Origin of the sequence: Halopseudomonas sp. Lyrl_26 (assembly GCF_051948695.1) — a bacterium.
GTDB lineage: Bacteria > Pseudomonadota > Gammaproteobacteria > Pseudomonadales > Pseudomonadaceae > Halopseudomonas > Halopseudomonas formosensis.
In genome coordinates this window covers 169179-225474 of record NZ_JAYJLH010000003.1, presented here as the reverse complement: position 1 = coordinate 225474, position 56296 = coordinate 169179, and the positions used below count along the sequence as shown (strand labels likewise).

General features: G+C 63.3%; 55 protein-coding genes and 1 pseudogene (2 of these 56 only partly in view). 22 read left to right on the top strand and 34 right to left on the bottom strand.

Annotated elements, in window-relative coordinates; genetic code table 11:
- The 3 genes and pseudogenes from VF673_RS06225 to uvrD form a co-directional block, all read right to left on the bottom strand.
- Positions 1-899 carry the 5' portion of a bile acid:sodium symporter family protein gene (locus VF673_RS06225; RefSeq protein ID WP_440291288.1) on the bottom strand. It extends 97 nt beyond the left edge of the window, so the window shows 899 of its 996 coding nt (coding positions 1-899); it begins with the start codon at positions 897-899; its stop codon lies off the left edge, out of view.
- 121 nt (positions 900-1020) lie between these two features.
- Positions 1021-1886, bottom strand: a pseudogene (locus VF673_RS06220) (alcohol dehydrogenase catalytic domain-containing protein).
- 137 nt (positions 1887-2023) lie between these two features.
- On the bottom strand, positions 2024-4204 hold the full coding sequence (gene uvrD, locus VF673_RS06215; RefSeq protein WP_440291287.1) for a DNA helicase II: 2181 nt from the start codon (positions 4202-4204) through the stop codon (positions 2024-2026).
- A 198-nt stretch (positions 4205-4402) separates the two neighbouring features.
- Here uvrD and VF673_RS06210 point away from each other — a divergent pair, with 198 nt between their 5' ends.
- The gene (locus VF673_RS06210; protein WP_440291286.1) at positions 4403-7240 is read left to right on the top strand and encodes an EAL domain-containing protein; all 2838 of its coding nucleotides are present in this window, start codon (positions 4403-4405) and stop codon (positions 7238-7240) included.
- Between the two features lie 9 nt (positions 7241-7249).
- Here the strand turns inward: VF673_RS06210 and zwf are convergent, their stop codons facing one another.
- Complete coding sequence (gene zwf, locus VF673_RS06205) at positions 7250-8719, bottom strand: glucose-6-phosphate dehydrogenase (RefSeq protein WP_440291285.1); 1470 nt, start codon at positions 8717-8719, stop codon at positions 7250-7252.
- Between the two features lie 92 nt (positions 8720-8811).
- Between zwf and hexR the strand changes: the two genes are divergently transcribed.
- The 8 genes from hexR (at position 8812) to VF673_RS06165 (ending at position 16258) form a co-directional block, all read left to right on the top strand.
- Positions 8812-9687 carry a transcriptional regulator HexR gene (gene hexR, locus VF673_RS06200; RefSeq protein ID WP_440291284.1) on the top strand — a complete coding sequence of 292 codons (876 nt, stop codon included), beginning with the start codon at positions 8812-8814 and terminating at the stop codon, positions 9685-9687.
- Between the two features lie 3 nt (positions 9688-9690).
- Positions 9691-10545, top strand: a complete 855-nt coding sequence (locus tag VF673_RS06195) for a DUF2071 domain-containing protein (protein WP_320331466.1) — start codon at positions 9691-9693, stop codon at positions 10543-10545.
- 11 nt (positions 10546-10556) lie between these two features.
- Positions 10557-10835, top strand: coding sequence for a peptidylprolyl isomerase (locus VF673_RS06190; protein WP_320331467.1), 279 nt, complete (start codon positions 10557-10559; stop codon positions 10833-10835).
- A 117-nt stretch (positions 10836-10952) separates the two neighbouring features.
- Entirely contained in the window at positions 10953-11078 is a 126-nt protein-coding gene (locus VF673_RS06185; RefSeq protein WP_440291283.1) for a hypothetical protein, read from the top strand.
- Between the two features lie 13 nt (positions 11079-11091).
- A complete protein-coding gene (locus VF673_RS06180) occupies positions 11092-11952 on the top strand; it encodes a c-type cytochrome (RefSeq protein ID WP_320331469.1) in 861 nt (286 codons plus the stop codon).
- Between the two features lie 58 nt (positions 11953-12010).
- Positions 12011-13381, top strand: a complete 1371-nt coding sequence (locus tag VF673_RS06175; protein ID WP_320331470.1) for a cbb3-type cytochrome c oxidase subunit I — start codon at positions 12011-12013, stop codon at positions 13379-13381.
- A 7-nt stretch (positions 13382-13388) separates the two neighbouring features.
- Positions 13389-14201 (top strand): CbbQ/NirQ/NorQ/GpvN family protein, encoded by an 813-nt coding sequence (locus tag VF673_RS06170; protein ID WP_320331471.1) that lies wholly within the window; start codon positions 13389-13391, stop codon positions 14199-14201.
- 17 nt (positions 14202-14218) lie between these two features.
- Positions 14219-16258, top strand: a complete 2040-nt coding sequence (locus VF673_RS06165; protein WP_440291282.1) for a nitric oxide reductase activation protein NorD — start codon at positions 14219-14221, stop codon at positions 16256-16258.
- A 76-nt stretch (positions 16259-16334) separates the two neighbouring features.
- On the opposite strand, the gene sodC is transcribed toward VF673_RS06165, so the two are convergent.
- From sodC to VF673_RS06145, 4 genes are all read right to left on the bottom strand, one after another.
- Positions 16335-16862, bottom strand: a complete 528-nt coding sequence (gene sodC / locus VF673_RS06160) for a superoxide dismutase [Cu-Zn] SodC (protein WP_440291281.1) — start codon at positions 16860-16862, stop codon at positions 16335-16337.
- A gap of 72 nt (positions 16863-16934) precedes the next feature.
- A complete protein-coding gene (locus VF673_RS06155) occupies positions 16935-17864 on the bottom strand; it encodes a DUF808 domain-containing protein (RefSeq protein WP_090539393.1) in 930 nt (309 codons plus the stop codon).
- A gap of 121 nt (positions 17865-17985) precedes the next feature.
- Positions 17986-18507: a cytochrome b gene (locus VF673_RS06150; RefSeq protein ID WP_273124438.1), complete on the bottom strand. Its 522-nt coding sequence runs from the start codon at positions 18505-18507 to the stop codon at positions 17986-17988.
- Between the two features lie 75 nt (positions 18508-18582).
- The gene (locus VF673_RS06145; protein ID WP_440291280.1) at positions 18583-19398 is read right to left on the bottom strand and encodes a DODA-type extradiol aromatic ring-opening family dioxygenase; all 816 of its coding nucleotides are present in this window, start codon (positions 19396-19398) and stop codon (positions 18583-18585) included.
- A gap of 118 nt (positions 19399-19516) precedes the next feature.
- Between VF673_RS06145 and VF673_RS06140 the strand changes: the two genes are divergently transcribed.
- Positions 19517-20398 (top strand): LysR family transcriptional regulator, encoded by an 882-nt coding sequence (locus VF673_RS06140; protein ID WP_440291279.1) that lies wholly within the window; start codon positions 19517-19519, stop codon positions 20396-20398.
- Between the two features lie 38 nt (positions 20399-20436).
- Here VF673_RS06140 and VF673_RS06135 read toward each other — a convergent pair whose 3' ends face one another.
- Positions 20437-20862 carry a type II toxin-antitoxin system death-on-curing family toxin gene (locus VF673_RS06135; protein WP_440291278.1) on the bottom strand — a complete coding sequence of 142 codons (426 nt, stop codon included), beginning with the start codon at positions 20860-20862 and terminating at the stop codon, positions 20437-20439.
- Between the two features lie 10 nt (positions 20863-20872).
- Complete coding sequence (locus VF673_RS06130) at positions 20873-21094, bottom strand: AbrB/MazE/SpoVT family DNA-binding domain-containing protein (RefSeq protein WP_440291277.1); 222 nt, start codon at positions 21092-21094, stop codon at positions 20873-20875.
- A gap of 148 nt (positions 21095-21242) precedes the next feature.
- Between VF673_RS06130 and VF673_RS06125 the strand changes: the two genes are divergently transcribed.
- Positions 21243-22832 (top strand): ABC-F family ATPase, encoded by a 1590-nt coding sequence (locus VF673_RS06125; RefSeq protein WP_320331476.1) that lies wholly within the window; start codon positions 21243-21245, stop codon positions 22830-22832.
- Here VF673_RS06125 and VF673_RS06120 read toward each other — a convergent pair whose 3' ends face one another.
- The 5 genes from VF673_RS06120 to VF673_RS06100 all read right to left on the bottom strand — a co-directional run bounded on the left by VF673_RS06120 (position 22833) and on the right by VF673_RS06100 (position 27648).
- On the bottom strand, positions 22833-23534 hold the full coding sequence (locus VF673_RS06120; RefSeq protein WP_440291276.1) for a DUF1294 domain-containing protein: 702 nt from the start codon (positions 23532-23534) through the stop codon (positions 22833-22835). It lies immediately after the preceding gene.
- A gap of 99 nt (positions 23535-23633) precedes the next feature.
- Entirely contained in the window at positions 23634-24011 is a 378-nt protein-coding gene (locus tag VF673_RS06115; protein ID WP_143084181.1) for a DUF6746 family protein, read from the bottom strand.
- Between the two features lie 120 nt (positions 24012-24131).
- Positions 24132-25265: a glycerate kinase gene (locus VF673_RS06110; RefSeq protein ID WP_440291275.1), complete on the bottom strand. Its 1134-nt coding sequence runs from the start codon at positions 25263-25265 to the stop codon at positions 24132-24134.
- A complete protein-coding gene (locus VF673_RS06105) occupies positions 25265-26623 on the bottom strand; it encodes a GntP family permease (RefSeq protein ID WP_440291274.1) in 1359 nt (452 codons plus the stop codon). Before VF673_RS06105 ends, VF673_RS06110 begins: the two co-directional genes overlap by 1 nt.
- A 92-nt stretch (positions 26624-26715) precedes the next feature.
- Positions 26716-27648 carry a LysR family transcriptional regulator gene (locus VF673_RS06100; protein ID WP_440291273.1) on the bottom strand — a complete coding sequence of 311 codons (933 nt, stop codon included), beginning with the start codon at positions 27646-27648 and terminating at the stop codon, positions 26716-26718.
- 143 nt (positions 27649-27791) lie between these two features.
- On the opposite strand from VF673_RS06100, the gene VF673_RS06095 reads away from it, so the two are divergent.
- From VF673_RS06095 to VF673_RS06050, 10 genes are all read left to right on the top strand, one after another.
- Positions 27792-29207: an acetyl-CoA carboxylase biotin carboxylase subunit gene (locus tag VF673_RS06095; protein ID WP_440291272.1), complete on the top strand. Its 1416-nt coding sequence runs from the start codon at positions 27792-27794 to the stop codon at positions 29205-29207.
- Between the two features lie 45 nt (positions 29208-29252).
- The gene (oadA, locus tag VF673_RS06090; protein ID WP_440291271.1) at positions 29253-31061 is read left to right on the top strand and encodes a sodium-extruding oxaloacetate decarboxylase subunit alpha; all 1809 of its coding nucleotides are present in this window, start codon (positions 29253-29255) and stop codon (positions 31059-31061) included.
- 52 nt (positions 31062-31113) lie between these two features.
- Positions 31114-31800 (top strand): carbonic anhydrase, encoded by a 687-nt coding sequence (locus VF673_RS06085; protein ID WP_440291270.1) that lies wholly within the window; start codon positions 31114-31116, stop codon positions 31798-31800.
- 135 nt (positions 31801-31935) lie between these two features.
- Positions 31936-32427, top strand: a complete 492-nt coding sequence (gene purE, locus VF673_RS06080; RefSeq protein ID WP_090539421.1) for a 5-(carboxyamino)imidazole ribonucleotide mutase — start codon at positions 31936-31938, stop codon at positions 32425-32427.
- A gap of 10 nt (positions 32428-32437) precedes the next feature.
- Positions 32438-33517 (top strand): 5-(carboxyamino)imidazole ribonucleotide synthase, encoded by a 1080-nt coding sequence (locus tag VF673_RS06075; RefSeq protein WP_440291269.1) that lies wholly within the window; start codon positions 32438-32440, stop codon positions 33515-33517.
- Between the two features lie 27 nt (positions 33518-33544).
- Positions 33545-34075, top strand: coding sequence for a DUF3299 domain-containing protein (locus tag VF673_RS06070; RefSeq protein ID WP_440291268.1), 531 nt, complete (start codon positions 33545-33547; stop codon positions 34073-34075).
- A 90-nt stretch (positions 34076-34165) separates the two neighbouring features.
- Entirely contained in the window at positions 34166-35095 is a 930-nt protein-coding gene (locus VF673_RS06065; protein WP_440291267.1) for an alpha/beta hydrolase, read from the top strand.
- Positions 35095-35793 (top strand): tRNA (N6-threonylcarbamoyladenosine(37)-N6)-methyltransferase TrmO, encoded by a 699-nt coding sequence (tsaA, locus tag VF673_RS06060; RefSeq protein ID WP_090539431.1) that lies wholly within the window; start codon positions 35095-35097, stop codon positions 35791-35793. Before VF673_RS06065 ends, tsaA begins: the two co-directional genes overlap by 1 nt.
- Complete coding sequence (locus VF673_RS06055; protein ID WP_440291266.1) at positions 35783-36145, top strand: DUF3301 domain-containing protein; 363 nt, start codon at positions 35783-35785, stop codon at positions 36143-36145. Before tsaA ends, VF673_RS06055 begins: the two co-directional genes overlap by 11 nt.
- An 83-nt stretch (positions 36146-36228) precedes the next feature.
- On the top strand, positions 36229-36591 hold the full coding sequence (locus VF673_RS06050) for an NADH:ubiquinone oxidoreductase (protein ID WP_440291265.1): 363 nt from the start codon (positions 36229-36231) through the stop codon (positions 36589-36591).
- Here VF673_RS06050 and VF673_RS06045 read toward each other — a convergent pair.
- The 17 genes from VF673_RS06045 to VF673_RS05965 all read right to left on the bottom strand — a co-directional run bounded on the left by VF673_RS06045 (position 36583) and on the right by VF673_RS05965 (position 52831).
- Complete coding sequence (locus VF673_RS06045; RefSeq protein ID WP_440291264.1) at positions 36583-37044, bottom strand: DUF192 domain-containing protein; 462 nt, start codon at positions 37042-37044, stop codon at positions 36583-36585. The genes VF673_RS06050 and VF673_RS06045 overlap by 9 nt on opposite strands.
- 64 nt (positions 37045-37108) lie before the next feature.
- The gene (gene cfaB, locus VF673_RS06040; protein ID WP_440291263.1) at positions 37109-38293 is read right to left on the bottom strand and encodes a C17 cyclopropane fatty acid synthase CfaB; all 1185 of its coding nucleotides are present in this window, start codon (positions 38291-38293) and stop codon (positions 37109-37111) included.
- Positions 38294-38372: 79 nt separating this feature from the next.
- Positions 38373-39743, bottom strand: a complete 1371-nt coding sequence (gene glmU / locus VF673_RS06035; protein ID WP_440291262.1) for a bifunctional UDP-N-acetylglucosamine diphosphorylase/glucosamine-1-phosphate N-acetyltransferase GlmU — start codon at positions 39741-39743, stop codon at positions 38373-38375.
- A gap of 126 nt (positions 39744-39869) precedes the next feature.
- Complete coding sequence (locus VF673_RS06030) at positions 39870-40313, bottom strand: F0F1 ATP synthase subunit epsilon (RefSeq protein WP_090539440.1); 444 nt, start codon at positions 40311-40313, stop codon at positions 39870-39872.
- Between the two features lie 44 nt (positions 40314-40357).
- Positions 40358-41734, bottom strand: coding sequence for a F0F1 ATP synthase subunit beta (gene atpD, locus VF673_RS06025; RefSeq protein WP_090539442.1), 1377 nt, complete (start codon positions 41732-41734; stop codon positions 40358-40360).
- 63 nt (positions 41735-41797) lie between these two features.
- Positions 41798-42658 (bottom strand): F0F1 ATP synthase subunit gamma, encoded by an 861-nt coding sequence (gene atpG, locus VF673_RS06020; RefSeq protein ID WP_090539444.1) that lies wholly within the window; start codon positions 42656-42658, stop codon positions 41798-41800.
- Positions 42659-42732: 74 nt separating this feature from the next.
- A complete protein-coding gene (gene atpA / locus VF673_RS06015) occupies positions 42733-44277 on the bottom strand; it encodes a F0F1 ATP synthase subunit alpha (RefSeq protein ID WP_440291261.1) in 1545 nt (514 codons plus the stop codon).
- A gap of 15 nt (positions 44278-44292) precedes the next feature.
- Positions 44293-44829, bottom strand: coding sequence for a F0F1 ATP synthase subunit delta (locus VF673_RS06010; RefSeq protein ID WP_090539447.1), 537 nt, complete (start codon positions 44827-44829; stop codon positions 44293-44295).
- A gap of 11 nt (positions 44830-44840) precedes the next feature.
- Positions 44841-45311: a F0F1 ATP synthase subunit B gene (locus VF673_RS06005; protein WP_090539450.1), complete on the bottom strand. Its 471-nt coding sequence runs from the start codon at positions 45309-45311 to the stop codon at positions 44841-44843.
- 93 nt (positions 45312-45404) lie between these two features.
- A complete protein-coding gene (gene atpE, locus VF673_RS06000) occupies positions 45405-45644 on the bottom strand; it encodes a F0F1 ATP synthase subunit C (protein ID WP_044499327.1) in 240 nt (79 codons plus the stop codon).
- Positions 45645-45704: 60 nt separating this feature from the next.
- The gene (gene atpB, locus VF673_RS05995) at positions 45705-46559 is read right to left on the bottom strand and encodes a F0F1 ATP synthase subunit A (RefSeq protein ID WP_090539453.1); all 855 of its coding nucleotides are present in this window, start codon (positions 46557-46559) and stop codon (positions 45705-45707) included.
- A gap of 13 nt (positions 46560-46572) precedes the next feature.
- Positions 46573-46977, bottom strand: coding sequence for a F0F1 ATP synthase subunit I (locus tag VF673_RS05990; protein WP_090539596.1), 405 nt, complete (start codon positions 46975-46977; stop codon positions 46573-46575).
- Positions 46978-47133: 156 nt separating this feature from the next.
- Positions 47134-47997 carry a ParB/RepB/Spo0J family partition protein gene (locus VF673_RS05985; protein WP_090539455.1) on the bottom strand — a complete coding sequence of 288 codons (864 nt, stop codon included), beginning with the start codon at positions 47995-47997 and terminating at the stop codon, positions 47134-47136.
- Between the two features lie 34 nt (positions 47998-48031).
- Complete coding sequence (locus VF673_RS05980) at positions 48032-48820, bottom strand: ParA family protein (protein WP_440291260.1); 789 nt, start codon at positions 48818-48820, stop codon at positions 48032-48034.
- A 22-nt stretch (positions 48821-48842) separates the two neighbouring features.
- Positions 48843-49472 (bottom strand): 16S rRNA (guanine(527)-N(7))-methyltransferase RsmG, encoded by a 630-nt coding sequence (gene rsmG / locus VF673_RS05975; RefSeq protein WP_090539598.1) that lies wholly within the window; start codon positions 49470-49472, stop codon positions 48843-48845.
- A gap of 5 nt (positions 49473-49477) precedes the next feature.
- Positions 49478-51376 carry a tRNA uridine-5-carboxymethylaminomethyl(34) synthesis enzyme MnmG gene (gene mnmG / locus VF673_RS05970; protein ID WP_440291392.1) on the bottom strand — a complete coding sequence of 633 codons (1899 nt, stop codon included), beginning with the start codon at positions 51374-51376 and terminating at the stop codon, positions 49478-49480.
- 450 nt (positions 51377-51826) lie between these two features.
- Positions 51827-52831, bottom strand: coding sequence for a helix-turn-helix domain-containing protein (locus VF673_RS05965; protein ID WP_440291259.1), 1005 nt, complete (start codon positions 52829-52831; stop codon positions 51827-51829).
- A 184-nt stretch (positions 52832-53015) separates the two neighbouring features.
- Here VF673_RS05965 and VF673_RS05960 point away from each other — a divergent pair, with 184 nt between their 5' ends.
- Positions 53016-53777 (top strand): TauD/TfdA dioxygenase family protein, encoded by a 762-nt coding sequence (locus VF673_RS05960; protein WP_440291258.1) that lies wholly within the window; start codon positions 53016-53018, stop codon positions 53775-53777.
- 227 nt (positions 53778-54004) lie between these two features.
- Here VF673_RS05960 and mnmE read toward each other — a convergent pair whose 3' ends face one another.
- Both mnmE and yidC read right to left on the bottom strand, forming a co-directional pair.
- Positions 54005-55375 (bottom strand): tRNA uridine-5-carboxymethylaminomethyl(34) synthesis GTPase MnmE, encoded by a 1371-nt coding sequence (gene mnmE / locus VF673_RS05955; protein ID WP_320331491.1) that lies wholly within the window; start codon positions 55373-55375, stop codon positions 54005-54007.
- A 115-nt stretch (positions 55376-55490) separates the two neighbouring features.
- A protein-coding gene (yidC, locus tag VF673_RS05950) for a membrane protein insertase YidC (RefSeq protein ID WP_440291257.1) crosses the window boundary here: on the bottom strand, positions 55491-56296 show its 3' portion. The gene runs 898 nt beyond the window's last position; the window shows 806 of its 1704 coding nt (coding positions 899-1704); the start codon falls outside the window, past its right edge; it ends in the stop codon at positions 55491-55493.

Genomic DNA, 56296 nt, shown 5'->3' with positions numbered 1-56296 from the left:
ACCATCAGCGGCAGGATCATCGCCCCCATGCTGCCCCCGGCGAACAGCACCTGGGCCATGGGCACACCGGTCGCCAGGCTCTTCTTCGAGCCGGCAAACAGGATAGTGATGCGGTCCTCGGTATTGAAACCCAGCCGCCGTGCCAGCTGCTCCACCAGTACCAGCACCACGGCCAGCAGGATGCAGCATGCCAGGATCAGCCCACCCAGCTGCAGCAGCGGAATGGTCTGCCACAGGCCTTCGACTACCGCCGCACTGAAGGCACCGAATACCACCAGCAAAATCGACCCCTGATCCACATTCTTCAGCCAGTTCTTGTTATCGGCCACCCAGCCACCGATCCAGCGCCGGGCAATCTGGCCGGCAATGAAAGGCAGCAGCAACTGCACGGTGATCTTGCCGATGGCGTCCAGGGTGTCGCCGCTGCCCGCGTCGGCCCCCAGCAACAGCATCACCAGCAGCGGCGTGACGAAGATACCCAGCAGACTCGAGGTGGCAGCGCTGCACACCGCAGCGGCAACATTACCCCGGGCCAGTGAGGTGAAGGCGATTGCGGACTGCACCGTAGCCGGCAGGGCGCAAAGAAACAGCATGCCCAGATACAGCTCGTGCCCCATCAGCGGCGCGAGAATCGGCTTGAGCAGCAGCCCCAGTACCGGAAACAGGATGAAGGTGCAGGAAAACACCAGCAGATGCAGTCGCCAGTGGGTCGCCCCGGCCCAGATCGCCTCCCGGGACAGCTTGGCCCCATGCATGAAGAACAGCAGGCCAATAGCCAGGTTGGTGATCCAGCCGAAGACCACCGCCGTCTGGCCCTGCACCGGCAGCACACTGGCAGTGGCCATGGCGGCAACCAGGCACAGCGTGAAGTTGTCGGGCAGGAAACGGGGTCTGGCCATGCGGACACTCTCCGGATTGCAGCGTTAGCGGAAACCGGAGAGTCTACTGGGATGTGCCGCGCCTGACCAATCGGCGGCAACCAGATGAAAAGCGAAGGCCGGGGCACCGGCCTTCGCATGCTCAGGGCTTGATGGCGATCTTGAGTACACCGTCACGCTGGTTGGCGAACAGGTCGTAGGCCGCAGCTATGTCATCCAGCTTGTATTCGTGGGTGACCAGTACGCCCAGATCCAGCCGGTTCGAGGCCACCACGTTCATCAGCCGGCGCATGCGTTCCTTGCCACCCGGGCACAGCGCGGTATTGATCCTGTGATCGCCCAGACCGGCGGCGAAGGCATCCAGCGGCAGCACCAGATCCTCGGAGTAGACCCCCAGACTGGACAGGGTACCACCGGGCTTGAGCACCTTGAGCGCCTGGGCGAAGGTCGTCTGGGTGCCCAGCGCTTCGATCGAGGCATCGGCGCCGCGGCCACCGGTCAGCCGCATGACCTCGTCGACCACATCGCAGTTGCGGAAGTTCAGCGTGACATCGGCGCCAGGTTGGCCTCGGCATCGGGCACCAGCACATACTCGGCCTGGGTGCCGTCGATCAGGTTGCCGAAGCGCCAGCCGGCGGTGGCCTTGTAGCCGTGGCAACCGCAGCGGCCATCGGCGGTCAGATAGCTGCCATCCTGGGACGGCACCCCGTCCTGGGCCGCATAGGAGTTGAAGTTCGGGCAGATGGCCCCGGCAATCACCCGCTGACCTTCGCGGTAACCCTTGACCGCGCTGCCCAGCTTCTCGACCACCCCCACCGGCTCGTGCCCCACGGTCAACCCCGGGGCAACCGGGTATTCGCCCTTGAGGATATGCACATCGGTGCCACAGATGGTCGTGGTGGTAATGCGGATCAGGGCATCATTGGGCCCGACATCGGGGATGGGCTTGTCCGCCAGCTCGATACGTCCGGGCTCGACAAACACTGCCGCCCTCATCATCTCAGCCATGGAACACCTCCTGACAGGAAACAGGGAACAGCCTTCTGCAGAGAAGCAGAATCCTCTCCACTGTACTCCCCGCCCGCAGCGGGGTACTGATCAGGATCAATAACGGACGACCGATCAGGGCCGCCCATCGCCACCGGTCAGAGTGCCTGCAACTTGGCGTAGGCCACCATCAGCCACTTGCTGCCTTCATCGTCGAAGTTGACCTGGATGCGCGCCTGGGCGCCGTGGCCTTCGTAGTTGAGCACCACCCCTTCGCCGAACAGCGAGTGCACCACCCGCTGGCCGAGGGCGAAGCCGGTGCTCTCGGTGGCTTCCTGGCTGAACATGGCGCCCTTGCCCCGGCCGGGGCCGAAGGGACGGCTGACCTGGTTGCCCAGACGCACTTCGCGGATCAGCTCTGAGGGAATCTCGCGGACGAAGCGCGACAGCTTGTTGAAGGTCTCGCTGCCGTACAGCCGGCGGGTTTCCGCCCAGGTGATGACCAGCTGCTGCATGGCCCGGGTGATGCCGACATAGGCCAGCCGGCGCTCCTCCTCCAGCCGGCCCGGCTCCTCCAGACTCATCTTGTGCGGGAACAGGCCTTCTTCCATGCCGCTGAGGAACACCAGCGGGAATTCCAGCCCCTTGGCGCTGTGCAAGGTCATCAGCTGCACGCTGTCCTCGAAGCGGTCGGCCTGGGTTTCCCCGGCCTCCAGCGAGGCATGGGCGAGGAAGGCCAGCAGCACGTCGCCCTCCTCCTCGAACTCGACCATCTCGTTCTCGAAGGCGCGGGCGGCGGACACCAGCTCCTCGAGGTTCTCCACCCGACCCTGGGCCTTCTCGCCCTTCTCGTTGCGGTGGAACTCCAGCAGCCCGCTGTGCTCGATCACCTGCTGGGCCATGCTGTACAGCGGCACACCCTCGACCCGCTCGGCCAGCTCCTCGATCATCTGCATGAAGCCCTGTACCGCATTGGCGGCGCGGCCCGGCAGCCCCTTGTGGTCGATCAGGTCGCAGGCCGCCTGCCACATGGACACATCCTGTTCCCGGGCGTGCTGGCGCAGGATCTCCACGGTGCGCTCGCCGATGCCCCGTGCCGGCACGTTGATGATGCGCTCCAGCGCCCCGTCATCGCCGCGGCTGGCGATCAGACGCATGTAGGCCATGGCGTTCTTGATCTCGGCGCGCTCGAAGAAGCGCTGGCCGCCGTAGATGCGATAGGGAATGGCCGCGCGCAGCAGCGCCTCCTCCAGCACCCGGGACTGGGCGTTGGAACGGTACAGGATGGCGATCTCGCTGCGCGCCAGCCCCTGACCTATCGCCTCGCTGATGCGGTCGGTGATGTAGCGCGCCTCGTCCTGCTCGTTGAAACCGGCGTACAGGGCGATCGGCTCGCCCTCGTCACCCTCGGTCCACAGTTCCTTGCCCATGCGCCCGGCGTTGTTGGTGATCAGCGCGTTGGCCGCCTTGAGGATGGTCGCGGTGGAGCGGTAATTCTGCTCCAGGCGGATCAACTCGGCGTTCGGGTAGTCCTGATGGAACTGCTGGATGTTCTCGATCCGCGCGCCGCGCCAGCCGTAGATGGACTGGTCGTCGTCACCCACCACCATCAGGCTGGGATTGCTGCCGGCGATCAGGCGCAGCCAGGCATACTGCACGGCGTTGGTGTCCTGGAACTCATCCACCAGCAGATGCCGGAAGCGTGCCTGATACTGCTCGCGCAGCGAAGGGTTGTCGCGCCACAGCTCCAGCGAACGCAGCAGCAGCTCGGCGAAATCAATCACCCCGGTGCGGGCGCAGGCCTGTTCGTAGGCACTGTAGATGCGCAGCATGGTGGTCAGGTAGAGGTCGCCGGCGGGCTGGATGTGCTGCGGACGCAGGCCCTCGTCCTTCTGCCCGTTGATCCACCACTGGGCCTGGCGCGGCGCCCACTGGTTCTCGTCCAGCCCCAGCTCGCGGATCACCCGCTTGACCAGCCGCAGCTGATCGTCACTGTCGAGAATCTGGAACTGCTCGACCAGCCCGGCCTCGCGCCAGTGGGCGCGCAACAGCCGGTGGGCCAGGCCGTGGAAGGTGCCGACCCACATGCCCCGGGGCGAGATGCCGAGCAACTGCTCGATGCGCTCGCGCATTTCGGCCGCGGCCTTGTTGGTGAAGGTAACCGAGAGGATGCTCCAGGGCGAGGCTTTCTCGACCTCCACCAGCCAGGCGATGCGGTGCACCAGTACCCGGGTCTTGCCGGAGCCGGCCCCGGCCAGCACCAGCTGTTGGCCCGCAGCGGCGGTAACCGCCTGGCGCTGGGCATCATTGAGGGAGTTGAGCAGATGTGAAATGTCCATTGGCGGGATTCTACCCTGCCGGGCGCCATGTCGAAAGGAAGCGGCCAGCCGCCCTTCGCTTCGCCCGCCTGGGGTCACCACCCGACGGGGTATATGCCCCGCCGCCGGTCTGGTGTATCGTTGCCGAAGAGTGCTCCAGTTCACGGAAGAAAAAATGACAACTCGGGATTCCGCGCACCTTCACAGGCTCGGGGCGGCATGAGCTACACCGATCGGCGCCTGAGCGCTGCCAATACCCAGCAGCGGCTGCAACAGCTGGACCTGCTGTTCATGCATTCGCGTCTTTCCCAGTGGCTCATTCTGCTGGCCAGTCTGGTGGTTGCCGTACTGATCTGGAGTTACACCTCACCCAGGCTGATCCTCGGCTGGCTCGCCGCGATCTGCGGGTTGACCCTGCTGCGCATGTGCGTCGCCCGCCTGTACAACCACAGCTCCGCGGAACAGCGCCTGCACCGGCGCTGGCCGATCCTGTTCTATATCGGCAATGCCCTGTCCGGACTGTCCCTGGGCCTGACCCACATATTGCTGGTGCCCATCGACACCTTTGCCGCGCAGGCCAGCACCTATGCCGTCATCGCCGGCGTGATGATCTGCGTCAGCATCATTCACGCACATCGCTTCAGCGCCTTCCTCAGTGTGGCCCTGCCCGGCTGGTTGCTGCCATCGCTGTTCCTGCTGCTGCAGAAGGACGCCAGCAGTCCCTACTGGGGCCTGATGGGGATCACCCTGTTCGGCTGCATCCTGCTGGCGGCGGCCTACCTCAATCATTCGGCGAACCGGGCCCTGCAGAGCAACCTGCGCAACCAGGCGCTGCTGTTCCGGCTGGACGAGGCCCGCCAGCAGGCCGAGGCGCTGAACGTGCAGCTCACCGGCGAAATCCAGCACCGCCGGCAGGCGGAGCAGGAGCTGCGCAACAGCCACGATGCCCTGGAGCACCGGGTGGCACAGCGCACCACCGAACTGCAGCAGACTCAGGCCCGCCTGAGCATGGCGCTGGAGGCCAGTGCCCTGGGGCTGTGGGACTGGGATCTGCGGACCGATATCGTCTACCACTCCCACCTCGAGGAGATCTTCGGCCTCGAGCAGAACCAGGTCACCATGCTCGGCGACCTCAGACCCAGGGTGCATCCGGATGATCTGGGCCGGGTGCGCGAGGCGTTGATCCGTCACTTCAAGGACGGCACGCCCTATTGCATTGAATACCGGGTCCGCCATCAGCAGGGCCACTGGGTCTGGGTGGAGGACAACGGGCGCGCCGTGGACCGGGACATCAACGGCCAGGCCCAGCGCATGATAGGCACCCGGCGCGACATAACCGCCCGGCGCCAGCGCCATGACCTGGACCGGCTCGCCGCGACCGTATTCGAAGCCACTTCCGACGGTATCTTCATCCTCGACCCGACATTACGGGTGCTGGCAGTCAACCAGGCCTTCAGCGTCATCACCGGCTACGCTGCCAGAGACATACTCGAGCAGCCGCTGTTCAGCCTGAGCAGCGATCCGGAAACCCTGGACACCTATGCCCGCATGCGCGCCGCGCTGCGCACCCAGGACCGCTGGGAGGGTGAAGTGATAGAGCAGCGCCGCAGCGGTGAGCGCTATCCCCAGTGGCTGCAGCTGACCGTGGTACGCAACGAGCTGAACGAGATCACCCACTACGTCGGGTTCTTTGCCGACCAGACCATTCGCCGCAAGACCGAGGAACAACTGCGCTACCTGTCCGATCATGATCCCCTGACCCAGCTGGCAAACCGCAGCCTGTTCACCCACAGTCTGGAAGAGGCAACCGCCGCCGCCCGAGCCCAGGGCCAGCATCTGACCCTGTTGCATATCGACCTGGACCGCTTCAAGTACATCAACGATACCCTGGGGCATATCCAGGCCGATGCCCTGCTGTGCGAGGTCGCCGACCGCCTCCGCAGCCTGCTGCCCGACGCCTTTATCCTGGCCCGCCTGTCCGCCGACGAGTTTGTGGTGGTCGAGCAGAACCTGTCCCAGCTGCAGACCAGGGCCCTGGCCGAAAAGCTGTTGCAGATACTGGCCGAACCCATCGTCCTCGGCGACAACGAACTCATCGTCTCGGCCTCCATCGGCATCAGCCTGTTCCCGGACAATGCCCGCAACAGCCTGCAACTGATCAACCGGGCCAACCAGGCCATGCAGCATGCCAAGCGCATGGGCGGCAACTGCTTCAAGTTCTATTCCGCCGATCTGCCCAGTCCCAAGGCTGATCGTCTGCAGCTGGAGAACGAGCTGCGCAAGGCCATCACGGAGGAGCAGCTGCAGGTGCACTACCAGCCCAAACTGCACCTGAACTCCAATCTGATCACCAGTGTCGAGGCCCTGGCCCGCTGGAAACATCCGACCCGGGGCATGCTGCCGCCCGCCGAATTCATCCCCATCGCCGAGGAAACCGGCCTGATACTGCAGCTGGGCAATCTGGTGCTTCGCCAGGCCTGCTCCCAGGCCAGCCAGTGGCTGCATTCGGGCCCCACGCCGATACGGGTGGCGGTGAACATGTCAGTGCAGCAGCTGCGCCAGCCGCGGTTCGCCGCCGAGGTGGCGGAAATACTGCGCGAGGCAGATCTGCCCGCACATCTGCTCGAGCTGGAACTGACCGAAAGCATGCTGCTCGAACAGAGCAGCGCGGTGGCCAACAACCTCAACGCCCTCGAGGAACAGGGGGTCAAGCTGTCGGTGGACGATTTCGGCACCGGCTATTCATCCCTGGCCTACCTCAAGCATTTCCCGATTCACAGCCTGAAGATCGACCGCGCTTTCATCAGCGAGCTGGATGAGCATTCCCGGGACTCGGCCATAGTGCGCGCCATCGTCGCCATGGCGCACAGCATGAACCTGCAGGTAGTGGCCGAAGGGGTGGAGCAGGACAGCCAGCTGGCGTTCCTGCGTAATCAGGGCTGTGATGAGGTGCAGGGCTATCTGATCAGCAAGCCGGCGCCGGCACAGGTGCTGACCCAGCTGCTGCAGCGCCGCCAGACCAACAGCAAGGCCGACCTCCCTGCCACAGCCCGCTAGGGCGCGGGATCAGTCGCCGCGCTCATCAAACCAGGCGTGTCCGGCCCGCTCCAGCAGGCTGTCGGCAGCCTCCGGCCCCCAGCTCCCGGCGGCATAGCGCTTGGGCGAGCGGTACACCTCCTGCCAACCACCGATGATGGGATCCACCCAGCGCCAGGCCGCCTCTATCTCGTCGCGACGCATGAACAGGGTCGCATCGCCCTCGATCACATCCAGCAGCAGCCGCTCGTAGGCATCCCAGCGACGGCGCTTGAAGGCCTCGTCGAAATGCAGATCCAGCTCCACCTCCTGCAGCGCCATGCCGCGCCCCGGCGACTTGGCCATCAGTGACAGACTGATGCTCTCGTCCGGCTGCAGGCGGATGACCAGGCGGTTGCCCTGGGGCGTGGTGCCGGGGAACAGCCGGTGGGGTACCGACTTGAACTGGATGACGATCTCCGACTTGCGCTGGGCCAGGGACTTGCCGGTGCGCAGGTAGAAAGGCACGCCGGCCCAGCGCCAGTTGTCGATCTCGGCGCGCAGCGCGACATAGGTTTCGGTATTGCTGTCGTGATCGACACTTTTCTCGAAGTAGTAGGCGGGCAAGGTCTCGCCGGCGCGCCGGCCTCTGGAATACTGCCCGCGCACGGTCTGATCCTGCACATCCATGCCGGTGATCGGCCGCAGCGCCTCGAGTATCTTGAGTTTCTCGTTACGCACCGCCTCCGGCTCGAAATGCACCGGCGCCTCCATGGCCACCAGACACAGCAGCTGCAGCAGATGGTTCTGCACCATGTCGCGCATGGCCCCGGCCTGATCGTAGTAGGCGCCGCGGTTTTCCACGCCCACGGTCTCCAGTACGCTGATCTGTACATGATCAATGTGGCCGTTGCGCCACAGCGGCTCGAACAGGGCATTGCCGAAGCGCAGGGCCAGCAGGTTCTGCACCGCTTCCTTGCCGAGAAAATGATCGATGCGGAACACCCGGGACTCGTCGAACACGCTGCCGATCTGATCATTGACCCGCCGGGCGGTGGCCAGACTTTCGCCCAGGGGCTTCTCCAGCACTATGCGCGCCTGATCATCGACCAGACCGGCGCCGTGCAGATGCAGCGCCGTGGGGGCGAACAGATCGGGCAGCGTGGCCAGATAGAAGACCCTGACCCGCCCCGGGCTGTCGCCCAGATGGCGCGCCAATCTGGCAAATTCCAGCCGCTGACTGATGTCCAGGGGCATGTAGTCCAGGCGTGCGGAGAAACTTCCCCAGCTGTCCTCGCTGAAGTCGGCGCTGGCCACATGCTGGCTGACATGCCGGCGCACCAGCCTGCGATAGGCCTCGGGTTCGTGCCGCGCCCGGGCCAGGGCGAGAATGCGGGTCTGCGGATGCAGGTGACGATCCCGGTGCAGGTAGTACAGGGCCGGCAGCAGCTTGCGCATGGCCAGATCGCCGGTGCCGCCGAAAACCACGATATCGCAGGCGTTGCCCCCTCGCGCAGTCATTGCTGTTCTCCTCGGAAAAGCGGAGGGACTGTTTTTGTAGTATAACTACAAGACATCAGCACACCCCATCCGCAGACTAACATGAAGCCGCCGTGAATTTGCTCCAACATATTGCAGGCAACCGCCACTCCCTACGCAAGTCGGAGTTGAAGGTGGCCGACCACGTTCTCAACCATGCCGCCCAGGTGATGCATTCATCCATGGCCGACCTGGCGCGGGAAGTCGGGGTCAGCGAGCCGACCATTGTGCGGTTCTGCCGGGCCATTGGCTGCAGCGGTTTTCAGGACCTCAAGCTCAAGCTGGCGCAGAGTCTGGCCGCCGGTACCAGCTTCGGTCAGTTCTCGATCAGCGAGGACGACAGCATCGAGGAGCTGTCGCACAAGATCTTCGATACCACCCTGGCGACCCTGATGGACGTGCGTGAGAGCCTGGACGCCGATGCCATGGAGCAGGCGATCCTGGCCATGGCCGAGGCCCGGCGTGTGGAGTTCTACGGTTTCGGCGCCTCCGGCGCCGTGGCCAGTGATGCACAGCACAAGTTCTTCCGTCTGCAGGTCTCCACCGCTGCCTATTCCGACCCGCACATGCAGGCCATGTCGGCGGTGACCCTCGGCCCCTATGATGTGGCGGTGGCCATCTCCCAGACCGGCCGAACCAAGGACCTGCTGCATTCCGCCTCGCTGGTGGTGGAAACCGGTGCGACCCTGATCAGCCTGTGCCCGAGCAACACCCCGCTGGCGGAGCTGGGGCGCATTCATATCCCCATCGATGTTACCGAGGACACCGACATCTACACCCCGTTGTCCTCGCGTATCGCCCATCTGGTGGTGATCGATGTACTGGCCATGGGCATGGCCATGCGCCGCGGGCCCGAGCTGGTGAACCACCTGAAGAACGTCAAGCGGAGCCTGCGCGGATTACGGTTGTCAAACAAGGCTGGACAACGCCAGAACGACAACCAGGATTGATCCATGCATGACGTCGAGCGCGGCCCCGCTCCTGCCGAGCGGTCAGCCGTCCCGCTTGCCCGCGATCCGGGCCAGACCCTGCGCTTCGCCGACCACTGGGTGCCGCCGACACCGGTCTCGGGCATCAACGTGCAATGCCGCCTGCGGCATTTCGCCATAGTCAGTTATGCGGTGGACCCGGAACCCCTGCGCGGCCTGATACCGCCGCGCTTTCGCCTGGATACGGTACGTATCGACGGTCGCGATCAGGCGCTGGTCTCTGCAGTCCCTTTCCTCAATGTGGATTTCGGACTCGCTGCCTATCCGTCACCGACGCTGGAGATGGCCCAGGTGGACTACCGGGCCTATGTCATCGACCAGCACAGCGGCGAGCGCGCGGTCTGGTTTCTCGGCACCACCCTGGACTCCTGGACGCTGCCGCTGCCGCGCTACCTCTGGCAGCAGCCCTGGCACCCGGCACGCACCCGGTTCGACTGTGAACTCGAGCCCGGCGGCCAGTTCTACCGCCACTATCGCATGCATTCCGCCTCGGCCTGGGGCAGCGCCGAGCTGAGCCTGCGCCAACCGGTACAGCAGGCGCCGACCTATCCCGGCTTCGCCGACGAGGAGACCGCGCTGTTCTGCCTGACCCACCCGCTGGTAGGCTTCTATCACCGCCTGCGCGACCGCCGTCTCGGAGCCTACCGGGTCTGGCATGACCGCCTGGCAGTGCAGCCGGCGGAGCTGCTGAGCGCCCGATTCGCGCTGTTCGACCGCCTGGGACTGGTAAACTACGCCCGGCAGCAGTTCCCGCACAGCGTCCTGGTGCAGCCGATCAACGACTTTACCGTCTACCTGCCACCGACACGCCTCGAGTAAGGAGTCACCCCATGCCCGTTGCCATGGCCCGACACATTCTGGTCAAGACCGAGGATGAAGCGCTGGCGCTGAAGAAGCGTATCGCCGCCGGCGAAGCCTTTGATGTACTGGCCAGAAAGCACTCAACCTGCCCGTCAAAGAAGCGCGGCGGCGATCTGGGCGAGGTACGCCCGGGGCAGATGGTCCGGGCGATCGACCAGATCATTTTCCGAAGGCCGCTGAAGGTGATTCACGGCCCGGTGAAAACCCAGTTCGGCTGGCATCTGGTGCAGGTGTTCTACCGCGACTGACCATCCCGGGCATCCATCAAGCGCCCTGCTCCTGCCGATTCCTGCAGAAATGCGATTAGCGTCTATCCTGTAGACCAATAATCAATAAAAGCTGCACCTTACGCCAAGGAGTACGGTATGCAACTCAAAGACCTGTACAAACCCGTGCGCATCCTGAGCTTCGCTGTACTGGCCCTGATGCTGGTTGCCGCCCTGTTCGCATTCACCATGACCGGCCTGCACTGGACCGGTATCAACGTCTGACGGGGCCTCCAACATGAACAACCGCCAAGCCAGAATCTTCGCCTGGGGCGCGACCATTGCCGCGGCAGTGGTATTCCTCGGGCTGACCCTCGACAGCCACCGCCAGTTTCCCGACCTGACCAATGCCGAGAACATCACCCCCGAGGTGACCCACGGCAAGGACGTGTGGCACAAGTACAACTGCATCAACTGCCATACCCTCTTTGGTGAGGGCGCCTACTACGCCCCGGACCTGACCAAGATCACCCAGCACCGCGGCGAAGCCTACCTGCAGGCCTACATGCGTGACCCGTCCGCGTTCTATGACGAGCAACGCCACCGCCGGCTGATGCCGCAGCAGAACCTGAGCGAGGAAGAAATCACCAACCTGATCAGGTTCCTCGACTGGGTGGCCAATGTGGATAACCAAGGCTGGCCACCGCGGCCGATTCTGGTCACCGGCGGCTTTACCGCTGTGGCCGGTTCGGGTGGCGCGGGCGCTGCGGCTGCCGTGCAGAGCGGCTCTACCTCGGTCGGTGTACGCCCGGTAAGTCCTGATAACGATCCGCGGGCCCTGGGCGAAAACGTGTTCCGCACTGCCGTGCCCGGTTGCGTGGCCTGTCACTCGCTGGCACCCGGTGCCGATGGCGCGGGCCCGAGCCTGGCCGGCGTCGCCACCCGGGCTGAGCTGCTGGTGGGTACCGCCGACTACAGCGGTCAGGCTACCGACGTGGAAGGCTATATACGCGAATCCATTCTCGAGCCCAGTGCCCACCTGAGTACCGGGGGCATGTATTCGGCCAACGGCATGTCTTTCATGCCCGATACCTACGGCGACAGCCTCAGCGAAGAGGAAATCGAGCAGCTGGTCGCCTTCCTGGCCACGCTCAAGTGATACCCGCGACTGCCGCGCCGATACAGGCGCGACAATATGGGATTGACGGAGAATAACAATGCGCTACAAGTCACAGTCAGTCGCCTATTGGTACTTTGCGGTGGCCATGGTGCTGTTCGGCCTGCAGATCGTATTCGGCCTGTTGTCGGCCACCAAGTACCTGGGTCCCGACCCGCTGCTGTATATCCTGCCGTTTGACGTCACCAAGACCATCCACACCAACCTGCTGATCGTCTGGGTGATCACCGGCTTCATGGGCGCCACTTACTGGCTGGTGCCTGATGAGTCGCGTACCGAACTGCACAGCACCAAACTGGCCTATATCCAGCTGGTGCTGTGGACCGGCATGGGCGTGGCGGCCGTCATCGGTTACCTGTTCCGCTACGGCACCGGCAACAAGCTGCTGGAACAGCCCCTGCCGCACAAGCTGATCATGGTCGTGTGCTTCGCGATCTTCATCTACAACATCGGCATGACCATCAAGAGGTCGGGACGCTTCACCACCACCGAAGGGGTACTGGTACTGGGGATCGTCAGCACCGCCGTGCTGTTCGTACCGGCACTGCTGCATTACGAGAACTATACCGTTTCGATCTTCTATCGCTGGTGGACCATCCACCTGTGGGTGGAAGGGGTATGGATGATGATCATGGGGGCCTTCCTTGCCTACCTGCTGATCCGCCTGTCCGGCGCCGACCGCGAGGTACTGGAGAAGTGGCTCTACGTGATCGTCGGGCTGGTATTCCTGGCCGGCATTCTCGGTACCGCTCACCATTACTACTGGGTCGGCGTTCCATATTACTGGCTGCCGATCGGCGGGTTCTTCAGCGCGCTGGAGCCGCTGGCCATCGTCGGCATGGCCATGTACGCCTACGGCGCCATGCGCCGCTCGGGCATGTCCCACCCCAACGTGCTGGCGCTGCACTGGACCCTGGGCAGCACCATCTTCACGCTGTTCGGCGCCGGCTTGCTGGGTCTGGCCCATACCTGGCCGAGTATCAACAAGTGGACCCACGGCACGCTGATCACGGCCATGCACGGCCATGCAGCCTTCTATGGGGCCTATGCGATGATCTGCCTGGCCATGATCACCTATGCCATGCCGTCCCTCACCCACGGGCGCCCGGAGAAGGGCACCAGCATCGGCTACTGGGCATTCTGGCTGCAGCTGGCCGGCATGTTCGGGATGACCATCTCCTTCGCTACCGCCGGTATCGGTCAGGTCTATCTCGAGCGGATCATGGGCATGGGCTATCTCGATGCCCAGCTGAAGATCCAAATCCACTTCGTCATGCTGATCGTCTGCGCCAGCCTGTTCTCCACCGGCGTCGGACTGTTCATCTACGACTTCTTCCGTTACCGGCCGCGGCTGGATGTCACCGAACCGGGCGTCGCTGACAATGACATTGCCGTCGGCCGCGTGGTGTGAGATGGGCATGACTGAACCCGTACAGGGCCTCGCTGCCGATGCTGTCGCGGGGCCCTGGTACCATCCCACCGGCAACGAGGTGGCGCTGTTCGAGCAGTGCCACGCCCGCGGCCTGGCGGTCATGCTCAAGGGGCCGACCGGCTGCGGCAAGACGCGCTTTGTCGAACACATGGCCTGGAAGCTGGGCCGCCCGCTGATCACCGTGCCCTGCCACGATGATCTGGCCGCCAGCGATCTCATCGGACGCTTTCTCATCCAGCATGACGGCACCGTATGGCAGGACGGTCCGCTCACCCGGGCGGTGCGCGAAGGCGCCATCTGCTATCTGGATGAAGTGGTCGAGGCCCGACAGGACACCGTGGTGGTGCTGCACGCCCTGACCGACCATCGACGGATCCTGCCGATCGACAAGACCGGAGAGGTACTGCAGGCCGCGCCCGGATTCCAGCTGGTGATTTCTTACAACCCCGGTTACCAGCGCATGCTCAAGGATCTCAAACCCAGCACCCGTCAGCGCTTTGTCGCCATGGATCTGGACTTTCCGCCGCCGGAGCTGGAAGCGCGCATCGTCCAGCATGAAAGCGGCGTGGACCAGGCCGCTGCCAACGGGCTGGTATCACTGGCCGAACGTATCCGCCAGCTGCGTGACCGCGGTCTGGCTGAGGTGCCCAGCACCCGCCTGCTGATTGCGGCGGGCACCCTCATGGCCTCCGGCATCCCCCTGCGTGAAGCCTGCTACGCCGCCATTGTCTCGCCGCTGTCCGACGAGTCCTCGATGGTCGACGCCCTGCGTGATCTGGTCGACGCCACCTTTGTCTGAGCGAGGGACAGGCCGCGATGGCTGAACCGGAGGACCTGCTCAGCGACGCCGCCCGCCATGCCACCATCCATATCCGCAGGCTCTGGCTGCGCTACCGGCCGCCGCCACCCGGCCCGCCCACCGCCATGCTGGTGGATGTCGCGCCGCGTCTGGACCTGCTGATCACCGCGCTGAGCGGCACCACGCTGCAGATCCGCGCTGCCCAGCGGCCGCCGCACCCGACCATGCTGGCGCGGTTCTTCCGCCGCGTGCAGGCCCCCTGGCTGAAACAACCGATCCCCGCCACCAACGGCGAGCGGCTGTGGTTGCCGGTGGATTCCGGCATCGAGGATCTCGCGCTGGGCAATGAGCTGTACCGGGTCATGGCCCTGCAACAGGCGGCCCGTGCCCAGCGCGGCAGCGCCGGGCTGGTCGATCCGCAATGGCCGGCGCTGCAGGCGGATGCGTTTCTGCTGCTGGAAGCCTGGGCGGCCGACTTCGATCTGCTGCGCCAGCTTCCCGGGATGGCACCGGGTATCGGCCGGCTGCGGCAGTTCGCGCTGCAGCGCCGCCCTGAACTGCGCACCTTCTCGCCGGTTCGGCGGCCGCTGGAGGCTCTGCTGCAGCAACTGTTGCGCACCTCTCCCGGTGCGGCCTGCGCTGCGCTGCCGCACAGCCCCTCGCCGCGGGAGTCGGCCAGGCTGTCGCTGGACGTGCTGCAACGCCTCGGCCTGGACCCGCAGGACAGGCGCGGTGGCGATGCCCCCCTGCTCAGGGACTGGTGGACCGGCGAGCTGCGGTCACCCGCCAGCGCCAGTCGCAATGACATGCCGGCCGAGGGCGAGCCAGGCGAGCCACAGGCCTCCAGCGAGCCCCCCCGCAGTTCCCACCTGCTGCGCCGGCCGGAGGTGCGCGAGGCGAAGGAAGGTGAAGATGATGACAGGGACCCGGGCATTCTCATGGTCCAGCTGGACGAGCCGCACCAGCAGGCGGAAGATCCGCTGGGTCTGAACCGCCCGGTGGACAGGGGCGAGGACATCAGCGCAGACGAATATGGCGACATGCTTTCCGAGCTCTCCCAGGCCCGCCTGGTGTCCACACCCGGAAGCTCGAAGGAGGTGCTGATTTCCGACGATCCACCGGATACCAATACCGCCATGCAGCTGAAGACCGCCATCCGCGAGGGCGGCGGCCTGCAGTATCCCGAATGGGATTGCCGCATCCAGGCCTACCGCCAGCCCGGCGCCACCCTGCATGTGCTGCCCAATCTGCCCGGCTCGCAGCAATGGGTCGATGAGACGCTGGAGGAGCACCGCAGCCTGCTGAACCAGATCCGCCGCCGCTTCGAGATGCTCAGCGCACGGCGCGTCACCCACCGCAGGCAACTGGACGGTGACGACATCGACCTGCAGGCGTATATCGACAGCTACGCAGACTTCCGTGCCGGCGGCAGCCTGTCCGATGCGCTGTACCAGACCCGCCGCACCGCGGAGCGCCACCTTGCGATCACGCTGCTGATCGATATCAGCGGTTCCACCGACAGCTGGGTCTCCACCAGCAAGCGCATCATCGATGTGGAGCGCGAAGCCCTGCTGCTGGTGAGTTTCGCTCTGGATGGGCTGGGCGAGCCCTGGTCGATCCAGGCCTTTTCCGGGGAGGGACCGGATGCGGTGATCGTCCGGCAGATCAAGACCTTCGATGAGCCATTCGGTAACGATGTGGCGCTGCGCATCAGCTCACTGGAGCCGGAGCACTACACCCGCGCCGGCGCCGCCATCCGTCACGCCAGCCAGGACCTGCTGCGCCAGCAGGCCAGCCACCGGTTGCTGCTGGTGCTGTCCGACGGCAAGCCCAATGACAGGGATATCTACGAAGGCCAGTACGGCGTGGAGGACATGCGCCAGGCCGTCACCGAGGCCAGCCTGCAGGGCATCTCCGCCTTCTGCCTGACCATCGACCGCCAGGCCCCGGCCTACCTGCCGCGCATTTTCGGCGCACGGAACTACGCCCTGCTGCCGCGCCCGGAGCTGTTGCCCACGGTATTGCTGGATTGGATGAAGCGGCTGGTGGTGCGCTGAACAATAAGTGACGGCAACCCTCTGCAGATGCGAGTTCCATCTCGCACAGTGGGTCTGACTGAGGCGACTACAAAGGTCAGATCACCCCACAGGCCACCCGCGCTCCGCCACCACCCAGCGGTTCCGGATGATCAGCGTGGTTGTCGCCGCCGGCATGGATCATCAGCGCCTTGCCCTTGATCTCATCCAGCTTCTTGATGCGCGGAGCCAGCACCGGGTAGTCCGCCGTGCCGTCCTCGTTCACGTACAGCGCGGGCAGGTCGCCCAGATGGCCGTCACCGTAGGGCCCTGCATGCTTGCCGGTATCCTGCGGATCGAAATGACCGCCGGCGGCCTGGGCGGGGACCATTTCGCCGTCCTTCTCCGCCGGGTCGCAGCTGCCGTTCTCATGCACATGGAAACCGTGCACGCCCGGTTCCAGGGACTTCAGTGCCGGGGTAAACAGCAGTCCATACCGGGTTTCGCTGATCTCGATATGGCCGATTTCCTGCTGCTGCCCCTGGGCATCCACCAGGTGAATGGTCACCTGCTGCGAAGCAGCCTGGGCGCCAACCGCGGCCAGACTCAGGGCGCCGGCGAGCAGCAGTCTTGTAGGCGTGTTCATGTGGCTCTCCTCTGATGGGAATGGTCGGATTCCACATCATCGGACAGATACCAGGCCGGCTTGTTCAGGCTTTCAGCCGTGCCGGGCCGGGCGACGGAACAGGCGGCTCCCCAGACCGACCACGGCAAAGATCAGCGCCCCCGCGAGGATGCCGACCCCGGCGGACATCACCGTCGGCAGCAGGCCGCCGAGTACCGAGCCGATCCAGGGGAGTTCCAGACTGTGTTCGGCGGTGTTCTCGATCCAGTGGCCGAGGGCGTGGAAGCCGTGGGTGAGAATGCCGCCGCCCACCATGAACATCGCCGCAGTACCCACCACCGACAGGGTCTTCATCAGCCAGGGCGCCAGCCACAGCAGGGCACCACCGAGCTTCTGCGAAAGGCCGCTGCCACGCTGACACAGGGCCAGCCCGGCGTCGTCGAGCTTGACAATGCCCGCTACCAGTCCATAGACACCAACAGTGACGGCCAGGGCAATGGTCGACAGCACCAGTACCTGGGTGGTGAAGGTGGCGGCGGCGACCGTACCCAGGGTAATGGCGACGATCTCCGCCGAGAGGATGAAATCGGTACGCACGGCGCCGCTGATCTTGTCCTTCTCGAAGGCCACCAGATCCACCTTGGGGTCGCTCAGCGCCTGCAGCTTCTCTGCATGCCGTTCACTGTCGTCATGCAGGAAGCGGTGCGCCAGCTTCTCGAAACCCTCGTAACAGAGAAAGGCGCCACCCAGCATCAGCAGTGGCGTTATCAACCAGGGAATGAAGGCGCTGATCAGCAGGGCCCCCGGGACCAGAATCACCTTGTTGCGCAGCGACCCCTTGGCCACCGCCCAGACCACCGGCAGCTCCCGCTCGGCGCGAACGCCGGTGACCTGCTGGGCATTCAGCGCCAGGTCATCTCCCAGCACCCCGGCGGTCTTCTTCGCCGCCACCTTGCTCATCAGGGATACGTCGTCGAGCAGGGTGGCAATATCGTCAAGCAGGGCCAGCAGACTGGAAGCCAAGGGGGACACCTCATCGTATCGGGATACCCTGCATTATTGTCGCCGGCGGGGGTTTCAGCCAATCATTGATCAGAACGCACTGCGCCCCCGAAGTGGGGGCGCAGTAATGGTGCCGACAGGGTTACAGCATGCGCCGCAGCACGCCGTCCTTCTTCACCAGCTGATGCAGCAGGGCCATGCCGACGTGGCCCACCACCAGGATAAGCAGGGTCCAGGCGATCAGCGAATGGACGCTGCCCAGGGTCGCCATCCATTCGATGTCGGTGGCCCCACGGGCCACCAGCTGCTTGCCGAACGGGGACCAGCCGTAGCCATTGCCAATCATGATCATCAGCCCGGTGATCGGCAGCAGCAGCATGCACAGGTAAAGCAACCCGTGGCCGGCCTTGACCAGCAGAGCGGTCGCCGGATCCTGCTCGGGTCGGTTTTTCCTCTGCCCGACGGCCCAGAGAATGCGCAGTACTATCAATACCAGCAGCAGCGAGCCGATGGAGATGTGCCAGGGCACCAGTGTCTGGCCGACCCAGTGCTCACCGTCGTTGATGCGGTCGAAGAACTTGAGGAACTGCCAGACGATCAGCAGCCCCATGCCCCAGTGGAAGAACCGGGTTAAAGCGCCATAGCGCTCCTTCGAATCATTCATGTCCTGCTCCTTGTCATCACTTCAAAGTCCGCTGCCGGAGTATATCCGCACATGTCATCGGGTATATATACCGGCTCAATCAAAACGGAACGCGGAAATGGTGGTCTGCATCACCCGTTCCGAATAGATCTTCAGCCCCGGCGCCGCGCCCCCCGCTCCGGCAGCCACCAGCAGCGGAATCAGGTGTTCCTCATGACCCCGGGGGTGACACTGGTAGGCCTGGGGCGCGGCGGCCCAGTCGGTGAGCAATCGCTCGCGCTCGGCCGCCGGGCTCTGCACCGCACGGGTCAGCCAGTCATCAAACTCGTCGGACACCGGCCCGAAGCGGGCATCGCCATAGGCCCGCATGTTATGGAAGCTCATGCCGCTGCCGATGATCAGGATATTGCGCTCGCGCAGCGTCTCCAGCGCACGGCCCACAGCCAGATGCGCCGCCGGATCCAGATCGCTGCGCAGGGACAGCTGCAGTACCGGAATGTCCGCCTCGGGAAACACCAGCTTGAGCGGGATGAACATGCCATGGTCGTAGCCACGCTCGGGGTCCACCTGCGCCGGCAGCTGTGCCGCATTCAGCATCTCTGCCAGCTCGCCGGCCAGGGTCGGCGCACCCGGTGCCGGATAGGTCAGCTCATAGGTATGCTGAGGAAAGCCGTAATAGTCATAGATAAGTTCCGGCCGGGGATGGCCGGTCAGCCGGAACTGCGGTTCGAGCCAATGCGCCGAGACCATCACGATGGCACTCGGACGCTGGGGCAGGGTGCTGGCCAGGCCCCGCAGAAAACGCCCCATGCCGGCCCAGGTATCCGCCGGGTTCCAGTCCATGAAGAAACAGGGACCGCCGCCATGGGGAATGAACAGCGTCGGCTGACGCGTATCTTGTTGACCGTGCATGGATACACCCTCCAACTCTGTAGGCCGCCAGTATGGCTGCCCACCATGGGCATGAGAACAGGCTAATATTATCTGACACTTATGACTGATAGTAGGAAATGGGGATCGTGTTACCAGCATGCGGGTTTTCGTACGTGCCGCCAGCGCCGGCAGCCTGTCTGCTGCGGCGCGCCATCTGGGCATGTCCCCGGCCATGGCAACCAAGCATGTGAATGCACTGGAAGCCCGTCTCGGGGTCAAGCTGTTTCACCGCACCACAAGGCGCCTGAGCCTGACCGAGGCGGGCAGCAATTATCTGGACGCCTGCCAGCGCATCCTCCCGGAAATCGATGAGTCCGAAGCGGCGGCGGCCTCCCAGCGGGTCAAGGCCAGCGGGCTGCTGAGGATGAACGTGCCGCTGTCCTTCGGCATCCGCTATGTGGCACCGCTGCTCGCCGAGTTCAGTCACCGGCACCCGGAGGTCAGGGTCGAGCTGGGGTTGAGCGATGCCCATCTGGATCTGATTGCCGGCAGCTGGGACCTGGCGATCCGTATCGGACGGCTGGCGGACAGCCCGCTGCAGACCCGCCAGCTGGGCGACAGCTGCATGAAGGTCTGCGCAGCACCGGCCTATCTGGACCAGCGGGGAGTACCGCGCACCGTCAGCGAGCTGGCCCAGCACAACTGCCTGAGCTACACCCTGTCGGCCATGCAGGACAGCCGCCACTGGGCATTCGGCCCGGACGGGGAGGTCAAGGTAGCGATCAACGGCGACCTGCTGGCCAACAATGGGGATGCCCTGCTGGCGGCGGCGGTGGCAGGTCAGGGCATCATCTATCAGCCACACTTCATCGTCGGCACGGCGTTGAAACAGGGGCAGCTGGTGGAGCTGGAACTGGACAAGCCGGTAGTGAAGCTGGGCGGCATCCATGTGCTCTATCCCCCGGATCGCCGTCCACCGGCCAAGGTGCGGGTAATGATCGACTATCTGGCCCAGGAGTTCGAGCGGGCACCGCCGTAAGGTGTGCCATGCACGCCATCGCCCCGGGGTCGGGGCTGCTACCGAAATGGCGCGCGGGATTCCTGCAGGTTGTCCGGTCGCTCGATCACTATCCGCTCGCGCAGCCAGGCAGCGAATTCGGATTCGCTGAGGGAGCCTTCGGCCAGGCCCATGTATTGCGGGTAAAGCTCGACATCATCGGCTTCCAGATGCCCATCGTTAAGCTCGATGAATACCTCACACATGACCGCTGCAGTACGCTTGTTCCCATCAACGAAGGGATGATTACGGGCCAGGCCATGGGCCAGACTGGCTGCCAGGTCAGCCAGATCCGGGGGCGGGTGACCGTAGGCAAACAATTGCTGCGGTCGCGCCAGTGCGGAGTCCAGCAACCCTGAGTCCCGCACGCCGCTGCCGCCACCGTGCTCGGCCAGCTGCCGGTCATGAATGGCCAGCGTCAGTTCTCGGCTGATCCAGACAATCATGTCCACGCCCTCACTGAGCCAGTTTATGCAGCAGGGCGCGACGTTTGCGCATGACCCGGTCAGCCACCTCCATCTGCTCCGCCAGTGTCGGGTCAAAGGTGGTCAGCTTGATGCCGTCCGGGGTTTCCAGCACATAGAGTTCGTCGCCCTTTTCCAGGCGCAGGCGGGCGAGAATTTCCTTGGGCAGGATGATGCCGGCTGAGTTGCCGATGCTGGTGATCTTGAGTTTCATGGCGGTCTCCCGAGTGAGTTATAACAAACGGTATAACCAGATTGATCAAAATACAAGCAGCCCCTTCTATTCCTGTGACGCCGTAGCCATTACAATGCGCCGCCGTCCTTCCAGGCGGTTCACTCCATTTCTACCTCAGGTACCTGTCTTGATCTCCACCGCCAACATCACCATGCAGTTCGGCGCACGCCCGCTGTTCGAGAACGTCTCCGTCAAATTCGGTAACGGCAACCGTTACGGCCTGATCGGCGCCAACGGCTGCGGCAAGTCGACCTTCATGAAGATCCTCGGTGGCGAGCTGGAACCCTCCGCCGGTCAGGTGATGCTCGAGCCCAACACCCGGCTGGGCAAGCTGCGTCAGGATCAGTTCGCCTATGAAGACTTCAGTGTGATCGATACCGTGATCATGGGCCATGCCGAGCTGTGGCAGGTCAAGGCCGAGCGCGACCGCATCTACTCGCTGGCGCAGATGAGCGAGGAAGACGGCATGGCGGTGGCCGAGCTGGAGGTGCAATTTGCCGAAATGGACGGCTATACCGCGGAATCCCGCGCCGGTGAGCTGCTGCTCGGGCTGGGGATCCCGCTGGAGCAGCACTTCGGCCCGATGAGCGAAGTGGCACCGGGCTGGAAACTGCGGGTGTTGCTGGCCCAGGCGCTGTTTTCCGATCCGGATGTACTGCTGCTGGACGAGCCCACCAACCATCTGGATATCCACACCATCCGCTGGCTGGAAGGGGTGCTGCGCGAGCGCAGCAGCACCATGATCATCATTTCCCACGATCGCCATTTCCTCAACAGCGTCTGCACCCATATGGCGGATCTGGATTACGGCGAGCTGCGTCTGTTCCCCGGCAACTACGACGAGTACATGACCGCCGCCACCCAGGCCCGGGAACGCCTGCTGTCGGACAACGCCAAGAAGAAGGCGCAGATCGCCGAGCTGCAGCAGTTCGTCAGCCGCTTCTCGGCCAATGCCTCCAAGGCCAAGCAGGCCACCAGCCGGGCGCGGCAGATCGACAAGATCCAGCTCGAGGAGGTCAAGCCCTCCAGCCGGGTCAGCCCCTTCATCCGCTTCGAGCAGCACAAGAAGCTGCATCGCCAGGCGGTGACCCTGGAGCAGGTCAGCCAGGGTTATGACGGCCAGGTGCTGTTCAGGAATCTCAGCCTGCAGATAGAAGCGGGCGAGCGCGTGGCCATCATCGGCCCCAACGGGATCGGCAAGACCACCCTGCTGCGCACCCTGGTCGGCGAAATGGCGCCCATGGCCGGTGAGGTCAAGTGGGCGGAGAGCGCCGATATCGGCTATTTCGCCCAGGACCACGCCGACGACTTCCGGGACGACTGCAGCCTGTTCGACTGGATGGCCCAGTGGACTCAGGGCGGCGAGCAGCTGGTGCGCGGCACCCTCGGCCGCATGCTGTTTTCCAACGACGAGATACAGAAGTCGGTAAAGGTGATTTCCGGGGGTGAGCAGGGGCGGATGCTGTTCGGCAAGCTGATCCTGCGCCGCGCCAACGTGATGGTCATGGACGAGCCGACCAACCACCTGGACATGGAGTCCATCGAGGCCCTGAACCTGGCGCTGGAGAACTATCCCGGCACCCTGATCTTCGTCAGCCATGACCGGGAGTTTGTCAGTTCCCTGGCCACCCGCATCATCGAACTGTCGGCCGACGGGGTGACCGATTTCAGCGGCAGTTACGACGACTACCTGCGCAGCCTGGGCGTACCGGCCTGATCAGCCGAGCACGGGCGTCAGCCAGTGCCAGAGAAAGCGCCCGTCCAGCACCAGTCGGTCCAGCCAGATCAGCTGGTGCAGGCCGATGATGGCCCACAGGGTCACCAGGTAGCTGGTCTTGCGGGTCTTGTGCCGGAACAGCTGCTGGGCGATCAGGGTACCCGGCCAGCCGCCCAGCAGTTCCACGCCATGCAGGGTCTTCTCCGGCGTACGCCAGCGACCCTTCTGCGCGCTGTGCTTGTCCGACCAGAACAGCAGCAGGCTGGTGACGCTGGCCAGCAGATAGGCGGCCAGTACCCAGACCACCCCTTCCCTGAGCAGACTCCAGCTGCCCACCAGGGGCAGGGTCAGCAATACCGCCAGTACCGATAGCTTGAAACGCACGGCAAGAATGGCCGGGGGCCGCCGGGACTGGCGTTGACCACGCACAGCGGCCGCCGGCTCCTGCCGCCGTTGCTCGCGGGGTTTTCGCCGTATCGCCGGCCGATCCACCGCCAGCTCCACAGCGCGCATATGCTCGGCGCGGGGACGGCCATCGGCATCCCGCCCGGCAACAAAGAGGACACGCTCGCCCTGCACCGGGCGCTGCGCACCCCGGACCGCGGAGATATGCACGAACACGCGCTTGCCGCCGTCATCGGGCTGGATGAAACCAAAGCCCCTGTCATCGTTCCAGCTCTGCAGCACACCGGGCTGTTCCATCAGACCTCTCCGGGATCAGTAGAAAGATCCCGGTATTGTGCGGCAATCGACGACCGGGAGATAGTCGCAGCGCCTGCTGAATGCCAGCAAGGCTGCCTGTCAGTTGAGCAGGGTGCTGGTCGTCTCGACGAACACCTGGCCTTTCTCCCTGACCACTTCGGGCTTGTTGGTTTCCGAGGCTATATGGACCTCTTCCAGCACCTCGGCGGTCTGCTCCAGATCAGCCTGGATCTTGTGCAGGGCGTTCTCCAGCGTGTAGGTCAGCATGTGAACTTCATGCAGTTCCATCGCACCCAGCTCCTCCTTGTCCAGCAGAGCCTGGAGCTTCTCGCTGTATTCACCCAGATTGGTAACGGCCTGCTGCAGGGTCTCGGCCGGCTCACCCTTGGCGTGGGCGGGGCGATCACTGTCTGCCCAGCTGGCAGCGCTCAGACCTATCGCGATGATTCCGACAAACAGACGCATTCTTTGCTGCATGGGGATTCTCCCTGGTAGTACCCGACATGGGCGAGGTACAGAAAATACTACCATTGATAATCATTCGCAATTGTTAATACATCTGAATGCGGCTTTTATACGGCGAGGGCGCGTGAAGTTTCAATTGGAGGCCAACCGCCACAGACGGGCAATGTCCTCGGATCGGGCACTGAGCAGCTGCTCCGCATTGCTCATCGCCTGCTGCAGGCTGAGGGGGCCGGGTGCCAGACTGAAGGCCGCCTGGATACCAGCGTCATACAGCTGCTGATAGCCCTCGCCCAGGCTGCCCGCCAGGGCAATGACCGGGACGCCGGCCGCGGCGGCGATTCGCGCGACGCCCACCGGGGTCTTGCCATGCAGGCTCTGGCCGTCCAGCCGCCCTTCCCCGGTAATCACCAGATCCGCACCCCGTACCGCCTGCTCCAGCCCGGACAGCTCCGCCACCAACTCGATACCGGGGCGGAAGGCCGCACGCAGGACGGTACGCAAGGCAAACCCCAGACCTCCGGCAGCACCGACGCCGGGAACGTCGCGCTCATCGCGCCCCAGCGTCTGCGCCATGATATCGGCATAATGCGCCAGCGCCCGGTCCAGCTCGGCGACCTGGTCCGGAGTTGCGCCCTTCTGCGGGCCGAATACATGGGAGGCGCCGCGGGGACCGCACAGGGGATTGTCCACGTCCGCGGCGACCAGAATCTCGACCCCGGCCAGTCGGGGATCCAGCCCCTGGAGATCGATCCGGGTCAGCTGCTGCAGGGCAGCGCCGCCGCGTTCCAGGGGACGCCCCCGGGCGTCCAGCAGCCGTGCCCCCAGCGCCTCCAGCAGCCCCGCTCCGCCGTCGTTGGTGGCACTGCCGCCGATCCCCAGGATGATCCGCCGGGCACCGGCATCCAGCGCCGCCAGTACCAGCTCGCCGGTGCCGAAGGTGGTGGTCATCAGGGGATTGCGCTGCGGCGGGGCGACCCAGTGCAGGCCGCTGGCTGCGGCCATCTCGATCACTGCCTGGCCGTTGCCCAGCCAGCCCCAGTGCGCCAGTACCGGCTCATCCAGGGGACCGCATACCCGTTGTTCCCGGCGCTCGCCCCCGGTAGCAGCGAGCAGGGCATCGACTGTCCCCTCACCCCCATCGGCCATGGGACACAGATGCAGCAGGGCATCGGGGAAGACCCGCCGCCAGCCCGTGGCTATGGCCGCCGCCACCGCTTCGGCGGGCAGACTTTCCTTGAACGAATCCGGGGCAATGACCAGTTTCATCACAGCAGCACCAGACTGAGCAGCCACACGCAGATGATACCCACCACACCCTGGATCAGGGTCGCCATGGTCTGCGCCTGATAGGCGGTCGCCACCTTCATCCGACTGAACTGGGTGACCACCCAGAAGAAACTGTCATTGGCATGGGATACCGTCATGCCACCGGCACCGATGGCCATGACGGTGAGTACCCGGCCCATCTCGCTGTCCAGACCGAGCTGACCGAGCATGGGCGCGACCAGCGCCGAGGTGGTCACCAGAGCGACGGTGGTGGACCCCTGGGCGGTCTTCAGCGCGGCGGCAACGACAAAGGGCATGAACAGACCTATGCCCAGCGCGGACAGGGTCTGGCCGAGATAGTCTCCCAGCGGGGTCGCGGTCAGCACCGCGCCGAAGGCACCCCCGGCCCCGGTGATCAGCAGTATGGGCGCCGAGGCGACGATGCCCTCGGCAACCCGCTGATGGAACTCCTGACGCTTGTCATCGGACTTGAGCAGCGTACAGGCCAGCGCCAGCCCCACAGCAAGGGCAAAGATCGGCTGGCCGAGGAAAGCGATGACCGAATACAGGGCGCCCTCGCCCAGCGGCCTGCCGGGCAGCGCGGCAATGGTACCCAGGCAGATCAGCAGGATGGGCACGAAGATGGGGGCGAAGGCGCGCAGGGGGCTGGGCAGCTCGCCATAGCTGTCGCGCATGGCCTGATAATCGTCGCTGTCGATCAGGGGAGCACCGTCCTGCTCCAGCTCGATGTCCCTGTCGATGAAGCGATTGGCCCAGAGCATGCCGGCCATGGCGGTGACGAAGGCCAGCGGCAGTCCCACCAGGATCACCAGCCCCAGGCTTGATCCCAGCCCCAGGTTCCCGGCCGCCGCGATCGGCCCCGGGGTGGGTGGGACAAAGGTGTGGGTTGCGTACAGGCCGGTCGCCAGCGCCACACTCATGGCCACCACCGAGACCTTCATGCGGGCCGCCAGGGCATTCTTCAGCGAATTGAGGATGACATAGCCGGAATCGCAGAACACCGGAATGGACACCAGATAACCGATGATGGAGATGGTCAGGGTAGGAAAGCGCTCACCCAGCAGACGGATGACGCTCTCGGCCATGGTGATAGCTGCGCCGCTGCGCTCCAGTATCACTCCGATGATGGTACCCAGGGCGATGACAATTCCGATGCCGCCGAGGATGCCGCCAAACCCCCGGGTAATGTGTCCACCAATCTCCAGCAGCGGCAGCTGATAGGCGAGCCCGGCCAGCAGGGCTGCACCGAGCAGGGCCAGGAACGGATGCAGTTTGAGCTTCGTCGTTACCAGCACGATGAAGACGATCAGGGCGGCCAGAATCAGAACCAGAGCCATTATGGTGTTTCCTGTATGAATGGTTGCAGGACCCAGCGGTGCTGGAAGTCTGCCTTTATTCAAGCACAGCTGCGGCTATCGCGGAAAACTCCCTAACCGAAGGGCGCTGCCAGTTGCTTGATCAGCGCCCGCTCCTCGCGCAGGAAGGCGAGGAAGGCCTCTGCCACCGGACTCAGGCGCTTACCCCGAGCATGCACCGCACACCAGCTGCGGAACAGCGGCAGATCAACGAAATCCAGCTGAACCAGCTGGCCGGTGCGCAGCCAGGCCGAGGCGCTGTGCGCCGCCACCAGCCCGATACCCAGCCCGGCGATGGCTGCCTGCACCACCGTCTCGCCCGAGCCCATCTCCATGACCTGCTGCAGATGCACGCGCTTCTGCTGGAAGAACTCGTCACAGGCCTTGCGTACCCCCGAGCCCACTTCACGCAGCAGCACCGTCTGCGACTCCAGCTCGGCCAGTTTCAGTTGCCGGCGCCCGACCAGCGGATGATCCGGTGCGGCCACGGCAATCACCGGATTGTTGAGGAAGGGAAAGAAGTCCAGCGCCCGGTCCGCCGGCACCATTTCCATCAGTACCAGATCATCGCGATTGTCACGCAGACGGCGAATGACCTCGGCGCGGGTACTGACCTCCAGCCGGAAGCTCACCTGGGGATGGCGCTGGCGAAAGGCCGCAAGCAGATGCGGGGTCAGATACTGGATGCTGCTGGCCACCGCCAGGCGCAGCTCACCGTGCAGGGTGCCCTGCAGGGCCTCGAGCTGCATATCGAGGATATCCAGCCGGTCGAAGATCTCGGTGCTGGCCGCCAGCAGCAGGTTGGCCGCCTCGGTCAGGTACAGCCTGCGCCCGACATACTCGAACAGCGGCTGGCCCACCAGCTCTTCCAGCTGGCGCATCTGCAGACTGACCGCCGGCTGGGTCAGCGCCATTGTCTCTGCCGTCCGGCTGTACGACAGGTTACCGCACAGAGTACGGAAAACCTGCAGCTGGCGCAGGGTAATTCGTTGCAGTTCCTTGCGCATGCAGGTCAGTTGCCCTCACATTGATGAAAGATGCGTTTAGTATTAGTTAATACTTATGCCAAATCCAATAATTATTCATTTTTCAGTCTTGCGGTTCCGGCCTACTGTTGAATCACCCCCGATCACCAACAGAGGAAAGGGACGTGATCAAGAAAATCCTGATCGCCAACCGTGGCGAGATTGCCGTACGCATTGTCCGCGCCTGCGCGGAAATGGGTATTCGTTCGGTGGCCATCTATTCCGACGCCGACCGATATGCCCTGCACGTCAAAAGGGCGGATGAATCCTATAACGTCGGCAGCGACCCGCTGGCCGGCTATCTGAACGCCCGTCAGCTGGTCAACCTGGCGGTAGAGACCGGCTGTGACGCTCTCCATCCGGGCTATGGCTTCCTGTCGGAGAACCCCGAGCTGGCGCGCATCTGTGCCGAGCGGGGTATCCGCTTCATCGGCCCTTCGGCGGATGTGATCGCACGCATGGGCGACAAGACCGAAGCACGCCGGGCGATGATCGCAGCGGGGGTACCGGTGACCCCTGGCTCCGCGGGCAATCTGGACAGTCTGGAAGCTGCCCTGGAGGAAGCCGATCGGGTCGGTTACCCGGTGATGCTCAAGGCCACCTCCGGTGGTGGCGGCCGCGGTATCCGCCGCTGCAACAACCGCGAAGAGCTGCAACAGGCCTGGCCACGGGTGATTTCCGAGGCGACCAAGGCCTTCGGCAGCGCCGATGTGTTCCTGGAAAAGTGCATCGTCAACCCCAAGCACATCGAAGCGCAGATCCTGGCCGACAGCTTCGGCAACACCGTGCACCTGTTCGAGCGCGACTGCTCGATCCAGCGGCGCAACCAGAAGTTGATCGAGATCGCTCCCAGCCCGCAGCTGACCCCTGAACAGCGCGCCTACATCGGCGATCTGGCGGTGCGCGCAGCACAGGCGGTGGGCTATGAGAACGCCGGCACCGTCGAGTTCCTGCTGGCCGACAATGAAGTCTACTTCATGGAGATGAACACCCGGGTGCAGGTGGAGCACACCATCACCGAGCAAATCACCGGCATCGATATCGTGCGCGAGCAGATCCGCATCGCCTCGGGCCTGCCGCTGTCGATGAAGCAGGAGGATATCGAGCATCGCGGCTATGCAATCCAGTTCCGCATCAACGCCGAGGACCCGAAGAACGACTTTCTGCCGTCCTTCGGCAAGATCACCCGGTACTACGCCCCCGGCGGCCCGGGTGTGCGGGTGGATACGGCGATCTATACCGGCTACACCATTCCGCCCTACTACGACTCCATGTGCCTGAAGCTGATCGTCTGGGCGAACAACTGGGAAGACGCGCTGGACCGCGGTTACCGCGCGCTGGACGACATGCATCTGCACGGGGTCAAGACCACCGAGCTGTATTACCAGGAAATCCTCAAGAATCCGGATTTCCGCAGTGGCGTGTTCGACACCAGCTTTGTCGATACCCACCCCGATCTGATCGACTATTCGGTCAAGAACAAACCCGAAGCGCTGGCCCTGGCCATTGCCGGCGCCATCGCCGCCTACGCCGGTCTTTGATTTCGAGCCGCGAGCCCGACGCTTGCCGCTGATGAGGAATGCACCATGAGCAAGAAACGCATCAACGTAACCGATACCATCCTGCGCGACGCCCACCAGTCCCTGCTGGCGACCCGCATGCGCACCGAAGACATGCTGCCGATCTGCCCCAAGCTGGACCAGGTCGGCTACTGGTCACTGGAAGTCTGGGGTGGCGCCACCTTTGACGCCTGCGTTCGCTTCCTCAAGGAGGATCCCTGGGAGCGTCTGCGCCAACTGCGCGCCGCGCTGCCCAATACCCGCCTGCAGATGCTGCTGCGCGGCCAGAACCTGCTCGGCTACCGCCATTACAGTGATGACGTGGTGCGCGCCTTCGTCGCCAAGGCGGCGGTCAACGGCATCGACGTGTTCCGCATCTTCGACGCGATGAACGACGTACGCAATCTGCACACCGCCATCGCGGCGGTCAAGGCGGCCGGCAAGCATGCCCAGGGCACCATCTGCTATACCACCAGCCCGGTGCACACTGTGGAGCTGTTCGTCGAGCAGGCCAAGGCCCTGGAAGCCATGGGCGTCGACTCGCTGGCCATCAAGGACATGGCCGGCCTGCTCACCCCCTTCGCCACCGGCGAACTGGTCGCTGCGCTCAAGGCCGCCACCAGCCTGCCGGTATTCATCCACTCCCATGACACCGCCGGTCTGGCCGCCATGTGCCAGCTCAAGGCCATCGAATGCGGCGCCGACAACATCGACACCGCCATCGGTTCCATGGCCTGGGGCACCAGCCACCCCGGCACCGAATCCATGGTCGCCGCGCTCAAGGGCACACCCTACGACACCGGCCTGGACCTGGAGCTGATTCAGGAAATCAGCATGTACTTCATGGAAGTGCGCAAGAAGTATCACCAGTTCGAGAGCCCCTTCACCGGCGTGGATACCCGGGTGCAGATCAACCAGGTACCGGGCGGGATGATGTCCAACCTGGCCAACCAGCTGAAGGAGCAGGGTGCACTGAACCGCATCAACGAGGTGTTCGACGAGATCCCGCGGGTACGCGCCGACCTCGGCTACCCGCCGCTGGTCACCCCGACCTCGCAGATCGTCGGTACCCAGGCCGTATTCAATGTGCTGGCCGGCGAGCGTTACAAGACCATTACCAACGAGGTCAAACTCTACCTTCAGGGCCGGTACGGCCAGGCGCCGGGCACCATCAACCCGGAGGTACAGGTCCGCGCCATCGGTGATGAGGAAGTGATCGACGTGCGCCCGGCGGATCTGCTCAAGCCGGAGATGGAACGCCTGCGCAGCGAGATCGGCAACCTGGCGAAAAGCGAGGAGGATGTGCTGACCTACGCCATGTTCCCGGATATCGGCCGCAAGTTCCTTGAGGAGCGTGCCGCCGGCACCCTGCAACCGGAAGTGCTGCTGCCGATCCCCACCGGCGACGAGCGCCCGGCCAAGGCCGAAGGCGTGGCCACCGAGTTCATGATCGATGTGCATGGCGAGAGCTACCGCATCGATATCACCGGGGTCGGCGTCAAGGGCGACGGCACCCGGCACTTCTACCTGAGCATCGACGGCATGCCGGAGGAAGTGGCCCTGACCGAGCTCAACCAGTTTGTCGGTGGTGCCGGCAAGGCCCGCGAGCGCGCCAGCAAGCCGGGACATGTGACTACCAGCATGCCCGGGAACATCGTAGATGTGCTGGTCGCCGAGGGCGACAAGGTCAAGGCCGGTCAGGCCGTGCTGGTAAGTGAGGCGATGAAGATGGAAAGCGAGATCCAGGCTGCCATCGATGGTACCGTCAAGGCCGTGCATGTGGCCAAGGGCGATCGCGTCAACCCGGGTGAAATCCTGATCGAGATCGAGGCCTGAGCCTATTGCGGGGAGCCCGGCTCCCCGCCAACCGCAGACAGAGAGCGAGCACATGCCATACAGAAAACTGAAGGGCGCCGACGACGCCATCTCCCAGATCGTTGATGGCTACATGCACTTCCACGAGGTGGTCTATCCCGATCAGCAGGAACTGTTCCACAAGCTGGCCTTCGAGCAGACCCCCAAGGCCATGTTCATTACCTGTGCCGACTCCCGCGTGGTACCGGAACTCATCACCCAGAGCTCGCCGGGCGACCTGTTCGTTACCCGCAACGTGGGTAACGTGGTACCGCCCTATGGCCAGATGCTCGGCGGCGTCTCCACCGCCATCGAATACGCGGTGGTGGCGCTGGGGGTCAAGCACATCATCATCTGCGGGCACTCCGACTGCGGCGCAATGAAGGCGGTGCTCAACCCCGAGCAATTGCGCGGCATGCCGACAGTGCGGGCCTGGCTGCAGCACTCGGAAGTGGCCAAGATAGTGGTGCAGGAGAACTGCTGCGACAAGCATGGCGACACCCTCGGCGTGCTGACCGAGGAGAACGTCGTCGCCCAGCTCGGTCACCTGGCCACCCACCCGTCGGTAGCATCACGCCTGGCCCGGGGCGAGCTGTTCATCCACGGCTGGGTCTACGATATCGAGACCAGCCAGATCCGCGCCTACGACATGGAAACCGGGGAGTTCCGCCGCATCGGAGACGGCCCCCTGCCGATGGCCAGCCCGAAGCCCCGTTATTGACAGTCCATCGGCTGCAGGCTGGTTCAGCCGGCGGTTTGCGTTATAATTGCCGGTTTCCGGCCATTGGCCTGCATTTCACTTCGAGCCACGCCCTGCCGCGTGGCTCTTTATTTTCAGTCATCAAGAGGCACGAAAATGACCGCACTGGTTGGCGTGATCATGGGCTCGAAGTCCGATTGGTCCACCATGAGCCATACGGCTGACATGCTGGAACAGCTGGGCATTCCCCATGAGGTGAAGGTAGTCTCCGCCCACCGCACCCCCGATCTGCTGTTCGACTATGCCGCCTCGGCAGCCGACCGTGGTATCGAGGTGATCATTGCCGGCGCCGGTGGTGCTGCGCACCTGCCGGGCATGTGCGCGGCCAAGACCCACCTGCCGGTGCTCGGCGTGCCGGTGCAGTCCTCGATGCTCTCCGGCGTCGACTCGCTGCTGTCGATAGTGCAGATGCCCGCCGGGGTTCCCGTCGCTACCCTGGCCATCGGCAAGGCCGGTGCGGTGAATGCCGCGCTGCTGGCCGCCAGCATCCTCGGCGCCCGCCATCCGCAGTTCCATCAGGCGCTGAAGGAGTTTCGCGCCACCCAGACCGATACCGTATTGGATAACCCGGACCCCCGTCAGGCTTGAGGAGATCATCATGAAGATCGGCATCATAGGCGCAGGCCAACTCGGACGCATGCTGGCTCTGGCCGGCACCCCGCTGGGCCAGGATTTCGTCTTTCTGGATCCGGCAACTGACGCCTGCGCCGCCGCTCTGGGCGAGCATCTGTGCGCCGGTTATGACGACCGCGAACAACTCCGGCGCCTGGCCGAGGATGTCGATGTGGTGACCTTCGAATTCGAGAACGTGCCCGCCGAGACCGTGGATTTTCTCGCCCAGTACGTTCCCGTCTATCCCAACGCCGAGTCCCTGCGCATCGCCCGGGATCGCTGGTTCGAGAAATCCATGTTCCAGGAGCTGGATATCCCCACCCCGGCCTTCGCCGATGTGCTGTCCCAGGTCGAGCTGGAGTCCGCGGTGCAGCTGATCGGCCTGCCGGCTGTGCTCAAGACCCGCACCATGGGTTATGACGGCAAGGGGCAGAAGGTCCTGCGCCAACCCCAGGATGTGGCCGACGCCTTTGTCGAGCTGGGTTGCGTACCCTGCATTCTAGAGGGCTTCGTCCCCTTCACCGGGGAGGTTTCACTGATCGCGGTACGCGGTCGCGACGGCGATACCCGTTTCTATCCGCTGGTGCACAACACCCACAAGGACGGCATCCTGCGCCTGTCGGTGGCCAGCAACGCGCATCCGTTGCAGGCCCAGGCCGAGAACTACGCCCTGCGGGTGCTGGACAAGCTCAACTACGTCGGCGTGCTGGCCTTCGAGTTCTTCGAGATCGATGGCGGCCTGAAGGCCAACGAGATAGCGCCGCGGGTGCACAACTCCGGTCACTGGACCATCGAAGGGGCCGAGTGCAGCCAGTTCGAGAACCACCTGCGCGCCATTGCCGGGCTGCCGCTGGGCTCCACCGCCAAGGTCGGCCAGAGCGCCATGATCAACTTCATCGGCGAGGTGCCGGCCATCAGCAAGCTGGCCGCCATCGCCGACTGCCACCCCCATCACTACGGCAAGGCCTTCAAGCCCGGACGCAAGGTCGGTCACGCCACCGTGCGCTGCGCCGACAGTGCCGACCTGCAGAGCCGGATCGCCGAAGTCCAGGCACTGACCGACTGAGGCCAGCCGATGACTCGGGAGACGACCATGCTGCGCCTGCTGTCCGTTCTGCTCCTGAGTTTCGGGCTGGCCCTGCCGGCCGTCGCCGCCCAGGTGGTGGACTGGTTGGACCTGCTGCCCGAGGAAGACTACCAGGCCATGCTCGACATGCCCGAGATCGGCCACGACTGGGGCGAGGAGGCACCGGGGGACTTCACCAGCAATCTGCGCAATCAGGACCGGGACCTGCCCGAGGTGATGTACTCTACCCGCGTGGTCGAGGCCATGCACGACCGGGCCATCCAGATCGGCGGTTATCCGGTACCCCTGGATACCGATGCCCAGGGCCGCTATACCAGCTTCTTCCTGGTGCCCTGGCCGGGCGCCTGCATCCATGTTCCGCCACCACCACCGAACCAGATCATCCTGGTGGATTACCCCGCCGGCTTCGCCATCGAGGACATCTACGAACCCCTCTGGCTGACCGGGCAATTGAGGGTGGAACAGACCAGCAATGTCCTCGCCGACGCAAGCTACCGCCTGCGTGCCGACGAGGTACGTCCCTTCCAGGGCGAGTGATGCCAATAGCGCTCGCCCACACGGGTGAGCGCTGTGTTTCGGGGATTCCGGTAAGCTCGTTGCCATATTCATTCATGCAAGGGAGGCATGATGGCGGGCTATTTCGGATTGGGACTGGTGCTCTTGGGCCTGGGTATCGGCCAATACTGGCTGCAGGTACGCCCGGTGCCCTCTCCGCCGCAGATAACCATGGCTGTGGACATCTATCCGGTCGGCGAAGGCTGGATCCTGCATCGCCGGGTTTCCGAGCCGCGGGCAACCGTCATCGTCATGCATGGCCTCCTGGAAAATCCGCTGTACTTCACCCGCTACTATGATGATCCCGAGCTGGAACTGATCATGATCGGGGCCACCGGCTATCAGTTGCCCGTGACCTCCCCCGACCGTCCGGAGGCTCCCTGGGATCTGCCGCCCACCGGTACCCCGGGTACCATCGCCGCCGATGCCCAGCTGCTCAACCTGGCCCTGGAACATCTGCCCGGCACCCGAAACATCCGGGTCCACGGGCATTCCCGTGGCGGCGCGGTGATCCTCCAGGCCGCCAGTGAACGACCGGATCTCTTCAGTCAGGTGGAGGTCATTCTCGAGGCCCCGGTACTGCCCCAGGGGCAGCCCTATAGGCCGTCCTCTGTGATCAGTCGCCTGTTGCTGCCCTCCCTGCACCTGCTGTGGCAGCGACGCCCGGACATGCTGCTCGAGCAACCCATCTGGGGCCCGCTGGACGACCCGGACAAGCGCGAACTGATCCGGGCCATGCCGTTCAACCCGCGCAGCAGCGCCCTGCTGCTGACCAATGTCCGGGATCTGCTGGGGTGGATGGACAGCACCAGTACGGAGATCTATCGTCACGTGCAACGGGGTGCCATACTGGTGCCCGGCCGGGACAGGGTGCTGAACAGCGCCGCCATGCTCGACAGCGCCCACCAGGCCGAGAACCTGCAGATAGTCGAAGTGCCCGAGGGCAGCCATTTCGTCCTGCTGGATAATCCCGAGTCGATACCGCCGTTACGGAACCCTTGATGTCCTACAGCTTCGAACCCATTGGCGTTGTCCGTTCCTGTTTTGCCGAGAAGTTCGCCATTCCCCGCCAGCCCCGGCTGGCACCGGCCGCCACCGGCGTGCTGGAGCTGTTTCCCCCCTATGACCGCCCGGAGGCCATCGCCGGGCTGGAACAGGTAAGCCATCTCTGGCTGCTGTTCGTGTTCCATGCCGCCGCCAGTGGCCCGGAGCACATCCGGGTGCGGCCACCGCGTCTGGGCGGTAACCAGCGCATCGGCGTCTTTGCCAGCCGCGCCACTCACCGACCCAATCCCCTGGGCCAGTCGGTGGTGCGCCTGGACGGAATAGAAGCCGGACGCCTGCATGTATCGGGTATCGACCTGCTCGACGGCACACCGCTGCTGGATATCAAGCCCTATGTCCCCTATGCAGACAGCGTCTGCGAGGCGACCAACGACCTCGCCCCGGCCCCACCTGTATTACTGCCGGTCAGCTGGTCCAGTGCGGCCCTGGACCAGGCACGCATGCATGCCGGGCGCCTGCAGCAACCGGTATTGGAGCTGATCGATCAGTGCCTGGCGCAGGACCCCAAACCGGCCTACCAGCAACCGGATGCCAGTCGCGAATATGCCGCCCGGTTCTGGGACATCGACGTGCGCTGGCACTATCCGGAGCCGGACCGCATCCACGTACTGTCGGTGACCCGTCATGGTGATTGATCTGGGACATGTCGCCCTGATGCTGCTGGTCGCGGCCATCGGGGCCTGGATCTGGCGCGGCATGGGGTTGCATGATCAGGCACTGTCGATCGCCCGACACCACTGCCGGCAGGCCGGCGTGCAGCTGCTGGATGAGAGCGTGGCCCTGACCCGTCTGCGCCCTGCCCGGGGCCGCTGGGGCCGGCCGGGCCTGCGGCGACGCTATGCCTTCGAATTCACCGTCACCGGCGAGCGTCGCTACGCCGGCTTTGTCGAGATGCAGGGTCGGCATCTGTTCCGCGTCGAGCTGGCTCCCCACCCCTTTCCCGGGGGCAAGGATGACGAGACGGCGTTTCCCCCGCGGCTCGGGTGAACACCGCTTCGTTTCACGTGGAACACCTTGCCTCGGCCTCAGACGGGCATTAAGGTAGGTCAACCCCTGTCGGAACATGAATCATGCGTCTCGCCTCCCTCCTGCTGCTTGCCTGCCTGAACATGGACGTGCTCGCCGAAGCCTGCCTGATCGAGTCCAGTGATGACCAGCTGCCGGTGCGCATGTGCCAGCAGAACATCAGCATTCCCGCCAATCTGTTCCGTGACAGCTTCTGCCAGCCGCAGATTCCGGACCGCAGCTTCGAAGTAAGTTTCGTCGAGCGCTGCCCCGAGGGCGCCTACGGTATCTGCGACAGTGCCCGCAGCGAGGGCGTGGCCTACCGGCAATCGATCCACTACTACAGCGAGCCGGACGACCGGCCCCTGCTGCAGACCTGGTGCGAGCAGTTCAATGACGGCCAGTGGCGCACGCCCGATTCAGAATGAGGGGGCCGGCGTGCGCTCGCGCCCGCCCAGGTCCAGCACATCCCCCACCTGCAGACCCAGTCGATCCGCTGTCCCGGCGGGCAGTTCGATGACGAAGCGCAGGGGGTGTTGCTCCTGGTAGATCTCGCAGGGCAGATCCTCGCAGGGGGGCACCGAGTGGAAGATCCGCTGGATGGCGGCCTGCCCGTCGACAAACAGCAGATCCAGGGAGATGCGCATGTTGCGCATCCAGATCGCAGGGGTGGCACCGGGAGGAAAGTCGAACAGCATGCCGCTTCCGCCAGGCAGCGCCTCGCGCCCCATGAGCCCCTGGCGCCGGCTGTCCGGGTCAGCGGCCAGTTCCAGCCGGAACAGCTCGTCCCCGATCCGGGCCTGGATCAGCTCCTGCGCTGCCAGTGGCAGGGCGGTCAGACAGCAGAACAACCCGGAAATAAACCGTCGCAGTAGAGTCACGCCTTCTCCTTGAGCATGTGCCGGTGACGAAGAATATCATATGGCTTGCATCCGCCAGGGCGGCTCACCGGTAGATGTCATCCCGGGTCCAGGGCACATGATGGCTGCCGTCGGCGTGGGGTTTGACCGCCAGTATCTGGTGAATGTTCATCCAGTTGCGGCGGAACCCGTAGGCGCATCCGGCCAGATAGATGCGCCATATCCGCAGTGCCTTGTCCGACACCAGCTCGGCCGCCTCCTCCAGCCGCTGCTCGAGATTGCGGCTCCAGTGCTCCAGGGTCCTGGCATAGTGCAGCCGCAGCCCCTCCACGTCCAGCACCTCCAGGCCCTGCTCGCTCATGCTGGCAATCGCCATGGACAGGTGCGGCAGCTCCCCGTGGGGGAACACGTAGCGCCCGATGAACTTGCCAGCCCCCTGCCCGACCTGGCGTCCATCCACATGCTTGGCGGTGATGCCATGGTTCATCACCAGTCCGCCGGGTTTGACCTGCTCGTGCAGGATGGCGAAATAGCGGGCCAGATTACGGTGCCCGACATGCTCGAACATACCGACACTGACGATCTTGTCGAAATTCTCCCGTCCCGGCAGATCGCGGTAGTCCAGCAGCTCCAGTCGGACCCTGTCCTCCAGTCCGGCCTCCGCCGTGCGTCGGTTGGCGAGCTCGAGCTGCGCCTTGCTCAGGGTAATGCCATGGACCTCGACGTCATAGAAACGGGCCGCGTGGCGCGCCAGTCCCCCCCAGCCGCAGCCCACATCGAGCAATCGCTCGCCGGGTTTGAGCCGCAGCTTGCGGCACAGGTGATCGAGTTTCTGGGTCTGGGCAGTGGCCAGACTGTCCTCGGGATTGCGGAAGTAGCCACAGGAATACACCATCTGCGGATCCAGCCACAGGGCGTAGAAGTCGTTGGACAGGTCGTAGTGATAGGAAATGGCTTCGGCATCCATCTGCCGATCATGCTCGGTGCGTTCCACCGGCGGACTGGCCAGCTCGCCGAGCAGCCCCTTGCTCAGCCGATCCGCCACCTCGATGACATCCATGATGTTGCCCTGGATATCCATGCGCTGGCTGACGTAGGCGTCGCCCAACTTGTCGAGGGTAGGGGCCTGCATGTCACCGAGCAGGTTCGGATCATTGATGAGCAGGGTAACCCGGGGATCCTCGGTGAGATCGAGAGTCGGTCCCCCCTTCACCACCACCCGCAGAGGCAGCTGCAGTCCAGCCAGGGTTTCGGAAAATTGCGCGAACATCCACCCATCTCCTGTATCCAGTGATGAAAGACTCAGATCACTATAGGACAGATGGGTGGAGTCTGCCGCCGCCGGCGGTTCAGTCCTTCGGCTGCTTGACCGGGCGCTTCCAGCCTTCCACATTGCGCTGACGGGCGCGACCGACGCCGAGAGTGGCCTCGGGCACATCCTGAGTGATGGTCGAACCGGCGGCGGTGGTTGCCATGCGGCCCACCGAGACGGGTGCCACCAGCGCGGTATTGGAGCCGATGAAGGCACCGTCACCGATCCGGGTGACGAACTTGTTCACCCCGTCGTAGTTGCAGGTAATGGTGCCGGCACCGATATTGGCGTCCTCACCGACCTCGGCATCGCCGACATAGGACAGGTGATTGATCTTGGAACCGGCACCGACCACCGTCTTCTTGGTCTCGACGAAGTTGCCGACCTTGGCCTTGCGCTGCAGTACGGTACCGGGGCGCAGCCGGGCGTAGGGCCCGACATCACAGTTCTCGCCGACCTCGGCGCCATCCAGGTGACTGAAGGCCTTGATCACGCTGCCGGCCTTGATCACCGAATCGCGGATCACGCAGTGGGCTTCAATGGTGACGTCGTCCTCGATCACCACCCGGCCTTCGAGCACCACGTTGACGTCGATGCGGATATCACGGCCTATGCTGACTTCACCGCGTACGTCCAGTCGCGCCGGATCCGCCAGGGAGGCGCCCTGGACCATCAGTCGTTCGGCTTCACGGGCCTGCCAGGCACGCTCGAGCACCGACAGCTGCTGGCGGTTGTTGGCACCCATGACCTCCAGCTCATCGCTGGCCTGCACCACGCTGACCTCTACCGCCTGGCTGACCGCCAGCTCGACCACATCGGTGAGGTAGTACTCGCCCTGGGCGTTGTTGTTCGACAGCCCGGTCAGCCAGGCCTGTATGCGGCTGCCCGGCAGCAGCATGATGCCGGTATTGCCCTCGCGGATCAGCAGCTGTTCCGCACTGGCATCCTTCTGTTCAACGATGGCCTGCACCTGCCCCTCGGCGTTGCGCAGGATGCGCCCGTAGCCGGTGGGATCGCCCAGCAGCACGGTGAGCATGCCGAGGCTGTCCACCGGAGTCTGCTCGATCAGCGACTTGAGGGTCTCCACCGTCAGCAGCGGCACATCACCATAGAGCACCAGCACCTGATCGGCGCCATTGACGTGCGGCAGGGCCTGGGCCACCGCATGGCCGGTGCCCAGCTGCTCGCTCTGCAGTACCCAGTTCAGATCCGCCGCGTCCAGCGTCTCCCGCACCTTCTCCGCACCATGGCCGATGACCACATGGATGCCCGCCGGAGCCAGCGCCCGCGCACTGTCGATCACATGCTCGAGCATCGGCTTGCCTGCCACCGGGTGCAGTACCTTGGGGAGTGCCGAACGCATGCGGGTGCCCTGACCGGCGGCGAGAATGACAACGTGCAGATTCATGAACGGGATCCTGGAAATTATCGTGGAGGGGGATGATAGAAGTTCACCAGCCGGGGCTGCAAGCCTGGCTTGGGGGAGGGTAGAAGTGCAAACAAAAAAGGCAGCCGGAGCTGCCTTTTCTGCGGTTTACCGGTTGTTGATCGCCGGACCACCGTACTTCTTGCGCAGTTCCTGCACTGTCCGCAGCTGGGCTGCAGCCTCGGCAAGACGAGCGGAGGCGGAACCGTAGTCGAACTCGGAACCCTTCTCGTTGAGGGCCTTTTCCGCGGCCTTCTTCGCTTCTTCTGCAGCTGCTTCGTCGATGTCACCGGCACGGATAGCCGTGTCGGCAAGCACCTTGACCATGCTCGGCTGAACTTCCAGGAAGCCACCGGAGATGTAGAACACCTCTTCGGACTTGTCCTGCTTGATCACCCGAACCGGGCCCGGCTTGAGATCGGTCAGCAGCGGGGTGTGACCGGGCAGGATACCCAGATCACCCATGTTGCCGTGTGCCACGACCATCTCGACCAGGCCGGAAAACAGCTCTTCTTCCGCGCTTACGATATCGCAATGCACTGTCATAGCCATTCAAGTTGCCTCGGTTCTGCGCCCGCTTGCGCGGGCGCGGCCCATTACATGTTCTTCGCTTTCTCGACCGCTTCGTCGATGGTGCCAACCATGTAGAAAGCCTGCTCCGGCAGGTGATCGTAATCACCATTGAGGATGCCCTGGAAGCCACGGATGGTTTCCTTCAGGGGCACGTACTTGCCGGGCGCACCGGTGAAGACCTCTGCCACGTGGAAGGGCTGCGACAGGAAGCGCTGGATCTTACGAGCGCGGGCTACCAGTTGCTTGTCTTCCTCGGACAGCTCGTCCATACCCAGGATGGCGATGATGTCCTTCAGCTCCTTGTAGCGCTGCAGAACGTACTGAACGCCACGGGTCACTTCGTAGTGCTCCTGACCGATCACCAGCGGATCCAGCGAACGGCTGGTGGAGTCCAGCGGATCCACCGCCGGGTAGATACCCAGGGAGGCGATGTCACGGCTCAGTACCACGGTCGCGTCAAGGTGAGCGAAGGTGGTGGCCGGAGACGGGTCAGTCAGGTCGTCCGCAGGTACGTATACGGCCTGGATGGAGGTGATGGAACCGGTCTTGGTGGAGGTGATACGCTCCTGCAGAACACCCATCTCCTCGGCCAGAGTCGGCTGATAACCTACGGCCGACGGCATACGACCCAGCAGCGCGGATACTTCGGTACCGGCCAGGGTGTAACGGTAGATGTTGTCGATGAACAGCAGTACGTCCTTGCCTTCCTCACGGAATTTCTCGGCCATGGTCAGACCGGTCAGGGCCACGCGCAGACGGTTACCCGGCGGCTCGTTCATCTGGCCGTAGACCATCGCTACCTTGTCCAGAACGTTGGAGTCCTTCATCTCGTGGTAGAAGTCGTTACCTTCACGGGTACGCTCACCCACACCGGCGAACACGGACAGACCGCTGTGCGCCTTGGCGATGTTGTTGATCAGCTCCATCATGTTCACGGTCTTGCCCACACCGGCACCACCGAACAGACCGACCTTGCCACCCTTGGCGAAGGGGCAGATCAGGTCGATGACCTTGATACCGGTTTCCAGCAGATCGGTACCACCGGCCTGCTCGGCATAGCTGGGCGCCGCGCGGTGGATGCCCCACTGCTCGTCGCACTGAACCGGGCCGGCTTCGTCGATCGGCTCGCCCAGTACGTTCATGATGCGGCCCAGGGTGCCTGCACCAACCGGTACGGAAATGGCCTTGCCGGTGTTGGTCACGTCCAGGCCACGCTTGAGGCCTTCGGTGCTACCCATGGCGATGGAACGGACGATGCCGTCACCCAGCTGCTGCTGGACTTCCAGGGTGGTTGCTGCGCCGACGACTTTCAGCGCGTCATAGACGTTCGGCACCTGATCGCGCGGGAATTCCACGTCGATGACGGCACCGATGATTTGAACGATACGTCCGCTACTCATTGTTGGTTCCTCTAAGTGGTATGAAACCGTTTCGTCTTGCCGGTCCTGTCTGCCCTGGCCGGGTCAGACCGCCGCGGCGCCGCCGACGATTTCCGAAATTTCCTGGGTGATCGCTGCCTGACGAGCCTTGTTGTAGATAAGCTGCAGACTGTCGATGATGTCGCCCGCGTTGTCGGTGGCGTTTTTCATCGCGATCATCCGGGCTGCCTGTTCGCTGGCACTGTTCTCGACCACGGCCTGGTAGACCTGGGACTCGATATAGCGCTTCAGCAGACCGTCCAGCAGCAGCTGGGCATCCGGCTCGTATACATAGTCCCAGCGCTCCTGCAGCTCATCGGTATCCGAGGCCACCAGAGGAATCAGTTGCTCTACCCGGGGCTTCTGCACCATGGTATTGACGAACTCGTTGGACACCAGATACAGACGGTCGATGCGGCCCTCGTTGTAGCCGTCAAGCATGACCTTGACGCTACCGATGAGGTCGTTCAGCGAGGGTTCCTCACCCAGACCGCTGATCGCCGCGACGACGTTGCCACCGTAGCTGCGGAAGAACTGGGCACCCTTGGTACCGATCACGCACAGTTCGGTTTCGACGTTACGGTCACGCCACTCCTTCATGTTTGTTACCAGTGCCTTGAACAGGTTGGTGTTCAAGCCACCGCAAAGACCACGATCCGTGCTGACCACGATATAACCAACCCGCTTGACTTCACGCTCCTGCATGAAGGGGTGGCGATATTCGGGGTTGGCATTGGCCAGATGGCCAATGACCTGACGAATCCGCTCAGCGTAGGGGCGGCTGGTCGCCATGCGCTGCTGTGCCTTGCGCATCTTGCTGACCGCCACCTTTTCCATGGCGCTGGTGATCTTCTGAGTACTCTTGATACTCGAAATTTTACCGCGAATCTCTTTTGCGCCTGCCATGTCACACCTTTCAGGTTAGCCCGTGGCCGTATCGCACGAAGCGGGATGAAGCCTTGCCCCATCCCGCCCTCGGCTTACCAGCTTTGGGTCGCCTTGAAGTTTTCGATGCCAGACTTGATACCGGCTTCGATCTCGTCGTTGTAGTCGCCTTTCTCGTTGATCTTGCCGAGCAGATCGGCCTTCTCGCGCTTGAACCAGGCCAGCAGGGCGGTCTCGAAAGCACCTACCTTGTTGATCTCGATGTCGGCGAGGAAACCTTTCTCGGCGGCGTACAGGCTGATGGCCATTTCCGCAACGGACATGGGCGCATACTGCTTCTGCTTCATCAGCTCGGTCACGCGCTGACCATGCTCCAGCTGCTTGCGGGTCGCTTCGTCCAGGTCAGAGGCGAACTGGGCGAAGGCCGCCAGTTCACGGTACTGAGCCAGAGCGGTACGGATACCACCGGACAGCTTCTTGATGATCTTGGTCTGGGCCGCACCACCTACACGGGATACCGACACACCGGCGTTGACCGCAGGGCGGATACCGGAGTTGAACAGGTCGGACTCCAGGAAGATCTGACCGTCGGTGATGGAGATCACGTTGGTCGGTACGAAGGCGGAGACGTCACCGGCCTGGGTTTCGATGATCGGCAGCGCGGTCAGGGAACCGGTCTTGCCCTTCACTTCACCCTTGGTGAACTGCTCGACGTACTCCTCGGAAACGCGGGAAGCGCGCTCCAGCAGACGGCTGTGCAGGTAGAACACGTCACCGGGGTAGGCTTCACGTCCCGGCGGACGACGCAGCAGCAGGGAGATCTGGCGGTAGGCCACAGCCTGCTTGGACAGGTCGTCGAACACGATCAGGGCGTCTTCACCGCGGTCGCGGAAGTATTCACCCATGGTGCAACCGGAGTAGGGCGCCAGGAACTGCAGGGCAGCCGACTCGGAAGCGGACGCGGCAACGATGATGGTGTTGGCCAGGGCGCCGTGCTCTTCGAGCTTGCGCACCACGTTGGCGATGGTGGACTGCTTCTGACCGACGGCAACGTAGACGCAGCGGATGCCGCTGTCCTTCTGGTTGATGATGGCGTCGATGGCCATGGCGGTCTTACCGATCTGACGGTCACCGATGATCAGCTCACGCTGGCCACGGCCGATCGGAATCATCGAGTCGACTGCCTTGTAACCGGTCTGTACCGGCTGGTCTACCGACTTACGCCAGATTACGCCGGGCGCAACCTTCTCGACGGCGTCGGTCAGCTTGGCCTCGATCGGGCCCTTGCCATCGATCGGATTACCCAGGGCGTCAACCACGCGGCCCAGCAGCTCCGGACCAACCGGAACTTCCAGGATGCGGCCGGTGCACTTGGCTTCCATACCTTCGGCCAGGGTCAGGTAGTTACCCAGGATAACGGCACCGACGGAGTCCTGCTCCAGGTTCAGTGCCATACCGTAGACACCACCCGGGAACTCGATCATTTCGCCGTACATTACGTCTGCCAGACCGTGAATGCGCACGATACCGTCGGAAACGCTGACGATGGTGCCGACATTCCGGGCCTGGGTGTTCACATCGAGCTTCTCGATGCGCTGCTTGATAATTTCGCTAATTTCGGAAGGATTCAATTGCTGCATGCCATGTCCCTCAAATCAGGATTTCAACGCCTCGGCCAGCTTGGCAAGCTTGCCGCGGACCGAACCGTCGATGACCAGGTCACCCGCACGAATCAACACACCGCCGATAAGGGACGGATTGATGGTCACATGAGGAGTTACTGTGCGGTCTAACCGCTTGGATAAAGCGGTTGCCAGCGTTTTCTGTTGATCGTCAGTCAGCTCGAAGGCGGACTCCACCTCGACTGAGATACTGCGATCGTGTTCCGCCTTGTACTGCTCAAAGAGCTCGGCGATGTCCGGGATCAGGAGCAGACGGTCGTTATCGGCCAGGGTACGGATGAAGTTTCCGAACTCCGGAGTAACGCTGCCTTCGCATACCATGAGCAGATCATCGGCCTTGCGTTCCCGAGTCAGGGACGGGTCACGCATTCTCTCGACAAAAACCGGATCGGCGGCTACGGCGGCTGTCAGAGCCAGCATGCCCGACCAGGCATCCAGCGCAGCAGCAGAAGTAGCAAACTCGAAAGCCGCTTTTGCATAAGGCCGAGCCAGCGTAGTGATAGTAGCCATGCTCGCCTCGCTTAGAGTTGTGAGGCCAGTTTGTTGACCAGCTCACTGTGGGCCGCAGAGTCCACTTCGGACTCCAGGATCTGTTCGGCACCCTTGACGGCCAGCGCGGCAACCTGGGCGCGCAGCTGATCCTTGGCGCGGTTCATTTCCTGTTCGATTTCAGCCTTGGCAGCTGCAATCAGACGTTCACCTTCGGAACGTGCCTGCTCTTTGGCTTCCTCGATGATGAGGTTGGCACTCTTGTTGGCCTGCTCGAGGATCTGAGCAGCCTGTTCCTTGGTCTCACGCAGGGTCTGGGTAGCTTTTTCCTGAGCCAGGCTCAGGTCACGCTGGGCGCGGCCAGCCGCATCCAGGCCTTCGGCGATTTTTTTCTGGCGTTCCTGCATGGCGCGGGTTACCGGCGGCCATACGAACTTCATGGTAAACCAGATAAAAATAGCGAAGGCAATCGTTTGACCAAACAGCGTCAGATTAATATTCACAGCGATTTACCTCGTGCTATTTCGTTGAGTCCTGGAGGACAAGATCGACACGGCAGGACCATTGTCCTGCCGTTCATCGTTACCAGTCAGGAATTAACCGGCAACGCCAGGTGCTACAACGAAGATCAGGTACATCGCGATACCAACGCCGATCATCGGCACGGCGTCGAGCAGACCGGCCATCAGGAAGGTCTTGGTTTGCAGTTGCGGAGCCAGCTCAGGCTGACGGGCAGTGGATTCCAGCAGCTTGCCGCCCAGGATGGCGAAGCCGATACCGGTACCCAGAGCGCCCAGACCGATCATGATAGAGGCTGCGATGATAACGAGTTCCATAATTACTCCTAGAGATCAAAGGTTGTAGTTCAAGTTGGTTGAACAAGGGCTCGCGGCTGCTTAATGATTGTCCTCATGGGCAGCACTCAAATACACCACAGTCAGCACCATGAAGATGAAGGCCTGCAGCGGAATTACCAGAATATGGAAGATTGCCCAGGGCACATTGAGTACCCATTGCACGTAGAAGGGCAGCAGTGCAATCAGGATGAACACCACTTCGCCGGCATACATGTTACCGAACAGACGCAGCGCCAGACTCAGCGGCTTGGTCAGCAGACCCAGCACTTCCAGGAACAGGTTGAACGGAATCAGCGCCCAGTGGTTGAAAGGAGTCAGGGTCAGCTCGCGGGTGAAGCCGCCCACACCCTTGATCTTGATGCTGTAGTAGATGATGAGTGCGAACACCGCGATCGACATGCCGAAGGTGGCATTGGGATCAGTGGTGGGCACTATCTTGAAGTAGTCCAGACCCAGCGCCATGCCGATGCCCGGGATGTAGTCCACCGGGATCCACTTCAGCGAGTTCATCAGGAAGATCCAGACGAAGATGGTCAGGGCCAGGGGTGCAATCAGCGGATTGCGACCATGGAAGGTGTCCTTGACGATACCCTGGACGAATTCGACGACGATCTCGACAAAATTCTGCAGACCGCTGGGGGTATCGACGGTGGCGCGCTTGGCAACGAAGCGGAACAGCCCGAGGAAGATCAGTCCCATGAAGATCGACCAGCCCAGGGTGTCCACATGAACCGCCATGAAGCCCATGTCGGCTGCCTCGGAACTGGTACGGGCCAGTGTCCAGGTCGCCTCTTCGACGATGCTGCCGTCGGCACGTTGATAACCTGCCGGCAGTTTACCGAAGGTCAGGTTCTGCAAGTGGTGCTGAATGTATTCAGCGGATGTAGTTGCCATATTTGCCTCAGACCTAATGCTTTGGAAAGCCCCTGACGATCAGCAGTGCGCTGGCCCCTGTTGCCAGCACCGCCAGGTAACTGCCGAACACGGCAGCCACGTTGAGCGGTTCCACTGCAAGCCATACCGTAATGAACAGTACAGCCGTCAATATCAGTTTGCCTGCCTCGCCGGAGTAAAACTCCCCGACGATGGCGCGGGCCGAACGGGCTCCGCTGTAACGGAACACCCGGAAGGCGAAATAGCTGTTGGGGATGAGCGCCACAAGTCCTCCCAACAAACCCGAGTAGCCTGCTACCAAGCCCTGGAAAAGCCACAGGACGAGCGCTACCCCAAGTGTCACTACCAGTTGCAACATCAAGACCGGGAACGCGGGAGTTCGGTGAAAGGGAGCCTTGTTGGGCGTCTTTACGACCATGCTGCCCCTCATCATTGCGACCTGCTCAACCGCGCACTCTGTGCAACAGGCTGATGCATTTTGCCCAGCCAAAATAGCGCGAGGAGTATAGGTGCATTACGTAGTCGATTCAACTACAGCTGTTGATTTACGTGGTGCGCTGCAATGTCGCAGTTGTTACTTGATGTGCATGAGCACGCCGTCAAGTTCGTCCAGCGAGTTGTAGCTGATCACCAGTTTGCCCTTGCCTTTGGCACCGTGCTGGATCTTCACTTCGGCGCCGATGCGCTCGGCCAGATCCTGCTGCAGGCGCTCGATGTCCGGATTGCTGCGCGCAGGACCCGATTCACGGCGCGGGTTCAGCCACTGGCGCACCAGTGCTTCGGTCTGCCGCACGGTCAGGCCGCGGGCCACCACCTGGCGCGCTGCCTCACTCTGCTGTTCGGTGGGCAGGCCGAGCAGGGCACGGGCATGGCCCATCTCGATATCGCCGCGCTCGAGCATGACCTTGACGTCGTCGGCCAGGGACATCAGCCGCAGCAGGTTGGTGATGGTGACGCGGGATTTGCCCACCGCATCGGCTACCTGCTGCTGGGTCAGTTCGAATTCCTGCTGCAGGCGTTGCAGCGCCAGGGCCTCTTCGATGGGGTTGAGGTCCTCGCGCTGGATATTCTCGATCAGCGCCATGGCGATCGCGGCTTCGTCGGGCACTTCCCGGATCACGGCCGGGATGCGGTCCAGCCCGGCCTGCTGGGAGGCACGCCAGCGTCGCTCGCCGGCAATGATTTCATAACGATCATCGGCAATGGGTCGGACCACGATCGGCTGCATCACGCCCTGGGCCTTGATCGAGCTGGCCAGCTCCTCCAGCGCCTGGGGATCCATGTCCCGCCGGGGCTGATATTTGCCACGCTGGATCAGATCAACCGGAAGCTCACGCAGTTGTTGATCCTGAGCGCCGTCGTTGGAAGTCGCGTTGACGCCGGTCTGCCCCAAGAGTGCATCCAGCCCCCGTCCCAAGCCGCGTTTCTTGACCGCCATGCCTGTGCTGTCCTTTACCAAAAGAGTGGATTGTTCAACCGGCCGCCTCACTGGCTGCCTTGCGCGTGCGCCGTACCAGCTCCCCGGCCAGAGCCAGATAGGCCACGGCACCGCGGGACTGCTTGTCGTAGGCCAGCACCGGCAGCCCGTAGCTGGGTGCCTCGGCCAGACGCACGTTGCGCGGGATGACCGTCTGGTACAGTCGGTCCCCGAAATGCTCGCTCAGCTGCTCGGACACTTCCCGGGTCAGGCTGTTGCGCGGATCATACATGGTCCGCAGCAGCCCCTCGATCTTCAGGTTCGGATTGAGCACCGAGCCGATGCGCTGGATAGTGGTGACCAGCGCCGAAAGTCCTTCCAGCGCGTAGTACTCGCACTGCATGGGAATGATCACCCCGTCGGCGGCCACCAGGCCATTGACGGTGAGCATGTTGAGTGACGGCGGGCAGTCGATGAGGATGAAGTCGTAATTCTCGCGGACCCCGGCCAGGGCATAGCGCAGCCGGCTCTCCTTCATCTTCATCTCCAGCAGCTCGACCTCGGCTGCAGTGAGATCGGCATTGGCCGGCAGCAGCGCATAACCGCCGGCTTCGCTGTTCTGCAGCGCATCGGCCAGGGTGCAGCGGTCGGTCAGTACGTCATAGACCGAGCGTTCCAGCTGGGACTTGTCCACACCGCTGCCCATGGTCGCATTGCCCTGGGGATCCAGATCGATGAGCAGCACCTTGCGCTTGGTTGCCGCCAGCGAGGCGGCCAGATTCACCGTGGTGGTCGTCTTGCCGACGCCGCCCTTCTGGTTGGCAATAGCCAGTACCTTGCCCACAGGAATCTCCTCTCGGTTTACCTTACGCCGTCCGTTGCAGAACCAGCAGATGCCGGCTGGCATCACTGCCCGGTACCGACAACTCGATACTGCGCTGCACACGGAAATCGTCGGCCAGCGCCTGCAGTTCATCCTGCGGATACAGCCCCTTCATCGCCAGCCACCGGGTCTGCGGTGTGCTCAGATGCCGGGTCAGTTCGGTGAAGTCGGCCAACGAGCTGAATGCTCGGGACACTATACCGTCAAAAGGCCGATCTGGGGAAAAGGCTTCCACCCGGCTGTTGACCACCTGCATGTTGTCCAGACCCAGCTCCAGCCTGACCTGGGTGAGGAAGCGCGTCTTCTTGCCATTGCTGTCGAGCAGGGTGAAATCGCTGTCCGGCAGCATGATCGCCAGTATCACCCCGGGCATGCCGCCGCCGCTGCCCACGTCCAGCCAGCGCCCCTGCTCTACATGGGGCAACACGCTGAGACTGTCGAGCAGGTGGCGACTGACCATCTCGTTGGGATCACGCACCGCCGTCAGGTTGTATGCCTTGTTCCATTTGTTCAGCAGCGCCATGTAGGCCAGCAGCTGCTCGGCCTGGTGCTCACTCAGGGCAATGCCCATCTGCTCAGCGCCGCGCGACAGCTGCCGTGCGTGATCGACCATCAACCTCAAGCCTCCCGGGACAATTTGCCATCATTGAGCGCATTGCGCTTCTTCAGATGGATGAGCAACAGACTGATCGCGGCCGGGGTAACGCCGGGCACCCGTGACGCCTGACCCAGGGTCTGGGGACGGATACTGGCCAGTTTCTGGCTGATTTCCTTGGACAGGCCATTGAGCGCGGCGTAATCCAGATCCTCCGGCAGGCGGGTTTCCTCGTGCTGACGCAGCCGGGCGATCTCATCCTGCTGACGCTCGATGTAACCGGCGTACTGGGTCTGGATCTCCACCTGCTCGGCGGCATCGGCGGGAACATCCACGCTGCCGGTCAACTCGGTCAGGGTGCGGTAATCCACCTCCGGGCGGCGCAGCAGATCCAGCAGGCTGTACTCACGGGTCAGCGGCGTGTTGAAGCGTTCGGCAAAGGCCTGACTGACCTCGCTGCCGGGCTGCACCCAGGTACTTGCCAGCCGCTGGGTTTCGGCGGCTATGGCTTCGCGCTTGGCATTGAACACCGCCCAGCGCTCATCATCCACCAGGCCGAGTTCGCGCCCCTTTTCGGTCAGACGCAGGTCGGCATTGTCCTCGCGCAGGACCAGACGGTACTCGGCGCGGGAGGTGAACATGCGGTAGGGCTCGCGGGTGCCCATGGTAATCAGGTCATCCACCAGTACCCCGATGTAGGCCTCATCCCGGCGTGGGCACCAGCTTTCCAGATCCCGGGCGCGGCGTGCTGCGTTCAGTCCGGCCAGCAGTCCCTGGGCTGCGGCCTCCTCGTAGCCCGTGGTGCCGTTGATCTGCCCGGCGAAGAACAGTCCGCCGATGACCTTGGTTTCCAGCGAATACTTCAGGTCCTGGGGGTTGAAGTAGTCATATTCGATGGCATAGCCCGGGCGCAGGATATGGGCGTTTTCCATACCGCGGATCGAGCGCACCAGCTCCAGCTGCACATCGAAGGGCAGCGAGGTGGAAATGCCGTTGGGGTACAGCTCGTGGGTGGTCAGACCCTCCGGCTCGATGAAGACCTGATGCGAATCCTTGTCGGCGAAACGGTGGATCTTGTCCTCGATCGACGGGCAGTAACGCGGGCCCACACCCTCGATCACCCCGGTGTACATCGGCGAGCGATCCAGGTTGTTGCGGATGATCTCGTGGGTGCGCTCGTTGGTATGGGTGATCCAGCAGTTGACCTGCTCGGGATGCTCCTCGACGCTGCCGAGGAAGGACATCACCGGAATCGGCGTATCGCCCGGCTGGGGAGTCATCTTCGAGAAGTCCACGGTGCGACCGTCGATCCGCGGTGGTGTGCCGGTCTTCAGCCGGTCTACCCGCAGGGGCAGTTCACGCAGGCGACGGGCCAGTGCGATGGCCGGTGGATCACCGGCGCGGCCACCGGAGTAGTTGTCCAGTCCGATATGGATCTGGCCACCGAGGAAGGTGCCTGTGGTCAGTACCACGTTATCGGCCAGAAACCGCAGGCCCATCTGGGTAACCACACCGCGGACCTGGTCCTGTTCGACAATCAGATCGTCGCAGGCTTGCTGGAATATCCACAGATTCGGCTGGTTTTCCAGCATGTAGCGGATGGCGGCCTTGTACAGCACCCGGTCAGCCTGGGCGCGGGTGGCTCGCACCGCAGGCCCCTTGCGGCTGTTGAGCACGCGGAACTGGATGCCGGCACGGTCGGTAGCGCGGGCCATGGCGCCGCCCAGGGCGTCCACTTCCTTGACCAGATGGCTCTTGCCGATGCCGCCGATGGCCGGGTTGCAGCTCATCTGCCCCAGGGTCTCGACATTATGGCTGAGCAGCAGGGTTCGGCCCCCCATGCGGGCAGCCGCCAATGCGGCCTCGGTACCCGCATGGCCGCCACCTACCACAATCACGTCAAAACGATCCGGAAAATCCAACACGCACCTCGTTGTCCGGACGCTGGCCGGACGATCGGGAAAAGGGGCTGATTATAGGCGCAGAGCGGAAAAATTGCAGCAGCCGCTGACCATTTTTTGACCAGCCCACCCAGGACCCGGAATCCGGCCTGTTAATAGAAATAGAAAGAACAGAGATTTAAAAAGATAGATACTGATGTTGTATATGAGCAACCGCCTTTCTGTGGATAAGCCGTAAAACGCTCGATAAAACAGCGTCTTGCCGAAAGCATAACCTTGTGTCCTGCCTGCGCACAGGCAGTGCGAACACCCCCTCGCATGCTGTGCATAACCAGCCGGCTTATCCACAGCGGATTTCTCCACAGTCTTCTGCCTCCGGTTATGGTCAGGGTTGAGGGGCGTTTGTCCACAGGGCTCAGGGAGGTCGAAAAAGGACACTGGGGCATCCAAGGCCGGCGCGAGGAAGCCGGATCAACTGCCGATCTGGCTTTTGAATTGTCGGGGGGTAACACCGAACCAGGCCTTGAAGGCACGATGGAAGGTACTGACATCGGCATAACCGAGGGCTTCGGCTATGTGGGCGATGGGCTGGTGTCTTGCCACCAGCAGCTCCAGTACCCTCTCCTTGAGCAGGCCTTCCTTGAGTTTGCGAAAGCTGGTGCCCTGATCATCGAGATGGCGTTGCAGGGTACGCCGGGTCACCCCCACCGCTGCGGCGACGGTAGCTATGTCCGTCTGCACCAGCTGCTCGCTGTCCATATGGTGCTTGATCTGATCGAGAAATCCCTGGCCTGCGTTCTGCGCACGCAGCAGACCTTCGGCGTATCCCAGCGTCAGTTGATACAGATGCTCGTCGCGCCCGGCTATAGGCTCGTCCATGCCTTCGCACGCCAATTCCAGGATGTAGAGTTCGCCAGCGGCCTGTACCGGGCATTGCAGCAAAGCGGATATCCCCTCGGCATCAAGACCCGCCGGCAGGCAAAGTGAAGTCCGGATCCTGCGCGACGAGATCGAACCCAGGGTTTTCAGAGCGGCAGTGATAACGGAAAGCGAATGTTGCGGGTGCACCGCCACGGAGGACCGAGCCGGGACGTAGGTGCACAGCAGGCTGTTGCTGCTGCTGATGTCGTTGACCCGAAAGAGGCCATTCTGACTGATCAGCATCTGATATCGCACCAGCAGCTCCACCGCCGTGCGTATCGACGGGCTGTGCAGCAGCAGGGGGAACAGCAGCCCGGTAGAGCGGGGACTCAGACGCAGGCCTACCTCCACACCGAGATTGCTGAAGTCGGACGTGGCGACGGCCCGGTGCCACAGCGTGCGGGCTTCCACCAGATCAACCTGCTGTCCGGGGGCCAGGCGCCCCTGTTCTATGCTCTTTATCCCTCGACACAGGGCCGCCATATCCAGCCCCAGAGCGGAGAAGGTCTGAAGCAGGCCGTTGACCCACAGGTTGTTGATCTGCCGATGGTCCATGGTGATGCCCATTCGATTGGCATAAAGCACATTCCGTGATTCAGGCAGTGTGGCACATAATGCACACTTGTTGCGTCAACTCCCAATGAGCGGCTGCGCTTCATCCCATATGATCAAGGCGAGCGAGTCATCAGCTGTGTCTTCGAGCCGTTTCCATCGCCAGTTTCGAGCGGGAGTACAAGAAATGACCTTTACCATAACGCCCAGTCAGGGCGCCTGCGGCGCCACCATATCCGGCCTGGATCTGTCCCGGGAGCTGGACCCGAGCGTGATCAGGGATATTCGAGAGGCCTGGCTGAGGCACCATGTGCTCGCCTTTACCGACCAGAATATGGATGACGAGGACCTCGAACGCTTCAGCCTGTACTTCGGCTCCTTCGCCGGTGATCCCTACATTGCGCCGCTGGACGACCGCCCCAATGTCATCGAGATCCGTCGAACGGCGGATGAAACCACCCCCATCTTTGCCGATGCGTGGCACACCGACTGGAGCTTCGGCAAGAACCCGCCGGCAGCCACCATACTGCATGGCATTGTCATACCGCCCCATGGCGGCAATACCGACTTCGTCAACCAGCATGCGGCGTTGAAGGCAATGCCCGCGGAGCTGCGCGAACGCATCGAGGGCAAGCAGGCCATCCACTCGGCGCGCCTGGCCTATGCGCCGACCGGTATGTATGGAGAAAAGGAGAAGGCCAGCGGCAAGCAACGCGGCTTCAGGATCCATACTTCCGAATCCGCCTACGATACCCAGCTGCACCCGCTTATCCGCAGGCATCCGGAGACCGGCGAGGAATGCCTGTTCGGTTGCCTCGGTTACATCATAGGTATAGACGGAATGGAGGAGTCCGAGGCCGAACAGCTGTTGCTGGAACTCTATCTCTGGCAGAACCAACGAACTCATACAACGCAAACTGGGGCTGGCTGTTTCGGGATAACCAGCTGATTCAACAGGCCTGCGCCCTGTCCTCGATGAATGGACCAGAGGAAGCCGGGGAGTGGATGCTTGACCGGATACAGAACCATCAGTGGCCGGTTACCGATGGCACTTTACTGATGACCGGCACCTGCGGTGATGCCATACCCTTTCAACCGGGCAGCTATCGGGCTGATTACGGGCCGCTCGGTCAGATCGAATTCAGTATTGCGCCGGTGTGACCGTGCCGGGCACGGTTACTTGCCGATACAGAAGCTGGAGAAAATCCGCCCCAGCAGATCATCCGGGCTGAATTCCCCGGTTATTTCCCCCAGGGCCTGCTGCGCCATGCGCAGGTCCTCGGCCAGCAGCTCGCCGGCGCCGAGCAGGGTCAGTTGCTGCTGACCATGATCCAGATAGTCGGCGGCCTGTTGCAGTGCTTCCAGGTGCCGGCGCCGGGCGCTGAACAGACTTTCGGCGGTCTGTTCGAAGCCCATGCAGGTCTTCAGGTGCTCCCGCAGCAGCTCCACCCCCTCGCCGCTGCGGGCACTGAGCCGCAGGACAACGCTGCCATCCTCGGCCTGTTGCATGCCCACGGCTTCGCCGCTGATGTCCACCTTGTTGTAGATCAGGGTGATCTTCGCCGGGTCCGGGTGCTGATCCAGAAACTCCGGCCACAGGCTGTCGGGGTGGCGTGCCTCCGGCTGGCTGGCGTCCACCACCAGCAGAATGCGGTCGGCGTCGGCGATGGCGGCCATGGCCCGCTCGACACCGATGCGTTCAACCACATCGTCGGTATCGCGCAGGCCGGCGGTGTCGATGATATGCAGGGGCATGCCATCGATGTGGATATGTTCGCGCAGGATATCCCGGGTGGTGCCGGCAATATCGGTGACAATGGCGCTGTCCCTGCCGGCCAGGGCATTGAGCAGGCTGGATTTGCCGGCATTGGGACGGCCGGCGATCACCACATTCATGCCATCGCGCAGCAGGGCGCCCTGACCGGCTTCACGCTGGACCTGGCGCAGATCTTCCTGCACCTGCTGCAGCTGGGAAAGGACATGGCCGTCTGCGAGAAAATCGATCTCCTCCTCCGGAAAGTCGATTGCCGCCTCGACGTAAATGCGCAGCTGGATCAGGGCTTCGGTAAGTGCCTGTACCCGCTGCGAGAAGGCCCCCTGCAGGGACTGCACCGCGTTGCGGGCCGCCTGTTCCGAGCTGGCCTCGATCAGGTCGGCGATGGCCTCGGCCTGGGCCAGATCCAGCTTGTCATTGAGAAAGGCGCGCTCGCTGAACTCGCCGGGCCGGGCCAGGCGCACGCCGCAGTCCAGGCAGGCCTTGAGCAGCATGTCCATCACCACCGGGCCGCCATGGCCATGCAGTTCCAGCACATCCTCGCCGGTAAAGGAATGCGGGCCGGGGAAGTACAGGGTCAGGCCCTGATCCAGCACCTGCCCGGCGGCAGTGAAGGCACCGTAATGGGCGTGGCGCGGCCGCGGCGTGATGCCGCTGATGCGTTGGGCCACCTGCAGGGCAGCCGGGCCGGACACCCGGACGATGCCGACCCCACCCTGGCCCGGGGGCGTGGCGATGGCGGCGATGGTATCGGCGTGATATGGGCGGCTCATTGAGGGCTCCTGTGGATCAAACCTGGTCCGCACTGCGGGCGGTCGCGCCGGGCTCGGCGCGCGTACAGCAAAACGCCCCGAAATCGGGGCGTTTGCGTGGATGCCGGCTGGGCGATCAGTCTTTTGCCGCGGCGCCTTCGATCTGCCGGGTAATGTACCACTGTTGCGCGATCGACAGGATGTTGTTGACCACCCAGTACAGCACCAGACCGGCCGGGAACCACAGGAAGAAGAAGGTGAAGATCACCGGCAGCATCTTCATCACCTTGGCCTGCATCGGGTCCGGCGGGGTCGGGTTGAGCAGCTGCTGGATATACATGCTGATGCCCATCAGGATCGGCAGGATGAACAGCGGATCCTTCAGCGACAAGTCGGTGATCCAGCCGATCCACGGAGCCTGACGCATCTCGACGCTTTCCATCAGGGTCCAGTACAGCGCGATGAACACCGGCATCTGCACCAGGATCGGCAGGCAGCCACCCAGCGGATTGATCTTCTCCTTCTTGTACAGCTCCATCATGCCCTGGGACAGCTTCTGGCGATCATCGCCATACTGCTCGCGCAGCGCCTGCATCTTGGGTGCGACGCGGCGCATGTTGGCCATGGACCGATAGCTGGTCGCCGACAGGGGAAAGAAGGCCAGCTTGATCAGGATGGTCAGCAGGATGATGCTCCAGCCCCAGTTGCCGACCAGGCCATGAATCAGGCTCAGAATCCAGAACAGCGGCTGGGCGATGAACCACAGGAAGCCGTAGTCGACGGTCAGGTGCAGGCCGGGGGAGATTTCCTTCAGACGATCCTGAATCTTGGGACCGGCGTAGAACTGGGCACCGATCTCCGCCTGTTCACCGGCGGACACGTTCACCGAGGGGCTGACGAAACCGACCAGGTAGTTGCCCTGGCTGTCCTTGCGGGTCTGAT

What these genes read in the sequence shown, in the direction of transcription:
- uvrD (WP_440291287.1), bottom strand. Translation starts at nt 4,204, where the DNA reads ATGGACATTTCACATCTGCTCAACTCCCTCAATGATGCCCAGCGCCAG.
- VF673_RS06210 (WP_440291286.1), top strand. Translation starts at nt 4,403, where the DNA reads ATGAGCTACACCGATCGGCGCCTGAGCGCTGCCAATACCCAGCAGCGG.
- zwf (WP_440291285.1), bottom strand. Translation starts at nt 8,719, where the DNA reads ATGACTGCGCGAGGGGGCAACGCCTGCGATATCGTGGTTTTCGGCGGC.
- VF673_RS06195 (WP_320331466.1), top strand. Translation starts at nt 9,691, where the DNA reads ATGCATGACGTCGAGCGCGGCCCCGCTCCTGCCGAGCGGTCAGCCGTC.
- VF673_RS06190 (WP_320331467.1), top strand. Translation starts at nt 10,557, where the DNA reads ATGCCCGTTGCCATGGCCCGACACATTCTGGTCAAGACCGAGGATGAA.
- VF673_RS06185 (WP_440291283.1), top strand. Translation starts at nt 10,953, where the DNA reads ATGCAACTCAAAGACCTGTACAAACCCGTGCGCATCCTGAGCTTCGCT.
- VF673_RS06180 (WP_320331469.1), top strand. Translation starts at nt 11,092, where the DNA reads ATGAACAACCGCCAAGCCAGAATCTTCGCCTGGGGCGCGACCATTGCC.
- VF673_RS06175 (WP_320331470.1), top strand. Translation starts at nt 12,011, where the DNA reads ATGCGCTACAAGTCACAGTCAGTCGCCTATTGGTACTTTGCGGTGGCC.
- VF673_RS06170 (WP_320331471.1), top strand. Translation starts at nt 13,389, where the DNA reads ATGACTGAACCCGTACAGGGCCTCGCTGCCGATGCTGTCGCGGGGCCC.
- VF673_RS06165 (WP_440291282.1), top strand. Translation starts at nt 14,219, where the DNA reads ATGGCTGAACCGGAGGACCTGCTCAGCGACGCCGCCCGCCATGCCACC.
- sodC (WP_440291281.1), bottom strand. Translation starts at nt 16,862, where the DNA reads ATGAACACGCCTACAAGACTGCTGCTCGCCGGCGCCCTGAGTCTGGCC.
- VF673_RS06150 (WP_273124438.1), bottom strand. Translation starts at nt 18,507, where the DNA reads ATGAATGATTCGAAGGAGCGCTATGGCGCTTTAACCCGGTTCTTCCAC.
- VF673_RS06145 (WP_440291280.1), bottom strand. Translation starts at nt 19,398, where the DNA reads ATGCACGGTCAACAAGATACGCGTCAGCCGACGCTGTTCATTCCCCAT.
- VF673_RS06140 (WP_440291279.1), top strand. Translation starts at nt 19,517, where the DNA reads ATGCGGGTTTTCGTACGTGCCGCCAGCGCCGGCAGCCTGTCTGCTGCG.
- VF673_RS06135 (WP_440291278.1), bottom strand. Translation starts at nt 20,862, where the DNA reads ATGATTGTCTGGATCAGCCGAGAACTGACGCTGGCCATTCATGACCGG.
- VF673_RS06130 (WP_440291277.1), bottom strand. Translation starts at nt 21,094, where the DNA reads ATGAAACTCAAGATCACCAGCATCGGCAACTCAGCCGGCATCATCCTG.
- VF673_RS06120 (WP_440291276.1), bottom strand. Translation starts at nt 23,534, where the DNA reads ATGGAACAGCCCGGTGTGCTGCAGAGCTGGAACGATGACAGGGGCTTT.
- VF673_RS06115 (WP_143084181.1), bottom strand. Translation starts at nt 24,011, where the DNA reads ATGCAGCAAAGAATGCGTCTGTTTGTCGGAATCATCGCGATAGGTCTG.
- VF673_RS06110 (WP_440291275.1), bottom strand. Translation starts at nt 25,265, where the DNA reads ATGAAACTGGTCATTGCCCCGGATTCGTTCAAGGAAAGTCTGCCCGCC.
- VF673_RS06105 (WP_440291274.1), bottom strand. Translation starts at nt 26,623, where the DNA reads ATGGCTCTGGTTCTGATTCTGGCCGCCCTGATCGTCTTCATCGTGCTG.
- VF673_RS06100 (WP_440291273.1), bottom strand. Translation starts at nt 27,648, where the DNA reads ATGCGCAAGGAACTGCAACGAATTACCCTGCGCCAGCTGCAGGTTTTC.
- oadA (WP_440291271.1), top strand. Translation starts at nt 29,253, where the DNA reads ATGAGCAAGAAACGCATCAACGTAACCGATACCATCCTGCGCGACGCC.
- VF673_RS06085 (WP_440291270.1), top strand. Translation starts at nt 31,114, where the DNA reads ATGCCATACAGAAAACTGAAGGGCGCCGACGACGCCATCTCCCAGATC.
- purE (WP_090539421.1), top strand. Translation starts at nt 31,936, where the DNA reads ATGACCGCACTGGTTGGCGTGATCATGGGCTCGAAGTCCGATTGGTCC.
- VF673_RS06075 (WP_440291269.1), top strand. Translation starts at nt 32,438, where the DNA reads ATGAAGATCGGCATCATAGGCGCAGGCCAACTCGGACGCATGCTGGCT.
- VF673_RS06070 (WP_440291268.1), top strand. Translation starts at nt 33,545, where the DNA reads ATGCTGCGCCTGCTGTCCGTTCTGCTCCTGAGTTTCGGGCTGGCCCTG.
- VF673_RS06065 (WP_440291267.1), top strand. Translation starts at nt 34,166, where the DNA reads ATGGCGGGCTATTTCGGATTGGGACTGGTGCTCTTGGGCCTGGGTATC.
- tsaA (WP_090539431.1), top strand. Translation starts at nt 35,095, where the DNA reads ATGTCCTACAGCTTCGAACCCATTGGCGTTGTCCGTTCCTGTTTTGCC.
- VF673_RS06055 (WP_440291266.1), top strand. Translation starts at nt 35,783, where the DNA reads ATGGTGATTGATCTGGGACATGTCGCCCTGATGCTGCTGGTCGCGGCC.
- VF673_RS06050 (WP_440291265.1), top strand. Translation starts at nt 36,229, where the DNA reads ATGCGTCTCGCCTCCCTCCTGCTGCTTGCCTGCCTGAACATGGACGTG.
- cfaB (WP_440291263.1), bottom strand. Translation starts at nt 38,293, where the DNA reads ATGTTCGCGCAATTTTCCGAAACCCTGGCTGGACTGCAGCTGCCTCTG.
- glmU (WP_440291262.1), bottom strand. Translation starts at nt 39,743, where the DNA reads ATGAATCTGCACGTTGTCATTCTCGCCGCCGGTCAGGGCACCCGCATG.
- VF673_RS06030 (WP_090539440.1), bottom strand. Translation starts at nt 40,313, where the DNA reads ATGGCTATGACAGTGCATTGCGATATCGTAAGCGCGGAAGAAGAGCTG.
- atpD (WP_090539442.1), bottom strand. Translation starts at nt 41,734, where the DNA reads ATGAGTAGCGGACGTATCGTTCAAATCATCGGTGCCGTCATCGACGTG.
- atpG (WP_090539444.1), bottom strand. Translation starts at nt 42,658, where the DNA reads ATGGCAGGCGCAAAAGAGATTCGCGGTAAAATTTCGAGTATCAAGAGT.
- atpA (WP_440291261.1), bottom strand. Translation starts at nt 44,277, where the DNA reads ATGCAGCAATTGAATCCTTCCGAAATTAGCGAAATTATCAAGCAGCGC.
- VF673_RS06010 (WP_090539447.1), bottom strand. Translation starts at nt 44,829, where the DNA reads ATGGCTACTATCACTACGCTGGCTCGGCCTTATGCAAAAGCGGCTTTC.
- atpE (WP_044499327.1), bottom strand. Translation starts at nt 45,644, where the DNA reads ATGGAACTCGTTATCATCGCAGCCTCTATCATGATCGGTCTGGGCGCT.
- atpB (WP_090539453.1), bottom strand. Translation starts at nt 46,559, where the DNA reads ATGGCAACTACATCCGCTGAATACATTCAGCACCACTTGCAGAACCTG.
- VF673_RS05990 (WP_090539596.1), bottom strand. Translation starts at nt 46,977, where the DNA reads ATGGTCGTAAAGACGCCCAACAAGGCTCCCTTTCACCGAACTCCCGCG.
- VF673_RS05985 (WP_090539455.1), bottom strand. Translation starts at nt 47,997, where the DNA reads ATGGCGGTCAAGAAACGCGGCTTGGGACGGGGGCTGGATGCACTCTTG.
- rsmG (WP_090539598.1), bottom strand. Translation starts at nt 49,472, where the DNA reads ATGGTCGATCACGCACGGCAGCTGTCGCGCGGCGCTGAGCAGATGGGC.
- VF673_RS05965 (WP_440291259.1), bottom strand. Translation starts at nt 52,831, where the DNA reads ATGGACCATCGGCAGATCAACAACCTGTGGGTCAACGGCCTGCTTCAG.
- VF673_RS05960 (WP_440291258.1), top strand. Translation starts at nt 53,016, where the DNA reads ATGACCTTTACCATAACGCCCAGTCAGGGCGCCTGCGGCGCCACCATA.
- mnmE (WP_320331491.1), bottom strand. Translation starts at nt 55,375, where the DNA reads ATGAGCCGCCCATATCACGCCGATACCATCGCCGCCATCGCCACGCCC.